This is a genomic window from Thermoflavimicrobium dichotomicum (assembly GCF_900114055.1).
GTDB lineage: Bacteria > Bacillota > Bacilli > Thermoactinomycetales > Thermoactinomycetaceae > Thermoflavimicrobium > Thermoflavimicrobium dichotomicum.
In genome coordinates this window covers 114,844-172,514 of the sequence record NZ_FORR01000005.1, presented here as the reverse complement: position 1 = coordinate 172,514, position 57,671 = coordinate 114,844, and the positions used below count along the sequence as shown (strand labels likewise).

Below are 57,671 nucleotides of genomic sequence, written 5' to 3'. Positions count from 1 at the left end.
AGCAAAAGGGGCCTTCCATACTTACTTTTCATGATGAATAATATAATCCATAGCATCTTATCCGAATCTACAACCGGTACTGGCCAAGAATCCAAATAGGACTCACAGTTTTCGATGGATTCCATAATAGATAATAACGGATGCCTTTCTAAATAATCGTGACTGAATCCCAGCCTGAATTCGATCCCGCAACTGGCTCAAACGTTTAGTGATATCGAATTCAGTTAATGTCGAAATTTTGGTTAGGGAGGTGAGAACATTGGTAAAATCCTTTGGTGAATTGGCTACGGAAATCACCGTCGCTTGGATTAAAGCAAAAGGCGAAGCATCAAACGAGCCGACTGGTGTCCCGGATATAGATGCGGTCAAAGAGTTTTACGATACCATTTTCGATACCATTCAAGATAGTTACAATAAGCTGATTCGTTGGTAGCACCCTACTGGATACTTTTCTATTTCCTTCGCTCGTGTCGTGTCAGTCACGCGACTACAACATATCCTATTTGGGGTAGAGGGAGCATCGGGCAAATTTGGTTCCATTTCTGAAATAAGTGGTAATCAATGAATCAAAGATAAATTGTGAATAACCTGTGAAAATTGTTGATAAATAGAGTGATTCTTTATCGAATAATCCGATTAGTATTGGAACGACCTAAGTATCTTGAAATGCCATAGAGAATTCTCCTGTTCATTTCGTTCCTCCCAAAAACAAAACCCTCCATTTGGGAGGGATTACGAAGGTTCATTTATAGTTAAGTGAACTACATCGCCATTGAAATAGCGAACTTCTCGCTTCATCTGGCGTAGCTACCTACATCCATTCACGAAGGCACGTTCTATGCCTAGTTATGTTGTAGTTTTAAGTCTTTTCGCACTTCGTAACAGATCGTACCACATATTGTTAAGTATCCCACAAAGGGATACCGAGCAACGCTCGCGATAATGATGACTACTTTAGGACTTCTTCACCGGCCTTCTAATCGCGGGATGCCTATGGATTCCGGGCAAGGTCTCTTTCAAGATATAGCATGCCTTCTACACACGTCACTGCGTGCCCGCCCAGCAAGATGGTACCATCATCTTGGAACCGCACTTCAACTCGGCCGTCACGGCCCACACAGCGACCTTGGCTTGCGACGTAAGTCGGTTTCTCGATTAGTCGGAATTCCCTCACGAGCGCTGCCACGCAACCATTACCGCTGCCGCACACCGGATCCTCCGGCACGCCTTCGATAGGTGCGAAGGAGCGTACCTCAATCTGCGGTTGAGTACCTACCGGCGTTAGGCCAAACACTGTCACGCCGGCAACGCCAGGCGGAGTTAGCGCAGCAATCCGGGCCATATCGGGTTGCAGACGCCGCACCTCCTCTGCATCGGTCAATTGCAATGTAATCCACACCACTCCGACGTCGACGGTTGCGCTGGCACGCACACTGTTTGAAGCAATGCCGAGTGCATTTGCAAGCTCGGCCAGCTCCACAGCCGGGATGTCGTGCAGAATGGGTTTCGGTAACGTGAGAAACAAACGATCTCCGTCGATGAGGATAGAAACCAATCCCTTGCCGCACTCCTGTACCAGACGCCCCGTCGTCTTGGGCTTCAATCCGTGCTGCAACACGGCATAAGCTGATCCGATTGTGGGGTGGCCGGCAAATAAAAGTTCTCTCCGGGGTGTGAAAATGCGCAGCCGATAGTCAGCCCGGGGATCAGTAGGCTTGCAGACGAAGGTGGTTTCAGACAAGTTGGTCCATTTGGCGATGGCCTGCATCTGTTCGGCCGGCAGACCGTTGCCGTCGAGCACAACTGCAACCGGATTTCCCTTGAACGGAACGGCCGAAAACACATCAACTTGTTGGAAAGGAATTTGATGTTTCACAACGTTGAACCTCCATTATTCGCTATATCATTAGTTTGTTATATTATACTCTACTCTAGTTGAGCAAAAATGCTTCAATAAATTAATAATTACAAAACGTCCAATTAAATCCCTCCTTTATCGGTTATAGGTATACCAAAGGCTTATCTAGTTTTTATAGCTCCTTTTACTACTTTTTGGTTTGTATTACAAACAAGTTATTACTTTTACATTTATTTACTTTTTGCAAAATTAAAGGCTTCACCATCCTAACAGATGAAAGAGCCTTTAATAATATTTTGCTATGAAATAGAGACTCACTCAAATTCCTTCTAATTGATCCACACGCTTTCTCAAAACTCATTAATCGTTGAATTTCAATACCTTATAGGTACATCATAAACCCCTAAACACCGCATAAATCCTACACTTATTATTGTATCGTTTGAAATCTGAAAATGAAAGAGAAATGTAAAACCCTTGAAAATAGTGAAAAATAAAAGTCGTCGATCTCCGGGGTTTTTTAACTACTCCAGATCGACGACAACAAATAGAACGTTCCATCTGATATCAATTACATCTTCATATTAGTGATTACTGAATCCATCAGTGAGCGTATGCTTGAAACTATTGTATTTGGCAAATTGCAAATTCTTAATAAAGGATATTGTTTCAAAGTTTCGTAATCGTAGCCAACGATCGTTTCAGTAGTATATATTACCAAAGGCATGTTGTTGTTTTTCTGTTTTAAGGTGTCAACAATGAAACGAATTTTAGACGTTTGATTTTCTCCGAAACCATACTTGTAAAGTCATTAGAAGCTAGCTTTGAAATAAATTCTTGTTCATCAAAGGGCATCAGAATTTTTCACTTTTTTCGGCACCAAATACATTTAATTCATTTTCATACATTGCTTCTATATCTTCTTTATCTCCCGTTTGATCCCCGAATATTCCCTCGAGTGATCAATTGTGAAGCGTATTTTTATCATTCCTTTCCTTCCAGCTCTTCCAGAGTATGCTGGATGAGAGGCACCTTCTTTTTGTTCTTTTTATTCGGCTTTCTCCATTGGTCAGCACGGTGGGTCAAATACCAGTTTTTCAACAGTTGGGCGATTTTGAGTCTCACTTCTACTGTTTCATGGATATCTTGCATCCGATGAAGCCATTTATTGCTCAAGGCTTCCATGAAGCGATCGGAATTGCCCTCTGAAAACAAAGTAAAAACGCCTGGACTCTTTCTTTTCTTTTCAGTCTCAAGTCTCGTCATCCGATCGTTTTTGAGATAAACAAAAAGATTGCCTAAGCGATCCACCGAGGAAATAGAAAAAGACTTGAGTACCCTAAGAGTTGGCTCAAGTCTTTTTGTTTTCCATTCTATTATAGATGCAATACTTGATGATCTGAAAATACATTTCGTAGCAAGTTTTATTTGCGTTTTCATTCTATCGTAGTTCCAATCCTCTTGTTATCCTTAGTATACACCCACTTCACCATCCCCTTCAACACTCCTTTTTTGAGCCAATCCTTTAAATGTCGATGTGGTGAACGATCACTGTTGGCTCCAAGACCCCACGTTCCAAGCATATCTGACATAGATAATGATCCCGTGCTAATACCGCTTTCCTTGCTTTCCTCCATACTGGACTATTGTAGAATGGTAATACCTTCTTCCCATTTTTCCAACTCTCCCTTTACCCACATTTCTTAGTTCTAAATTCGTCAGTATTTGTGTTAGTTTTGCAGGATTGAAGGTTAGCGGTATTGTAATATAGTTAGGAAAACAATGTATTTCCTTGTGTCGTCAAAAGAAAAAGACCCTATATGGGTCTGTTTGTGGTTTTTGTATATTTTCAATATAGTGGCTTTATAATGACCCCATAATCTTCCAGACAAAGTTTAAGTTATAATGGAGGAAGAAGAAAGGGGTCGTTTTTAATGGGAAGGAGAAAATGGACAGCTGAACAGAAAATGGAGATTGTGTTAGCTGGAATGGCACCAGGAGCAAATATCTCTGCTGTATGCAGAGAATACGGAATATTACAACCACAATATTACAAGTGGAGAGAGTCTTTTATTCAAGGCGGACTATCTGCCTTGTCTAGTGGTCCATCTAATAGAGAAGGTGAGCTGGAAAAAGAGTTAAAAGAAGCTAAGGCTCTGATTGGTGAACAGGCCATGCAAATTGAGATTCTCCGAAAAAAGACGAACTGGGGTCGAAGGTAAGAACTCGAGGGCTCGTGCAAACCTTAGTGGAAGAAGGGTATTCGATCCCACAAATTACGAAGGCCCTTCGTATTAATCGCACCTATGGATACGAGCTAATAAAAGAGAAAGCGCCAAAAAAGCGTGTACAGAATGACGAAGCGTCGCTTCGTCAAAAGATTCAAGAGCTTTGTGGAATGTTCCCAACCAATGGATATCGGCGGATTTGTGTCTGGTTAAAGAAAAAGTATGGCATCAATGTGAATCATAAAAGAGTATACCGGATCATGAAAGAGCTTGGTTTGCTAAGCAAACCAGCACATTACCAGGCTAAGCGAAAAAAGAAAGGCGGAAAGATCCCTGTCTCACGATCCAATGAGCATTTTCAAGTGGACATGACAAAAATCTGGTGTGGTCAAGATGGCTGGGGCTATCTCTTTGCGGTTATTGATGCATATGACAAAGAGATTGTCGGATACAAATTTTCACGATTCTGTCGCACTGATGAGCTTCTTTTTGCTGTTGATCAGGCTCTAAACAACCGATTTCCTTTTGGTACACAAGGTAAAGGTCTTACTATTCGGAGTGACAATGGGTGCCAAATGACGAGTCGTCGCTATATGAAAGCACTAAAAGATGCAGGGATTAAGCAAGAGAGAACGGGATACAACAATCCTGACGCAGACGCTTATATTGAGCGCTGGTTTCGTACTCTGAAAGAAGAAACGGTTTGGCTCCAAGAATATTCTTCCTTCTTGGAAGCCAAAAACGATATTGATCAATATATAAAATTCTACAATGATGAGAGACCACATTCTGCTTTGGGATATTTATCCCCTAAAGAGTTTCGTCAATCTATAACTTCAAATGTTGCTTAAATGTCTGGACATACGGGGTTCATTAAGCATGTAGTAATTTTGTTTTCATTTACGATTCCCCTAAGATATTTTAATGTTCCTATTTTTATTTTGGTTATGGAACAATGTGTATTTTCCCTTTATTTTTATAGTTAAAATCAATGTACGTTATACCCAGATATGATAGGCTAAACCTTTTTAGATTTTGTTAATAATACAAAAAAGTTATTTACTAAATCGCTTTTTCTTCAACTAACACCCCGTTAGTTTAACAAATTTTGAATTTGGATTGTCCTTTAATCCTTATTCATTAAATCTTCCCATTAATATGGTATTATAGTAATTCCCATCAGATAGAACTTTGTCCTTTTTTAAAATACCTTCCACTTCAAAACCATATTTTTTATACAGCATTATAGCTTTTTCATTTGTTTCAAGAACATTCAAAGTTATTTTCTTTATTCCATTTGAATCTGCCCAATGAATAGATTCTTTTAATAAGTTTTTTCCTATTCCATATCCCCAATATTCTTTTAATACACAGACTCCAAATTCTACTTTATGAGAAGTTCTTTTCAATTTATTCCCTTTACATCTTGAAAAACCTACAATTCTTTCTTTAACTTCAGCAACTAAAAATAAATTACTAATACTTTCTGTATCATCTTTAATTATCTGCTTAAAACCTGATTCATCTATGTACGCCTCGCCTTTTTCCCTATCTAAATTTTCTGTTTCGCCATCTATCTGCAGTCTTACTTCGGACAAGTTTTTTGCATCCTTTTCTGTTGCAGACCTTACAATATAACGCAAATTATTAAAATAAAATTCTTTTGGATTAATTATCATACAATTTCCTCCCAGGATATTGATAAAATTGATCTGTGCTAGTTCGTAGTTGTTTCGCCATAAATTCGACGATAATAAAAGGAACCTTATCTGCATCTGCTGGGAAACAACTTCGTGTTGGAAATACTTAAATCGGAACTTAAAAAAATGACTTGAGTTGCTACGCATGCAATCTCAAGTCATTTTCCATTTATTGTATCTATGATACCAAAATTGACGGATGCTCCCTTCACCCCTTTTACTCGAAATGATACGGTGACACCCAATATACAGGAAAATGAAAGAAATAAAGCTTAGTCATGCGGAGCTCTTTTTTTGTGTTCATCTCATGGGCTAAAGAGTTTTTATAATGTATTTTTTATGATGCATGGGTTCGATCCCTGGCCAGGTGCGTCATGCCCGATATTCAAGATGTAAAGATTCTAATTTATTTATCAACATTTTTCACATTTTGTCCACATACTAAAATCTAGGAATATCTAGGTTTTTCACTTATTTAGGGAAGACAAAAAAGCCCTGGGGCTTTTGCTGTAATAAGATAGTTTTGGATCTTAACAGCATGATCTTTAATATCCCATTCTTTTACTAAGTGTCCAAGTGGATTAGGCCAACCTACAAAAAATCCTCCTTTTAGCATGTCAACTGTGATCCCTTCTAATGAAGATGTGTATTTCATTTACAAACAGCCTCCTTCAGATGCACAATTTCTTTGATTAGCATTGTTATATTGGGATAACAATTCGTTTTCTCGATATTTAAACATTGTTGGATAACCGATATAATCCCCTCAGGAATATTCCTTGACAATTCAGAACGATCCCATGCCCGATGATTTTCACTTCACAAAAAATATTGACTATTATTTTATGTTCATATTATATTAATTATTGCAAAGGAACAAGGGAGGTATTTTATTATGAATTTTAAATCTATTGCATCGTTTGTTTTGTCGCTATTTGTTGTCACTATCTTAACAAGTTCTCCTGTTTATGCTGTCACCTGGGAAAGAATATATAGCGATTATTGGTCAGGGGACATGGGGGGTCATTGGGGTAAACAATCCACTTATGCACCTAATTCGGGAGAGATTGTGAATGCCTGTGATTGGGATGATAATTACATCGAGGTAGATCTAAAAAATACAAAATATAGCTCCAGTTCGATCAACGCAATACACAATTATTATTATAATAATGGTTATCGTCATACTATCGATTTTCAGGCTGAAGATGGTGACTTGGGCTCTACAACAAGTTGGTACTATACGAACTATCCTGATCCATATCCAGATGTAGATGATGATATTTACGATTACTACGCCCCAGGAGCAGAAGATGAATTTGAAGTAACAGCCCAACGAGTTTTATCAATGAATACTTCGACCAATTATTATTTATACGCCCAATTCCATGATGTTTATCCGTACGACGGTGGTGACACCGGTTACATGACTGTAACAGCTCAGCAAAGTTTCTGGGGTTGCTATGATGAATGCGGCTATCAATCGGATATGTTTGATGAATTACAAGACGCCTATTATGATGTGAGGTGAAAAAAATGAAAAAAATAATCCTTACGGTTCTTGTATTTGCATGTATTCTTGGAGCTGCATGTCTTTCAGTAACCTTGGCGTCGTCCAATACTGACCATGATTTGGGAATTGGAAAAAATAAGATTGAGTTGATTGATAAGAAACAATTGGTAGATAATTCCGGGCTCTATTATTTCGTTGCAAGGAAGGAAGGCAAAAAAGATATTAATGTAAAAATTAATCTTCCTGACAATCTAACCAAAGAACAATTCACAGAGTATAAAAATAAGATGCCTGCCTACTTTGACCAGATTGTTAAAGAAAAATCGAACAGAATCCCTGTTGTAATAACATTTAGTAAAGCTCTTTCGGTGGAAGAATACAAGAATTTTGTAAAAGAAAATGATATCGATGTTACTCAGTTTAAAATTAGAACTATGGATAATGGAGTAAGGGCTACTTTAGTTGGGGCTCCTGAAAACGGAGATCTTCTCCCACAAGATAAGCTAAATCAATTTCTAAGTAAAACTCCCAATGCACAATTTATTGGTATTATCTCCATCGAAGGTACCATCGAATCCAATAAAGACAAATTTAACAAAATTTTCTATGACAAAAATGTTGCAATTGCTGATGTTTCCAAATATTTACTAGAGAAAAGAGTGAAAGAATCAAACAAATTTAAAGAGCTAAAGCAAAAAGACAGCTCCTATTACATCGATGTACGCGTTCCGGATTTTTACTGGTATATTGAAGATTGGAAAGAATAAAAACTGTTAACAGACTAAAAGAATCATTGTTGAAAATAATTACCTTATTAACAAAAAATAATCCCGAGTTCCCTTTAAGGGCACCCGGGATTTCAATTTATTATCCAAACAAATTCGCATAACAACACTGGGTGAACTACATCGCCATTGAGATGGCAAGCTTCTCGCTTCATTTGGCGTGACAACCCACATCCATCCACGAAGGCACGTCCCATGCCTGATTGATTTTATAATATTGCTTTTATGGATCATGAATAATTATTCTTTACTTATTCATTTTGAAATAAGCTCCCTCCATAAATGAATTCAATTCTCTTCAATACTCTCGTTTTCTCACTTTTTCAAAACGAGGCTAAAGACAAGGGGATGAATTTAATTCCTAATATGTTATAAAAAGGAATATAGGGGATAGCAATATCCTGCTCCTCAAAAACCAATTTTTAGAAAAATATAAAGGCGTATAGCGGATCTCCACAGGAACCCAAGTGGTTAACCCTCCCATGTCTCCCTGGATCGCATCCTTACATTCCTTCGTTCGACCTTGTCTTGGGGTGGAGGCTGAAAGTTGCTCTAGTGCAGGGTCTATGCCCGAATACTTATTTTGATCAGCTTCTCCGCGCCTCGTTTTGCAAAGAAAATTAGGTGGCATTCCGATATTGTGCCATCTGCAAAGCTTCACGAAGCTTTGCAGGATTATAAGGCATTTTACGAACTCCAATCACAAACAGGGTACGAATCAGTTTACAGCAAAGGGCAATCAAGGATTGCTTACGTCGCAATGGATTCTTTCTCCGAGAAACATAGTATTCATGAAATGCCTTGAATTCAGGATTCTTGGCGACCAGTGGTAGTATGCTCCGATATAAAAAAGCACGTAATCGCGATCTTCCTCGTTTGGTAATATAGGTTTTTCCCTGAGCTATATTCTTTGAGATTCAATCCTGCCAACTTCTGAATTTGTCGTGGATGGGTATATCGCTTTAGGTCACCGACTTCAGCCAAAAAACCGGCTACTGTAAGAAAACTGACCCTAGGAACCGATTGCATTTCTTGTGTACCAGGGATATGATCTAACAATGTTTTGATCTGCTCGTCAAGCAAATTCAGCTGTTGTTGAATCATTTCCACCTGTTGTAAAAGGAATTGAATTTCCATTCTGGCCATATCCAGACCAATATTCAATCCAATGGATTGTTTAGTCACTTCCATCAAACGTTCTGCCCGTTTTAATCCAACAGAACGTTGAACTTTTTGTTTCCAAATTTCCACGATTTGTTCAACGCTCAAGCGTTGAACATCAGAAGGAAGGGGGAAGTGTCGTAACGATTGGGTCGCCGTTTTCCCCTTCCAATCCTTGAATACGGTAAGAAACTCAGGAAAATATTGATCCAACCAGCGATGCACCCGACCTTCCATTCGAATGAGATCTTTGGACAACTGGTCTCGCATTTTCATGGCCGTTCGTAAGTCTGCAAATGTATCTTCCGGAAGATACGCTTCAGAGTACCGTGCCCCTTGGATTAGCCGAGCAATGACATAAGCATCTTTTACATCGTTTTTGGTTGGAGAATTGTCGTCAAGTTCCTTTGTACGATGAACATGAAACGGATTGACCACGACTACTTTGATTTTATGACGTTTCAAAAAGTAAGCGAGGTTCAGCCAATAGTGCCCCGTTGGCTCCATTCCAAACAACACGTGTTGTTTGGAATGAGACTTTTGGATCGTTCGGATCCAAAACAAAAGCTGGTCAAATCCTTTTTTGGTGTTGGTAAAGGCCAAAGGTTTTGCTAGTTCTTTTCCTCGGTCGTCCACTGCTCGCGCGATATGTTTTCCTTTGCCTATGTCCACTCCTACAATGAGCGTGCCAAAATGAATTTGATCAATTTTTTCGTTTTGATTAAAATTCATATTGAGTACCTCCTTGGTGAAAATTAGGGGTCAGTGCGCGCAACCTGACATCCCATATGTTACAGGAGGTACTCTTTCTTTTTCAAAGCTATAATTAATTCATTACAGGAATGCTCTAGTATTAATAAGAGTATTGGGTCTACTATTGAATCCATTTGGGGATTAGAACTAACACCGTCCTGGTACAACCAAACCTGAACCAAAGCCGTGAATGGTTAGTACCATTGAATCCATTTTCGAATTAGAACTCCCACTTATAATTGACAAGAAGCCCAAAAACATGGATTCTTAACAGGTATCATTGAATACATTTTGGAATTAGAACAGTTACAGAGAATCACTTACCAATAATACTTTCATTTCATCACCTTCGTTAAATTGAATCCATTTTGGAATAAACAAAAGGCAACGACCTTGGTCTCAAGGACTCAGGCTCGTTGCCTTTTTTGGCTTTCTACCGTAACAGAAAAAGACTTGATCCACCTCTTGGGGTAGAGGGAGCGAGCGTCGATTTCGGGGCCATCTCCCCAGAAAATAGAAAAATGACTTGAGGCTACATATGTAGCAACTCAAGTCATTTCGTGTTTATACAGAACCAAATTAGATATATTTTGTTTTATCTCCATATCATTCTTAGTGCATCAGTCCTAAGGCAAGGCATCCGCCGATATTGCGGCCATTTATCCAAGAAATTGAAAAATGACTTAAGAGCACTCAAGCTTATTAATTTTTGATTGCACTATGTAGTTAAAAATCTAGAGAAACAACCTTCATTCTTGCACGAATCCCAATTCATTACCATCTAAATCGCGGATCGTAAATTTTCTTGATCCATATGGAGTATCGAACAACTCCTCGACAATCTCAACTTTATCCTTTATTTTTTCCCATAAACTATCCACATCAGAAACATAAAAGTTAAATCGTCCATTTGATGGAACTTTTTCATGCTCCATAATCGAAAAGATTGCCCCTTGATCTATCTCAAAATGAGCATAATTAGGTTTTTCAGGTGGCCATAAAGCCGTGACCTTAAATCCCAACATTTCCTCATACCAACTAATAGAACGGTTAAGATTTGATACATTAGCTCGTACATGTAGTAATTTTGTTTTCATTTAAGATCCCCCCTAAGATATTTTAATGTTCCTACTTTTATTTTGGTTATGGAACAATGTGTATTTTCCCTTTATTTTTATAGTTAAATCAATATACGTTATACCCAGATATGCTCAAAAGTACCGACTCTATACATTCTAGGAACTTTAGAAAGGACTGACATCTGAGTTGGAACAACAATGGACAAAGGAAGAACTCATTGAATACTTTAGTTTATTGCAACCGGAAAGGCAATTGATTGAAGCGAAGAACTTCGAGACACGGTTGGGATTTGCTGTCTTGTTCAAATACTTCCAGCATGAAGCCCGTTTTCCTGACCGAGCTGAAGACGTTCCTCTTCCTGTGATTGAGTTCTTGGCCAAGCATCTAAGAGTAAGCACGGATCACTTTAATTCCCCGAGTTTCCTGTATAAACACAAAATGACTTGAGTTCCCTTGTGGCTCTCAAGTCATTTTTCCATTTACTGGAGAGATGGACCCATAATCGGTTTCGCTCCCTCTACCCCTAATAGAAAATAAAAAGACTTGAGCCACCTCTTAGGGTACTCAAGTCTTTTTCTATTTCCTTACTCTTCGGCTATGGCGGCCATCATGCCGCTTTTTTTGTTCAACTAAAAATGGAGTGGCTATCTTACCCCTCGGAAGATATTTCAGAGTGGTTACAGGACAAAATAGAAGGGCTTGGATATGTTTTTTCGCTCAAATAGGGGTAAAGTGAGCATCTATCGATTCTCACCGCAAAAAAGGAATGTTGAAAGGGATGGGGAAGTGGGTGTATATTAGGAATAATAAGAGTACTGGGGCTATCTACTATTGAATCCATCTTGAAATTAGAACTGTGACAGGCGAGCTAGTTTGCGAAGAGTCTAGGGAATTGGTCATAGGTCACATTGAATCCATTTTGAAATAAACAAAAGGCAACGACTTGGTCTCAAGGACTCAGGTTCGTTGCCTTTTTTGGCTTTCTAATAGGTTTGGTGTTGAGATTTAGTCATACAGTTCGTTTTCGATTATAAAATCCTGGATCTCTTTGATATATTCATCAGTACGACCACTTTTTATGCTTTGGTCTTTCTCATGATAAAAAACATAAGAAAAGCCCTTCTGTTGGGGACAAAAGGGCTGAGGCTGTTGACAAAGAAGGGTCAACAGCTTTTTTTGTCCAACGGATGATACCGCAATGACTATAGCTGTTGCAAAAGGTCTGATTTCAAACCCATTCGATCCTGTTCAAAGCATCAGAGAGGAGATAAAAAACTGGATCGAAAACGATCAAAAAGACATCGGAAATATTATTAATACGACCTATCACTGTTATGCCGAAAATTTATATCTAACTCGTCCGGTGTCAAACAATTTCTTCCTGATGAAATGAAAGCCAACCGCTCGATCCGGACCTGTTTTTCACTCTCTTTCATCCACTTTTTCACATTCCTTTCCGTAAAGGTCCAACACCGCCTGAGCCATCTTCTTTATTTTTTCTCTCAAGGACGTTGGCGAAAGGATTCTGATCTGATTATGGAAACCGAGTATCGTTTCCGCCGCTTCTTGTTCGGTATCAAAGCGTAGTGTAGCGGGAATCCATCCGGTTGGATCGGGTTGTCCCGCATCCAAAATCCGCACAAAGCGATCCGTCCATTTCATCCGCTGAAACGCGCGCGTGGTCAATTCCGCTTGGACAATGTACTGGGGTAGGTTCGCAACAAATTAGGCTTTCGCTTCCTTCCAATATGAGGAAAGATCAAATCCTTCAGGCCGCACAAACTTCTCTTCCAAGACAACGGCGGAACAGATCCGGTTCACCTTGTAACTTCGGATTTCGTTTTCTTCGTTGACGGCAACCAGATACCATTTGTTTCCCCGTGCCACCAAACCAAGCGGTTCGATCGCCTGCTCTTTTCTTTGCCCATCCGCCCGCTCGTAGTCTATCCGCAGCTTGCGCTCCTCCCACACCGCCCGCAAGATCGGCTCCATCCAATCGCTTTTTTCCTTGGTTTCCTTCCATGGCTCGACATCGATATAGATGCGTTTCCAAAACTTTTGCGCGTGCGGCTCCACCATGGAAGGAAGAGAAGAAAAAAGTTTTTGGCGCGCCGCTTGAAAGGGCTGGTCGATTCCCAAATCCTTCAGCAAAGATTCCGGTATGGCGAGAAAAAGGGAGGCGATTTCTTCTTTCTTCAACGCGAACAATGTTTGGCGATATTCATCGAGAAGCCGCCATCCCCCATTTTTTCCTCGCTCCGCAACAACCGGGATTCCCATGCCGCTGAGGGCATCCAGATCGCGCAGGATGGTGCGGCTGGAAACTTCCAATTCCCTCGCGAGTTCTTTTGTGGTCACTTTCCCTTTTTTCTGGAGGATGAGCAGGATTGACATCAATCGGTCTGCACGCATAGGGGCATCTCCCCTTCTTTTTTGAATGATGACAATAGATGTCATCTTTCATCGTGTATTATGTATATTACCCTTTTACATTGCCCACAACAAGATTCCAAGGAGGCATTGAGGTTGGACAGAAAAGTGATTGTATTTATCGCGATGAGCCTGGATGGTTATATTGCGAGGGAAAATGGCAGCATCGATTGGTTGCTTGAAAACGCTCCTACAGACCCTGAAGAATATGGTTACTCCGATTTTTACAAAACGATCGATACCGTGATCATGGGAAAAGCGACCTATGATCAACTGCCGGAGTTATCCGATTCTTTCCCTTATGCGGACAAAAAGTGCTATGTCTTTTCTAGAACCGCATCCGGACGTGATGAGCATGTGGAGTTTGTGAACGAGGAAATCGGGCCCTTTGTGGAAAAGTTGAAATCACAGCCAGGAGCCCATATTTGGTTGGTGGGCGGTGGTGAGCTGATTGAGGGGTTCATGGAAGCGAATGTGGTCGATGAATTCATGATCGGTGTGATCCCTGTTTTGATCGGCAAAGGAATTCCTCTGTTCAAAAAGAATAACCGTGAAACCCGATTGAAGTTGAAAAAACACTTCCGTTTCGGAGACTGCGTCATGCTTCATTATGAAGTGCGAGCGGGAAAACCCAGTCCATCAGGATTGGGATGATAGCGAGCGTCAGACGAGGGATTCATCCCTCTCACAAGTCCGACAAAAAAATTGGTATCATCAAATCAGAGTGCGGAAACACTTAAAACTACGATAAGATCGGAAACTCGTTAAACTAAACAACCCAGGAAATTAAAAAAACATCCCAAGACTGGAATCGGTTCATTCGATTCATCTTGGGATGTTTTGTTCTTTCGTTTCGCATTTTGTCGCATTTTTGGATTAATTTCTACTATAGAAATAGTTGATATTTCTGGCGTTCACACACAGGGTTTAGTTGTATCCATTATGGAATTGAAAGAAGTATCCAGCCAAAAAGAACCACCTATTATCATTGTGTTTAGTTGTAGCCATATTGGAATTGAAAGTATGTGGGAATACGAGCCTTCCCCGTTTCCAGAAAGGAGTAAAAACATATGATCTTCAATATTTTGAAGCTAATCCAGTTGGTCCAGCTCCGTTTAATACTGAAGAACCTGGTAGTGGGATGGTGTATGGGAGAACATATTTTTTTACTCTACTACTGCCCTCGCAAGGCGCACATGTTTACTCGCATAATAGCCGTCCGTTCGACTCTGAAAATAGCGTTCTTGGATATCGGATGGGCTTAAGTTCTCATGAAGACGGAGACCTAAACTTTCCAGTTCAAAAGCCAGTGTTGACGGGTCAAAGGTCGTTTTAATCGGCTCGCCTATCTTTCGTAAATCCTCCTGCATCTCTTTAATATGTGAAGTAGCTTCTTCTGGTACAAAGTAATCGAAAATAACCACACTGCCCACGGGGGCAATATCGGTAATGGAACGCAGCGTTGCGAACACTTCGTTTCGAGTTAAGTACATTGTGACACCTAGCCAACTAAAAAAACTTTTTGTCTGCAAGTCATACGAAGTTCCCTTGAGTGCATCAGCCAAACTCTCCTTTGTAAAATCCACAGGTACAAAGTGAAGATTTGATGGGATTTCCCATTCTAATTCAGCTAGTCGATTAAGTTTGAAGGCTTGTGTGGCCGGGTGGTCAACTTCAAATACCTGAACCTGACTTAGGAGATCCGGACGACGAAAAGCAAAGGTATCCATCCCAGTCCCGAGTATCACATACTGCTCCACCCCTTGTTTTACAGCCTGATCAAGGTTGTCTTCCGTATATCTTGAACGGCTAAGTTTGTCAAGGTTTTATTTCGAGGAGTAGCCGAGAAGATGCCCTATGGTGAATTCCTAGAGATTAAAGCCGCTGTTCATGCTGGTCTCTTTGCGAAGGCTAACAATTCATTGATTGACTTCTTTTCTAAGCAACAACACCATAAGATGTAGTGATCACATTTATAGAATGCAATCGAGAAAACCCTTATAGCTTAATCTATGGGGATGAGAGCGAGCATCGGATGCAGGAGGGTGTTAACCTTCTTGCAAGTCCGAAAATTTTTGGTATCCTTAAAGCATGTTACTCTTCCGCTAGGCTGAAAAGCGAAAACCAAGCAGTAGGTCTAGTTTGAAAAAAACAACTTTTCACCGCTGGACTGGCGGGTTGAGCACTCGGGATTAGTTATATCCATATTGGTATTGAGGAAGGTTTAGTTGCATCCATTATGGAATTGAAAGCTCTATGATCGGATGGAAGAAAGATAGAAAAAGAAGGTTTAGTTATCCATAGTGGAATGGAAACTGAATCTTTCTTTCATTATTTTTACTGCCTTGTCTGTTGAATTGTATCCATAGTGGAATCTCCTAGCCGCCAAATGCAGATGGTGGACTTTTTTGTTGCCAATTATGTTATAATACCTTTATCAGATCGGACGAAAGGTGATACCATGAGCGACCAAGTATTACAGCAGATTTTGAATGAGCTTCAAAAGCTTAACGACCAAGTCAGTAATATGGAATCAAGTCTTAAATCATTGAAAGAAGACATGGCAGTAGTAAAACAAGCAGTGTTGGAAACAGCAGAAAAAGTGGACAAGCAAGAAGCATCGCTGGCCGCCCTCGCTCTCAGATCCATCGAGCATGAGAGCGCGATAAACAAGTTGCGGCAAGCTAAATGACCACCGAGTAAGGTGGATTTTTTATTTTTCTCTTTTTTTCAAAAATGTTAGACTATACTGAACCATTAGTTGAACCCGATAAATGATTTCTACTGTGTGCCTGTTTCCGCTCTCTGAAACATGGGAAAATATTTTATACGGCTTGACGACTTCAACATTTAAATTTACTTATTCGCGGAATTCCCGTTTCAGCGCATCGATTGGGGCTTCACCTGTACAAACGATTTTCTGATACATTTTCAATCCCTCAATTCATTCCATTTTGATTACCAGTATAATCATAATGAGAGATTAAATAACTTACCGAAAACAACATTTAGAAAATTCACTGAATTAATCTCCCAAAGAAATTTTTTGGGCCCAACCACCGGAACATGATTAACTTGAATTAGAAAGGATAATGACTTATGACTCTATATTTCGCCTATGGTTCCTGTATGCACGAACAGGATTTCCGAGATACTGTACCGGTCTTCGAACGATTGGGCAGAGCTATTCTTTATGATAGATCACTTGCTTTTACTCATTGGAGCACAAGTCCACGTAGAAAGGAGCCAACCGGGGCGGCTGATATAGTGTTTGATCCCGGACAGATTGTCGAAGGAATCTTGTATCGTATTGACGAGAAATACTTGTCTCGTCTTCGCAGACGTGAGGGGTACCCATTGGTTTATCAAGAAGAAACTATAACTGTCGAGTTTAACGGCAAAATGGTAGAGGATGTTTTGACCTACTCTGTAGTGGATAAGTCTGAACGTGAATTCGCACCTAGTGAAGAATACGCAACACTGATCCTGGAGGGTGGACGAACAGAACTGGATGATGCGTACCTTCAACAACTACAAAAGCATATAAAACGGTTACAAGCAGTTGGATATCGCCCCTGAAATCCCACGAGAACAACAACCTACCCCTATTCCAATCAAATATGGGTGACCAAAGTAACTCCAGCCCAACCATGTTTTTAAATTCTCAACATAGTCTTCACAACAAACGGTTTTCTCCTCAAATCCCGCAAAATTTATATAAAAGTATTACAAAATAATTTGAAAAGTACCGAATGCCACTGGCCATTTCCTCCCGAAGGGATGTCCGCAGACGCTCCTCGGGAGTCGGGTCCGCCGGCAAGAGAAACAACGACAGCCCCGAAAAGATGAAAGAGATGCCCATGATCGCAATGGACACTTGAATGCCAAAGTTTTGGTAGACGAAAGTTCCCAAAAAAACAACCTCCATCGCCAATGATTCTGCCCATTCCAATAAGCTCTGAATCATCACCTCTTATGATCACTGAAAAAATCGAATTACTCAAAGCCGTTTGATTCGGGAACTTCATATAAAATTTTCATTTGATCTCTCCTTTTATTGTGATGACCTACGTAATCCATTTTACAACATTAATGCAAGTGATAAGGTGAGGGGTCATTATCCTTGAAACTATAGTACAGGAAGTTTATCAAAGCACTTTAAGGTTTTTCTTTAATGTTTGCCTAAACAAACGCTTTTGGACTTATCTCTGAATTGCCCATGGAGAAAAAGTGGAATTGACGACCGATGAACCCGTTCGTCTTCTCAAATATGTAGCGATGAGTCAAGTGGGATCTGCTTACTTTGGAAGATACGGTCGGTATAACGAGTGTTGAGAAATTCGGGGTTCGCCCCCACCGACTGCGCTGGCGGTGGCTGTCACTTAGGGAGCACCGTACCGATACGAGAAAATAGTACGTTAAGGGAATCGACGGACTCAAAAAACCCGGGCCCCTGTACGTTAAAGGTCCCGGGTGGTATATTGCTTCCATTAGCTAACAAGTATCGCGGCAAGCACGTTGAACATCTTGGTCCAGGAGTTCTCGCAGCCAGACACGCCCTTGTCTCAAAAACGATCGTTTTTGAGACAAAGAAAAAGACCGTTTAGCCTTCTATACTTCCATAAATATATTTACCAAAACAAAATAAACTAAAATATTTAATAATTGTATATAGAAAACATCAACCCACCTCTGTGATAATTTTCTTATTAAACCCATTTTACGAAGAAGGATTTTAATTATTACGAATAGAATATATTTTATATATAAATATTAAAAAGGGGAGTTTAACATGAGAAGATGGAGTCAAATCTTATGTTCTGCTTTTGCTGCGTTTGCCTTGGTCCTAACGTATACTGTAGGAGTTTATGCTGCTTCATCCTCTTGTACATTAGATGGTTACGGAACAGTCAGCACTGCTGCAATTACGATTACATCTAGTACGCAAAAATTAAATTTCACGGCCACTAACAATCGAGATGCGGATGTAATCATGTGGGTACGTAATGACACTACCGGAGGATACCTTTACGGACCAGTCACTTTATGGAATGAAGGAAGCACTCATGGTCCGCGTCCTACCCCTTATACAAACCTCAAAAGCGGACAATACCGTCTCTACTTGCAATGTGCTAGCTCGTTACCGTGTCATGCTACTGGAAGACTCTATACTCAATAAAGCAAACTTTTATGATTTGCGAGCAGGAAGACTTTCCATTTCAATGAGGAGATGAAAGCTAGCATTGCTCGGTATTCTCTTGCGGATTGCTTAAAACAACATTGAGCAATGCCTCCTTACTGTTGTTGCCCAAAACATCAAGAAATTGGCTCTGCTCCTCTCGAAGAGAGGAACAGGCTTTGCATTGTGCGTCATTCCATTACATTAAATTTCCTTTATCTGTTTATATCCGTGAAATATACACCCCCTAGCCCTTCCTAACGAAAAGAGCTCAGAGGTTTTTTATCAATCTCGCGACCCAATAAGGGTTGGATGTAGCATCCGGCGTTTTGGGGTCATTTGCCCAAGAAATAGAAAAAGACTTGAGTACCCTAAGAGGTGCTCAAGTCTTTCTGCTTTCCATTCTATTGTAGATGCAATGCTGACAGAATAACTATGGCCAGTCAGTTTTCATTCTACAGTAGATGCAATACTCGAGATCCCGTCAAGCTTAATTGGTAATTATTTTAATTCAGTTTTCATTCTATCGTAGACCCAATATCCTTGTTATTCCTAATATAAACCCATTTCCCCGGGCATCCTCATGCGCATTTAGTTGGATCCATATTGGTATTGAAATTTTCGCCAGCAATTGCGTTTGCATGGAAGGATTCCGGGTTTAGTTGTATCTATAGTGGAATGCCCTAGCCGCCAGATGGGGGCTTTTTTCTTTTTTTGCAAGAGAGTCTGTGAACCTCCCGGGATTTTTGCAAGATCAGAGGTTTACAGACTTTTTTTGTTTTTGCTATAATAAGTTAGTTGATATTTCTGGAGTTCACACATGGGGTTGAATTGTATCCATAATGGAATAGAAACTCAAGCACCGTAAAGACTTTTGGGGAATCTCCATGTTGAATTGTATCCATAGTGGCATGAAAACAAAGAGTGACTTTGCAATAGCTGTTTTTCAGCCCGAACCATTGTTTAGTTGTATCCATAGTGGAATTGAAAGGCATTATAACCGAAGATTTTTGTCTCTGTAAATGTGATTTAGTTGTATTCATTTCGGAAAACCGGCGATCATGCCGCTTTTTATTTTTGAAGAACATGTTGAGATTATATTCCAAAGAATGAAAACAAAACGAAAAACCCATCACCTGTTCCAAATTAAAAATGGTGATGGGTTTGTTGTTGGGCTAATAGGGGTAGAGGGAGTAAATATCGATTTCGCTGCCATCTACCCAAGAAATGGGAAAAGCTACCTAAGATTAAATCAAGGGTAGTTTTCTTGTGTGTTCTGCGAGAACGTTTCTGAAAATTTTTCGTAAACAATACTCCTATTTATGTCCATCAACTAATCGAAATCAATGATGGTTGGTAATACATCGCGTCGAATTCCTTTTTTCCGTTTTTAGGCACCTTTATTCGCCTACGGAGTATTATAAAGATGAAAAATTAAAAGGGGGTACATCACCCATGGAAAAAAATAAGTATCTTCAACCCGCATTTGCTCCTTCTCCAACTTTTGAGATGATTCAGGGGTATCAAAATCCAGCTTATACTGATCAATTTGGATTTCCCTTTGGTGGCTTTGGAGGTCCCTTTGGAGGTTTTGGAGGTCCCTTTGGTGGTTTTGGAGGTCCCTTTGGCGGTTTTGGAGGTCCCTTTGGTGGTTTTGGAGGTCCCTTTGGTGGTTTTGGAGGTCCCTTTGGCGGTTTTGGAGGTCCCTTTGGATTCTAAGCAAGAAACCGCCTATCCGCATTCGCGCAGGAAAAAATTGAGAGAAGAATTGGAGAGGGAAGCGAAAGCAGACTATCGGTCTCTCAGCAATTACGCAGTTCCTAAACAACTTCGGCATGGGGGTTACATACGAAGGGCAACCAGAACAGGCAGAGTATTAACCAAAGTGCCAAAATCCTTCTTTAAAAGCGACCGATGCAGTTGACACGCTTAGATTACAAGGCATGGAGATTTCAGATGAGTACCTACAAAACCTCTCCCCGCTGGGATGGAAACACATTACCCTGACCGGTGACTATGTTTGGAATCTTAAACAACGTGTCGACTTCAACAACCTGCGCCCATTACGGGAAAAGATCGTGCTGCTGAAAAGTTCTGCAAGCAATCGATAAAGCACAAGCTACAAACCGGCCACCCCTTAGCGTACAGGGGCCGGTTATTTTGTGTCTAAAATATGTCTTAGCGTACAATTTTCCCGAAATGGTCTGGTGACTCCTTTATGACAAAGAGAGTCTGTGAACCTCCCAGGGATACTTCAGGTTTTTGGCTTTCCTTCCGGATTCCGGTATGGAAATAACGTGTGTAATTCTGGGATGTAACGTCCAGTGTTTATTTCGCGTACAGTGTCCCCATCCTTACGTATGTAGGTCTCAATCAATCTCCATCTTGGCAATTCTTCACCTTCGTTTTCCAAGTCATAGTCGCCTCCCGCAGGATCCGACAGTCGATGAAGAACTCCAATATAAGCATATCTAGCAATCCAATAGGCAAAGAGACCAATATCTTTAGGGGGAATACCTGCTTCAAGCATTGAATTTATGATATGCCCTATTTCACTGTGACAACGATTTAGTTCACTATTAATCCAATCTTCAGGTCTTTCAAGATAACCATCCAGGTCATTTTGAAGAGGTCTGAGAAAACGAAATGCCGCCAAATGAGCCCAAATATCATTATTCAACTCTTGATCAGCCCAATATTCCGGGTCAGGTATACCGAAATCATAAAGGAGTTTAATCAGCGTTTTTTTATCCAATGGTCCTATCCTCCTTTTGTTGTTATGTGGTTATTATATTAAAATTGCTTTTGTTCAGTGGGTGGGGAAGAAGATTCTCCAAAACACATGTTAGTACTACAGTTGTATTTAATCCAAAGCATCAAAAAATGATATCCAAGAGTTTGATATAACCAGCGATATTCCAATCAATCTATTGGCGAGGACTTGAAATCAGTTGGAAAAACATCGATCTTCTGCTCAAGTACAACTGTAGTACTAGAGAACAAATGCCTTACGAATCATTCGTAAAAAGAAGGGCATTGATTCAATGGTTAGACTTTCAACAAAAAGCAATGAAAAATGCTTAAGGCAAAAAAATAAGTTGCTTGCAAACAAAAATTCGACAACAAGGAACATGAAAACTTGAATTAGAAAGGATAATGACTTATGACTCTATATTTCGCCTATGGTTCCTGTATGCACGAACAAGATTTCCGAGATACTGTACCGTTCTTCGAACGATTGGGCAGAGCTATTCTTTATGATAGATCACTTGCTTTTACTCATTGGAGCACGAGTCCACGTAGAAAGGAGCCAACCGGGGCGGCCGATATAGTGTTTGATCCCGGACAGATTGTCGAAGGAATCTTGTACCGTATTGACGAGAAATACTTGTCTCGTCTTCGTAGACGTGAGGGGTACCCATTGGTTTATCAAGAAGAAACTATAACTGTCGAGTTTAACGGCAAAATGGTAGAGGGTGTTTTGACCTACTCTGTAGTGGATAAGTCCGAACGTGAATTCGCACCTAGTGAGGAATACGCAACACTGATCTTGGAGGGTGGACGAACAGAACTGGATGGTGCGTACCTTCAACGACTACAAGAGCATATCAAATGGTTACAAGTAGTTGGATTTCGCCCCTGAAATCCCACGAGAACAACAACCTACCCCTATTCCAATCAAAAATGGGTGACCAAAGTAACTCCAGCCCAACCATGTTTTTATCTTGATAATTACCTTTTCTGGCATCGTTTTCTCGAACTGAATAAGAAAATGCCGTTTCAAGAGCGTGTAAAGGAAATGCTTTTGGGTTCTTGTACCTTAGTGTAAATAGTTTTAGAAGTACATAATAGAGCCTCTTGGGTTTGAGAGGTCTTATTATGCTATATCATTTTCAATTATAAAGTTTGCCCAATTCATTCCTATAAAGTTTGGTTTCGAACAAATGCCTTCAAAATGCCAAATGTTTGTCTGTGTCTCATATGGTCCAATTACGTACCATTCTCTGTTAATTTTGTTCGCCAGTATTAAAGACTTAAAAACTGCCTGTTCTATATTTGAGCAATTTAAAGGAATTGTAAAATCAACTTCATAAAGAGTTTCATCCTTCCAATACCTTTCGCAAGTACCTAAAACAATCTTATGACCTAAAGTCTGTTCTATTTTTGAAATCATTTTTAATGCTTTATCTCTTGTATTAACTTCTAAAAACACACGCCAAATCATATTATCAAAATGCATCTCATCAACCCTTTCTTTATCTAACAAAAAAAAGACGGCATTGACGCCTTATCATACTCTTTTATTGTCTTCTGTAAGTAGCTCAAAACATACAACACAAAGACCGCCAATCAGATTATCAGTTTCTCTTCCGCATGATTGACATTTTGATTTTGACATAACTTTTCCTCCTGTTTTGTCCTTTTATAATATATACCCATTTCATTATCTGAATCTGTCCTGTTTGCTACCTAAAGATAAGGTTTAATTAGAATCAGCATAAAATAAATGTAGGTGCGACCTGCCGCAAACAGGTCGCATCCGAACAGATTAAAGGTTTTCTGTCCGACTGTTTCTGTTTGCAGCAGTGTTGGACTTTTCCCTTTGGTGATGTATGTAGAGCTGAACGATGGGTGGGAGCAAAATCACTACCTACTCTTTTAGTTCCTGCAAAAACCCCTTACCGTCTGTTTGATTAGATAGCGTGGGTGGAGCACGTTTCATATAGCATAGACTGGCAAGGATCCAAGAAAGTCCGACTTGTCGCACCACATGATAACTTCGACACCAACAAAAAAGCCCTGTTCCCAGGACTTCAACGGAGTTATGTATTATATGCTTGATTATGTACCAATACTTTTGATTTCAGGTAAATCAGCGTTTCAATGTGGTCGACCCATCTTTGAACGGCATCGATATCTCCATACTCAACGTCAAAATCCTCAGATTTGTCACTGCTATAGCTTAGAGTCAATGTTTCGGTACTGGGGTATTGCTTCCACATCCACTCTGCGCTTTCTTTAAGATGCTCCACAAAGCAGACAAATTCAAATCCATAGTAAGATACATAACATCTTCGCCATTTCAATACTTTCTTTTTTTCTTCATTCTTTTCACAAAGAATAGCTATATAGGAATCAACAGCCTTGGGCGGATACCCCAGAGTAATACCCAAAAGTCGTTGCGCTTCTGGAGACTTGATGCTTGTAATATTTAACTCTTCAACCAGACCTATTATCTCTTGTTTCTGTTCCTCGGTCTGAAAGAAAATCCAATCCTTAAAATAAATCCTCCTTTGATAATCGAATCAAAATAAATCCTCCTTTGATAATCGAATCGGACAGGTGAAATATCTGTAATATATGGGTATTTCAATAAAACCGATCATGTCTTTCGTTTGTATAAACAGCCGGTTTGATCCCCATTAAGAATGAATCTATATCTGTGATTTTTTGCATATTCTTAACCCCTTTCCGAATAAAAAAGAGAAGCCATAACAGCTTCTCTTGCGACTGTAGAAAAACCACTTCTGAACACGGCTTTCAGAAGTGGTTTTTCTACAGTCTGTGCAGGTAGGATATCTACCTGCTTTCTTTTTTAGCATATCCTAGCCCTTCTATTTTCGCCTGTCACCCCCCTGAAATATATCATTTTCGACTTAATATTTTCCAGTATAATCATTTACTTTTTGTATACATCGAGCGATATTGTTGTTTATTTCTTTGCCAGTGAATCTCATCACTTTCCATCCGGCTTTAGCGATCTTTGCACTTTTGCGTCGATCTCGTTTCTTTTGTTCAGATGAACGATGCCACTGACGACCATCACACTCGATAGCCAAGCGATAACGAGGAATTACAATATCCACATCATAACCACGAATTCGGTATTGGGTTTTCACTCTGTATCCTTCACGTTTTAATGCTTGGTATAATCTCCGCTCGATGTAGCTATCACATTTGATTAATTGCCAATCTGGAATCCGTCTTTCAACGATAAGTATTTTCCAGAAACGAAAGATCTTCTTTAGATGGTTCCAATTCTTCTTCAGCTGAACATGGAATGGTGCTGCCACTCTTATTCCTCCTTAGGTATATCCAGATTTAAACTAAGCTGAATCGGACGCATAAAGAACGGTAATTCCTCTTTTTGTGTGCTTAAAGATGCAAGTAAATAAGGATTTTCCAGGCACTCTTCTGGATCTATTTCAAGCCAAGGATATTGATTTATCGATTTTGCTCTTTTCTTTGGTCGAAACTCGATTCCGACGAGTAGCTGGTTCCAATTATCAAATAAAGCGAGATGGGCGGTAATCGATTTTGCGGAAGAAATAAGGACTTGATGATCTAGCTTGATCGTTCCAATTTCTTGAGGGGGAATTACATATCGGCGATCTAGGAAGAACTTCACTTCAATGGGTGGACCTTTGCCACTTAGCCACTCTTGAAGTTTCTGATATAAGATGTGTTTAGCTAAAGTTGGTGCTGATCGATCAATGCTACAGTTACCTCTTCGATAATGAGCAAAGTAGATATTTTTTAGCTTGCTTTTTCGAACAATAACCGTTTTCTTGCACTGAGGGCATCGATAACTTTCATGCTTCGATGCTTTTTCTGGTGGAATCATTCTATTTTTCGAATCTAGAGCATAAGGAACTGTCTTATATTTCGCTCTAAATTTGGATTTGATCTTCATTGCTCCCCTTCCCAATAAAATTCTGTATATTCTCTATAGTTGTTAATACCCGATCAAAGCTCGTTCCATATATCGAACAATAAAAAAAACCAGCATATTCGCTGACTTTATGGCTCTTTGACATTTAAAGGTCCTACCTTCTCTAATTTGAGGCTGATCTTTTTTTCTTCTTCCTTTTGCTTGAATGGAGCAAGTAATTTCTCGATTTGTTGATCGGATAGATCGGCGTTGATATTGATACTAGGTGGTTTATTGTCTTTTTTGTCGTCTTTCTTCATTTCGACAAGTTCGAATTGGGGTGTGATTTCTTTTTTCTTGCGGTCAAATGGAGCTACGATATAGAAGTCTTTATATGTAGTGAGCATGACTTTGTTGATGGATTTGTTATTTTCATAGAGGATGTAGTAGTTTTCGTTATTCTGGTGTTTTCCAAAGTTTATAATGAAAGGAATATACATAATAAACATAGCAAGGAGAATTACAGGAATTATATTTTCGGTAATTCTTTTTATCGATAAAATCACATAAAAAACACTGATTAATGCAGGGAACGTATATTCTATTTTTTCACCAGTTGCAAATGCATAAAGGAATGGAAAAGAAACTAACAGAATTACTACAGAGAATTTAATTGACCAATACAATATCCTCATCATTTTCTTCTCAGTACTAGATGATATTTTGCTGGGAGATCTAAAAACAGTTATAGGAATATATACAATAAATAAAAATAGGCATTGAACAATCACATCACAAGCAAACAATCCTAATTGATAAAAGTAAGCAATAACATACCAAGCAACCACAAACCCTCCTATGGCCAATTCCACCTGCACAATATTATTCAAGATCAACTCTTTCCAATTGGTTTTACCATTTGGTTGCTTATTCTTTTCTTTCTCATCCTCTGTCTGATCCGTTTGTTCCTCATTCTTTTTCTTCTCCTCATCTGACTGCTCAACAGGAACAGGCAAATAGCTTATTTCTTCTTTCTCCTCTTTTTCCATACTAATCCCCTCCAAACTAACTCCTTTTAACCGGTACAGATAAATATCACGATTAAACTTATTTGACACTTTTTGGATCACATTTAATATTCAATTCCAATTTCCACATGGAGTCCTGCACTGATTCCACATGAAAGACTAATCTTAATCCACTCTTCTTTTCCACGACCCCTTTCTTCTTCCTCCATGATAACTTAAACTTTGTCTGGGAGATTATGGGGTCGTTATAGATCTACTATAGAATGAAAACAACAGATGGGTTTGTTGTTGGGTAGTCAAGTGAAACGAGCTACATAGCACGAAGCAAAATTGCCCTATATGCTAGTAAAAGAGATAAAATCTGTGAACCTCCCAGGGATTTTTGCAGGATCAGATGTTTACAGACTTTTTCTGTTTTTGCTACAATAAAAATAGTTGATATTTCGGGTGTTCACACACGGGGTTTGTTGTATCTATAGTGGAATTGAAAGCTAAAGGAAACCATATTCTATTTCCACCAAAACGGTGGCTTTTTTCTTGTAAACAAAAAATAAGAGTCCCCAAAAAATAGGAACTCTCTCCTCAGTTACTATCCACTGGTGGTGTTCCGCCGTGAAATTGACTCCACCTGCGATTATGCCTAGATAAATTAAATTTACTTATTTTCGCTCATTCGCTCAATATATTTGCTTCATTTCTCGCTCATATAGAAGATAAATGAATCATCTGTTTCCTCATAATAGTCCAAATCAACTAATCCGTAGTTTGGAAAGCGTGATTGGTTGCTTAGCGTATGGAATTCGCGTTTTGACAACAGACTCCCATCACCATCAAGTTAAGATCTTTTTATATCCCCAAACGAAAATACATCTTTTCCACAACATAGCCCATTTTTTTAGTCACTTTGGAGTATCCATCCGTCACTTTGCGATACATTGGTATTACCCAAGATGATATGGATAACGTTATTATTAACCTAAATCTTTGAAGTAAGGAAATAACATTAGATCGCTAAATATTATTCAAAGATTCTAATAGAGAAAGGTGAATCGATAGATGGAACAATTTTGTGGGAAAGTGGCTTTAGTTACAGGTGGAGGTTCTGGAATTGGAAGAGCAACTTCATTGGCTTTTGCTAGAAAAGGAGCAAAAGTAGTTGTTGCTGGACGCACAAGAGATAAAATTGAGGAAACCAAAGAAATGATCAAGGAATTGGGTGGAGAAGCAATTGCAGTTCAAGTGGATACCTCCTTCGACGAACAAGTCAAGAAGATGTTGCAAATAACTATTAATCAATTTGGGCATTTGGACTTTGCATGTAACGCCGCTGGAGTAGGCGGAAAATTAGTACCCACCGCTGATGTTACAGAAGACGATTTTGATTTGACTATGGCAGTTAATCTTAAAGGCGTCTGGCTTTGTATGAAGTATGAAATTAATCAAATGTTAAAACAAGGTAATGGTGTGATTGTTGAATATCTCATCTATCAATGGCTTAGATGGTACTCCAAACGCAGCAATTTACGCAGCAAGTAAAAGCGGAGTAATCAGTTTAACCAAATCCGCTGCGCTTGAATATGGCAAATATAATATTCGCATTAATGCGGTATGTCCGGGAGCCATTCGAACACCTATGCTAGAGAAGGTATTTAACGAAACAGGAATTACACAAAGTCAATATGAGTCTCAAATACCAATAAATCGAATTGGTGATCCAAATGATATTGCCCACTCGGTGACTTGGTTGTGCTCAGACGAAGCTAGCTATATAACAGGACACATTATGGTGATTGACGGCGGAGTATCTGCTAGATAACCTGATTTTATCAATAAATCAAATATACTGGGACTTCCCTTTTTTGTAGCTCATATTGGGGTATATTCGAGATATGCACAAAAACGGCACATGACCCCAAATGAACCAAAACGACAAACCGGATACCCCGCGAGGTGGAGCGCAAGCGAAATCTGCGGAAAATCGTGATCGTCTACCTCTTCGTTTACAACGGGCTGAGAGTGTAGAGATGGTGCTCTCAACCGGGATGATGTGGCGATCGGCCAGCGTACTAGAAATGAAGGTGAACCCCATGGATAAATTAAATCGAAAGATTTTGGAGCGTTTACAGCAGGATGGACGGATTACAATCAGCCAACTTGCAAGGGAACTGCATCTTAGTCATCCCAGTGTAGCGGAACGAATTCGCCGTCTTCAGGATAGCGGCATAATTGAACGATTTACAGCTCATGTTCCTCATGAGAAAGTAAATCGCAAAGTGCTCATTATCATTCAAGTGGGAGAATTAAAAGTGCCTTGCAGGGAGTTTGAAATGCAGATTAAAGAGGAGCCTGCCATCTTGGAATGCCATCGAGTGACAGGTTCCTTCAGTTATTTCATCAAGGCAGCGGTACCATCCATAGAAGAGGTGGAACGCCTTGTTGACAAGCTTACCCCAATCAGTAGGGTCTATACTTCCATCGTACTCTCTTCTCCCGTTCCCCACCGGATCATTTTGCCGATAGAAGAAACCCTCGAAGATGTTTAAACTTTTTGATTTAGCCTTGCTTGAAGGTATTGTTTCATGTCCGGTGAATCATTGCTCAGGACCGATCGAATCCAAGCTTCTCGTTCATACCCCAATACATACAGCTCCCAAATACAGAACATTCTTCCGGTAGGAGTCACATTGTGGAACACGATGGATCCTGGAGACGCTATGAAAGAATAATGGTATAACTCATTTTCGTTCCACCACCAGTCTGCAAACAAAAAATTCCCGTCGTCCGCTGCATGGATTCCCATAAAACCCACTCCGTGACGTCCTTCTCCTGTGGCTTGACGGGGAAGGATGGAAGCAATCGTGTCCTTGGCAGCTTTAATAAGAGTCTTGTCTAAATCACGGGAGGGACTGGTAATTCCATATACTTTAATGTTCCAGTCTCCCGGGTTCCACAGCTCTAAAAACATGATGGCCCTTTTTTGATAGGGCTTTATTGCCAATCGTTCGTTTTCCACGTTCATAGGTACTCCTTTCGAGCTTGTAAGTAGGGTGACTTAACCCTAAGGTCGAGCGCAACCGAAATCTGCGTAATATCGTAATCGTCTACCTCTTCGCTTACAAGGAGCTCAGGATAAGATCAGAAAGAGAAGTCATTGAATTACCACTTGTTGTTCCTCCTTTCGCTTTTGAGCTTCATGCGGCAACAAGAAACTAAGAACCACCGCTCCCCCCAACATAATGGTTGCAGTGAGAAACGCGAGACTGTATCCCCCTGTTAAGTCGAACAACCATCCTGGAATGAAAGCACCCAACGCGGAGCCCACCTGATGGCCGAAAGAGAGCCATCCCAAAACTAACCCCACGTTCATCGACTGAAAATATCGGGTTGCTAATAGCGTGGTGGGAGCCACGGTGGAGAAGTCTACCAACCCGAAAAGAATGGAAAAAAGCCAAAGAAAGTACGGCTGATGGATGTAAATCAGGAAGAAGACCGTGATCGCCCGGACGGCATACAAGGTAACTAACATCCACCGATTGCTCCAACGGTCAGCGAAATGTCCCGAGGCCAAGGTTCCTATCACATTGAACAAAGCCAATAGACTTACAGCCGTTCCCGTCGTTGAAGCGGAAAAGCCATGGTCATGGGCAAGAGGAACAAGGTGCGTATCCATTAAGCCCGTAGTCGTAAAGCCGCAAACGAAGTAAGGAAGGATTAGACACCAAAAACCTCGATGTCGCCAGAAAGAGGAGTTGGAACCTTTGATCTTCTCTTTTGTGTTTGTTTTAATGTCTGATTGGTTATCAGAAGATCCTCCATAAGGCTGAAGCCCCATTTCCGAAGGTCGGTTTCTCAGAAACAGCAGAAGAAGGGGGAAAGCCAAAAAAGCAAGGATACTTCCTAAAACGAGGGACGCAGCTTCCCAGCCTTTCTCCTGGATGATCCCCAGAGCCAAGGGCACCATGAAAAACTGTCCAGCTCCAAACCCCGAGGTGATAATGCCTAAGGCCAAACCCCTCTTCTCATTGAACCAATTCGTTACCGCAATGGAAGCCGCAACACTCGATGCCCCTCCAAAACCAATAGAAGCGAGAATACCAAACCAGAGCCACAATTCCAATGGAGTGGATACAGTCACTGTTAAGATAATTCCTATTCCCGCTATTAAGGCACTATAAGAAAAAATCTGGCGAACTCCCCATCGGTCAATTAATTTTCCTACCAAGGGTTGAGTCAACCCATAAACGATAAAACTCAACGTTCCGATAAAAGAAATCATCCCTCTCCCCGTAGACAAGGATTTTTCCCATGGAACAATGAATGCGCCAAACGACAAACGAGCTCCCTGTACCGTTAGAAGGGAGAAAAAGGAGAAGAACAATACCCACCACCCATAGTGTACTTTTCGCATCTCGATCTCCTTTCCAGTCCTTTTCTAACAGAATAAGGGTTATCAAGCCCTGGATTAAATATAAAATTGAATGATTTAGAGGGGTATTACTTACAATTTGTACACAATTATCGTTATATAACTTAAAATAGAAGGATAATGAATAATCTTTTAATTATCATGAAAAGCGACCCCAACTACATAAGGCTGGAACTAAGAAATCAGATTTTCTAAAAGCCCAAAAAGACAAATATATCTATGTATCAGCAACGATCGAAAACATTGGAAACGAATCAGTGAATATATCATTGATGCTGAATTTCAAGCTACAAGACAAGGAGCAGACGGAACCAGCTACAATACAACGATCACAGACAATATGAACGGACAATTCGATGGTGAGTTTGCACCTGGTCGGAAGATGAAGGGTGAATTGATCTTTGACGTTGACAAAAGCGAGTATTACGAATTGATCCTCTCTGAACCATTCAAGAACGGTCAGGTGTTTTGGAAGATCGATGATGTCAATTAAAACGTTTAATCCCCTGGGTTTCGATCCAGGGGATTGTTTTTTATGTATGAACAATAGATGCCCTCTTATTTTTTAAACTGTAATTAGTCCTAACTGTTTTCTAGCTTCTTTTTCAAGCTGGTACAGTCCATCTATATCCCCATATTTGATAGAGTGAAACTTGGAACCTACTCTGACCTCGAGGGGGCATTTGATTGCTTCTGGATGGTTATACCTTTCCCATAGCCATTGGGCTTCATGTCAATATGTGTCTGAAAACTAATTCCAGCATAATAAAGCCCAACTCTTGTTTTTTCCATTTTCTCTACTGGTTCCCCTCCTAATTCCATCTCTCTGAGTTTGACAAAGAAATTGACTGATTTCTCTGGGAATCCTAAGAAATGACCTTTGATTCTATGAAACTCTGGTGAATCCACTTCTAGTCCTTCTGTCTGGGCAATAAAAGCCTGTTTTTGCTCTTCAGTTTGAAAAAACATGTGATTCTTGGGGTTCTTGTCAACCTTCAATATGTATGGGTATTCCCACAATGTCGGAAAGTTACTATTGCCCTTGGTGCTCTTGCTTGTATGGGTGTCTTCCAAATATCTTGAAAAACTCATCCCGCCGTGCATCCGGGCATTCAGAACTTTATAATGTATATGAATATATAAGAACACATCGACTCAGGAGTGGATGTTTATTGAATACAATCCTTTCTCAATTAGAAAATATATGAATAAGTTAGAAGAAAGTGGTTATTTTAATGGATCTGTATTAGTGGGTTATAAAGGAGATATTTTGCTAAGCCGTGGTTATGGTTGGAGTAATATAGAACATGCTGTACGGAATACACCTCAAACTAAATATCGAATTGGCTCCATTACCAAAGGTTTTACAGCCATGGCTATTCTCCAGTTACAAGAACAGGGACTACTTTCGGTGCTAGAACCCATTAGTCATTATCTTCCTGACTTTCCCAAGGGTGACCAAATCACGATCCATCACTTGCTCACCCACACTTCCGGCATTCCTGACTTTGTTAAGTTTCCGGATTATTGGACACGGATTATGCGTTTGCCTTCTACGTTGGATCAAACCATCGATTTATTTAAGAATCTTCCTCTTGAGTTTACACCTGGAGAACGGTTTTCTTATTGTACATCGTCCTATATTTTACTTACAAAGATTATTGAACTACTTTCCAAGCAATCCTATGCCCGTTTTTTAAGTCGGTACATTTTTAACCCGCTTAAAATGAATAAAACGGGAGTAGATAATGGTCGTACCATAGTCAATCATCTGGCTTCGGGATATTCTGTATGGAAAGAGAAAATTCATACAGAACACGTGGATATGTCCATTCCTGTTGGGGGATATGGGATGTATTCTACAGTCGAGGACTTATATCGTTGGGATCAGGCTTTATATACCAATAAACTCGTATCATATGAGTCACTCCAATCCATGTTTACTCCTTATCAGGCAAACTATGGTTACGGATGGGCTATTCAACAGATGGAGATCGGTAACAAAAATCATACTTGTATTAGTCATTATGGGGATATCAATGGTTTCTGCGGAAATATTCTTCGATTCGTAAACGATCATCTTACAGTTATTGTATTGAGCAACCTAAATATTACTCCTGTAACCTGGATTGGCAAAAATCTGGCCAGTTTATTTTTTGGTGTACCAGTCTCATTTCCTGAATTAGCGACACCCATTGATCTAAGTGAAAGGGAAGTCCAACGCATCACTGGAACATATCACATAGAAAACTCTGAAAGAAAATTAACAATTACCCATGAAGAAGGACAATTATATATTCGTGTGACTAAAATGCATGGCGCTCCTTTTCAATATCCCATACACCCTGTATCTATCACTGAAGATTACATCCGGTGCAGAGCTGAATATATCGATGAGACATTGGTATTTCATATAAACCAAACTCCCACTCAATTAATGTATAGAGAGATGGATCAGACACATATTGCCTTTCAATTAAGCTAAGTAGGGGTGACGGGTAGGACAGGCTCCTTTCAGTCTATCTCTAAAAAGTAGTACCACCAGTGTTTAAACTGACACTAGAGGCAAAGTATATGTTATACCTTCAGATGGGAGTCAGGATATTGAGTCAGAGACTTACTATAGTTTTCCTTCGCCTAACTCAAGATAAACATCTGCTCCTTCGAACGCACTGCGATTCTTTTGAGTTTTCTCTGAGAAAAAACGCATCATAGTAGACTTCCCTAAAGAATCACTTCTGAAAGGCTTATTTCGCGGGATGCTTAGCGTATGAAATCCGAGTTTTTCTGTTCAGTCCTCAATGAATTTTATATCTATAATCATTAAAATCTTTTTACCTGATCTGTACAAAAAAATAAAAATTCAGATCAGAAAATAAAACCCCCTGCCCCATCTTTTAGAACAATAGACGGTAATCGACTTTAAGGAAGAAATGAGGGCTTGATGATCTAACTTAATCGTTCCAATCTCTTTAGGGAAATAACATATTGACAATCCAGGAAAGACTTCACTTCAAAAGGTGAACCTTTGTCACTTAGCCAAATATTGTTGCTAATAACCGATCAATGCTCGTTCCATATATCTAAACAATAAAAAAAGACAGCAAATTCGCTGACTTTATGGCTGTTTGACTTTTAAGGGACCAACATTCTCTAATTTCAGACCCTTTGCGGGTAGCTCTTTTTTATTATTGAACATAAATTTAACTTGGTACCGTCGGTCGTGGCTGTGGCCTTGAATTGGTACGTTGGCTGAAGCCGGGTGAAGTCGTCGAGCTGGAGATTGAGGGAATCGGCGTGCTCCGTAACCGGGTAGTGCATCCGGAAAACCGGCGAACATTGGTTAGGGTGATCAGACAACAGGTGACGGCGGCGCCGACCAACATGGCGACCAACATGGCATCGAGGTCGGTTCCCATGCCTGGAATCACCTCTTTGAAACCGGTTCCGCCAGACGGCGGATGAACTTCTCCGTTTCCCCCTTGATAATCTCCTTGTCATTGTCGAGGGTGGCCACATGGTAGGAGTCGTGCAGCTCTGCCAATCTCTTGTCGTTGGTCGGAAGATAATCATGGATATAGTGGGAGTTGGACGGGGGAACCACATGGTCCTCCGTGGAAACGAAAATCAGGGCGGGACAGGAGATGGAAGGCACTTTTTTCTTGGTAGCCGCCATAAACTTGACAAGTTCCCGAACCGACTTCAGGGGTGTTTTTTCATAGGCCAGTTCTTTCACACCCGGCGCCTTGATATCCGAGCCGATGGCATCCAAAAAGCGTGGCTCCTCCATTTGCGCCACTTTCTCCAGTTCCTCCATGAACAAGGCGGCATTGATCAACACAATGCCCCGAGTCTCCGGATACTTGTGTGCCAGATGGAGGGCCAGCGTCCCGCCCATGGACAAACCGACCACAAAAACACGGGAACATTTCTCCCGCAACATCAGATACCCCGCCTCGGAAGAAGCGATCCAGTCCTCATAAGTTGTCCCCTCCATCTCTTTATAGTGAGTTCCGTGACCTTTCAGACGGGGGCCGTAAACGGTGAAACCGCATTGGGCCAAGTGCTCCCCCAGCTCCCGCATGCTTTGAGTGGTTCCGGTAAATCCGTGCTGAACCAACACACCCACATCATTACCCGGAATATAGAAGGGTTCCGCCTCTTTCATCACCGGATAGGATTCTATCACCGCACGCGCGACCTCCTTTATGAATTTTTCCTCTTTTCATTATATAATTACCCGGGAAAGGCGTAAGTACAACAATTCAAAGAAATCAATGAAACAAAAAATACGATGGGTTTTATCCTCTTGTCTACTTTACCTCACAGAAAATGTTCGCTTATGTATATTAGCGAACATTTTAGCGGTGAAGAACTAGATAAGCGCTTATTTCAAAAAGAGTAGTTGCATCCATAATAAGTACTATGGAATATTACAGCAGACATGAGTTAACCGATTATTAATACAACTCTATAATAAGAAAGTGCCAAAAACGGCACTTTCTTATCACTGGGTCTTTTTCATCAGTATCAAACCAATGTGAGAAGGTGCTTCTTAGCATCATATTCCACCAAGTCCTTGCCATTTTTCACTCTATGCAAAAAGTCCGGATTAGCGATTAACGGACGACCGAACGCTGCTACGTCGATAGTCCCTTCTTCCAAAGCTTGTTCGGCAGTTACGGGATCCAGATTACCAACGCCTACAATGACACCATCCCAGTATTTGCGTACCAGTTGGTGCATGGTTTTTCCGTTAGCAAGTACTTGGGTAAAATTCATCGTAGACGGATGAATCATGGTGACGCCTACTTCTTTAAAAGCTTCCATAAAGGTATGAATGGCCGCTTCTGGATCTTCCCACATATAATAAGGATTATCCACCTTCAAAGCTGAAAAGCGGATCAACGTCCGTTCAGTCCCAATGGCATCGATAACCGCTTTGGTTACTTCCTTCATGAAAGTAAGACGCTGAGCCAAATCCCCGCCATAACGGTCGGTTCGCTTATTGGTAATGTCAGAGTTGAACTGGTCGATTAAGTAACCATGAGCACCATGTATTTCTACTCCATCGAAGCCAGCAGCCATGGCATTTTTCGCAGCCTGTGCATATTGGGATACCACTTCCTGGATATCTTCTACAGACATCTTCTCAGGTACATCATATGGCTTGCGGAAACGAGGAACAACTCCTTCAGCTTGGATGGCGGATGGGGCTTGCGGTGGAAATCCACCCGTCAGTTCATGATGGGTCAGGCGCCCAACATGCCAGATCTGGCAAATAATCGTGCCACCCTCTTTATGGACAGCCTCGGTCACTTTTTTCCAAGCTTCCACTTGTTCTTGTGTGTAAATGCCTGGTACACCCGGATTCCCTTTTCCTCTGGGACTAATTACAGTTCCTTCGGTAATAATGAGACCAATCCCATCTGCCGCTCGTTTTCGATAATATTCCACTACGTCGTCGCCTACTATTCCTGTTTTGTCATCTGCAAAACAGCGAGTCATTGGAGCCATCGCCGTTCGGGTACGGAGGTTCCAAGCTCCAATTTTGGTCGGTTCGAAAAGCTTGCTTTTTACATCACTCATTCGTTTCCCACCTCATGTATCTGCGATTGAATTCATGCGTCTATCTCGGAAATGAATATCATTTACACTTACACTGTTTAATTTTTTCCAAAACTAAACTGATCGCAAGGTCTTTTTGTAAACCCTCCAGGGATTTTTGCAGGATCGGAGTTTATAGACTTTTTCTGTTTTTGCTACATTTCCTCAACCTTTCAGGAGACGCCGATCGATATTTTCTTGCATCAGTCGCGCGATTTCCTGCGAATCGTACCTCTCTTCCTTTTTCATGTGCCGTACCGTCCGTTGTTGCCGATCAAGCGGGTGGTGCTGGTTCAGCTTCCATTTCCCCTGGATTTCCATGATGTGAATGCGAAACCCTTTGATCCCCTTCATTAACTACATAGTATCATCTTTTTACAAGAAGATCAGCAATAGATGTTTCCTAGATGACTCCTTTGACACTCCACACGGCTTAAGCCGTTGGATTCTTGGGTCGCTAGCGTCCGCAGTCTGTTTCCGTTTTGGACAACGCCCAGTTTAGACGTACACAGGAACATTCGACCTACTACCAGTAGGATGAGCACCGCTCATATGTTTGATTATACCGCAGAAGTGAAGTTCTACGATGAAAAATTCCTTAGCGCAGGTTTGCTGCAAAATGATGTCAGTACCCCATATAGAGAATTGAATATCTAAAGCTGATCTCTCTAAGAAAGAGGTCATTAATCTTCCAAAAAGTTGATAAAACGACCTATCTTTAACTCATTTGCTTTTTGATAAACTAGCCAAGCAGCAGCCAGATCTTGAAAAGCAAGTCCAACAGCTCCATAGATGGTAATTTGCTCAGAACTGGTTCTTCCTACTTTATCTCCACTGATCACTTCCCCTAATTCAGCATGTATATGGTTCTGATCCAAACCGGCACCACCAATGGCACCCATATGAACGGCTAAGTCTCTGTCATCACATACAAACAAGGCTTGTTTAATTAAACCAGCATCTATTTCGCATTTTCCTGGCTCATCTGGTCCCAATGTCGTGATATGAGTACCTGGCTGGATCATGCCAGAGAAAATAAACGGTTCTCTTGCCCAAGTGGAGGTTATGATGATCTCTGCTGTTATCAAGGCTTCTTCTAACGATTTAACCGGTAAAATTTCTATTCCAAGTTCCTCCTCCATTTGCTTAGAAAAACGAAGAGATTGACTATAATGAATGTCATATACAAATACTCGATTGATTTGGCGTAGTGCCATAAGAGATTTCAATTGTAAAGTTCCTTGAGCACCTGCTCCCACAATAGTAACCACTCTTGCTTCAGGGCGAGCTAGAAGATGAGTACCCAATGCACCTGATAATCCAGTACGTACCGCTGTAATATAAGTAGAATCCATGATAGCTAAAAGAGAACCAGTTTCTAGATCATGGAGATGGATGGTACCTTTGATAGCGGGCTGTTGATCTGGAAACTTTGCATGAACTTTAACGGAATAAGCTGGTATGTTAGAAATTAAACCAGGAAATAAGATCATGGCGCTATTCTGATCACCACATGGAAGAGTAGAACGAGCACGTTGAGCTGAGACAGTTCGATATAAAGAGTAGGACTTAAAAGCTTCTTTCAAAACAGGCAGCAATTCTGAAATAACTAATAATTTTCTTACTTCAGCTCGGGTAAGTAGTAATGTCTTCATACACTCAACTTCTTTCCTTTGAATTTCACTATGAATATGGAGGTCTCCAGCTAGATTCCCATCCTTTTCACAGCAAAATGAAGGTTCTTCACAGCGAAGGTGATGTGTCGAATCAAAGCATGAGTAAGCTCCTACCTGGATGTTTGGGAATTATTTTTAAATATATTAAAATGATATAGGACTACTAGCAAGTAGAGCCAATAGTAGTATCAAAATGAACAGAATGTCTTAATAGGGTAAGATCCCATAGACGATAGCATCAAAAAAGACTCTCACTTTACCAATATAGACACCAAGCAAGAGTCTAATTTTTTTGGTCTTCATTTCTCACTGAATCTGTCTTTAGACAAATTCGAGTTCAGTTACTAGTCCTATCTTTTTGAAATGAATTCTCTTGAAAGGATCATTTATTCCAAATAAAAGTGAGTTTATACAGGAAACTCAAGATTACACGTTCATATTCATCCTGATCCTCGTTGATGGCTAACCTATATGCTGGATAAGGTTCAAAATTCATGAATTATCTGCTCCTTCACTTCTTCAATGGGAAACTGCTGAGGATAGGCAGATATCATCAACATGCCCCCCTGAAGCACATGCACAGATGAAAAGTATAACGACCGTTTTCTTGGCTCCTTTACTCCCAGTTTTTCGAACATCTCACATTGTAATTCGAACTGTCTAGCAGATTCTTCATTAAGCAATTTGCTATATTTCTTCAACACTTGCTCCGCTTCTGGCTGAGTTTGCAAGTGCAGATAGAACCGGGAATACATCAGGCTTTTGACGGGCATTATCGATAGCGCCCTCTACAATATACTTCATGACAGGTCGCCCAGTTAAGACATATCTGAAAGAATCCGGTCAATGACGCTTTTGAGCAGCTATCGATACTCCCTGGCCATCTTCAAATGTTCCAGCTGCCGCTATTTGGATCAATACCTCAAGATGAACATATTGCTTCAGCTTCTTTTTAAATTCGAGTTGGTCATCATGAGGCTGCCGAAAAGAAATTTAGAGAAAAATGGTCCAAAGAGACAGAAAAATGGATCAAAGGGAATGAGGCAAGTATACAGGCTTCCGCACACGCTACAGAAATTTATGAGCATGCTAATTTCACAGGTTGGCGGGAGGTAATTCCGGTAAATGAAATGGAAAAATGACTTGAGGCGCCACTTAGGGAACTCAAGCCATTTCGTGTTTATTCAGGAAACTTCAGGATGACACGTTCCATGTAGACGGACTGTTCAAATCCTTATTCGTATCCTCCACTTTTTTTGGTACCTCATTTTCTACTTGCTCACTCTTGCTGTTGAAGCAAGAGTTTTTTACATGCTCCCTTTACTTCTTGGCTAAATATTTACGAATATCAAAAGCCACTGCAACCACGATAATGAGCCCTTTAATGATGAGTTGCCAGTATGGATTAACACCAATAAAAGTTAAACCATAATTGATGACACTGAAAATAAGAACACCGGTTACGACCCCAGCTACGGTTCCTACCCCACCTGAGGTAGATACGCCTCCGACGACACAGGCAGCAATGGCATCCAATTCATACATGTTTCCGTAGTTATTGGTGGCACCACCGGTTCTCGCTGCTTCAAGAACGCCGCCTAAACCATATAAAGCTCCGGCAATGGCATAAATAATGATTAAGTTGAGTGCTACATTAATACCTGATACTTTAGCTGCCTGAACATTTCCACCAATCGCATACATATTCTTGCCAAAACGGGTTTTATTAAAAATGACCCAAACAATCACAGCGATGATAATAGCTATGATAACGACATAAGGAATGGAATAAGGACCACTGCCAATCGCCCCTGTCCCTAATTCGCTGAAATCAGAACGCAATCCTCCGATCGGTTGGGAGTTGTTGGGAGGGAGATCAAAGTAAATCGAGTTTAATCCATACACTGCCACCATGGAACCAAGCGTTGCAATGAATGGTGGGACACTTAGTTTGGCAACAACAAATCCATTAATGAAACCAATGATAAGACCCGCCAGAATCGCAAGCAGGATGGGTAACCAAAGTGGCAAAGATGGCAAGTCAGGGAAAAACTTTCGTGAATATCCATCTAACTGCAGCATGGATGCAGAGAGTACAGCCGTTAATCCAACCACACGACCCGCTGACAAATCCACGCCTCCCGTTATTAAAACAAAGGCTGCACCGAGCGCGATGATGATCCGCGTAGAAGATTGCAGCAAAATATCACGAAGGGTAATAATCGATATAAAATTGGAGTCATATAAGGCGATGCCTACAATGAGAGCTATCAATACGATATAAATTGCATTTTGCACAAAAAAATTCTGTATCTTTTTCGCATCAAGCTGTTTCATCACGCAAATCTCCTTCCCTGTCAGACCATGTACTTAGTAGCCAGTTTCATAATTTTTTCTTCAGTAGCCTCATAACTTTCGAGAATTCCAGAAAGTTTACCATCGGACATAACCATAATCCGGTCAGACATTCCAAGTAACTCTGGCATTTCAGAAGAAATCATGATAATCCCTTTGCCTTGTTTGGCAAGCTCTACAATCAAGGTATAAATTTCAAACTTTGCTCCAACATCAATCCCTCTCGTCGGTTCATCCAACAGCAAAATCTCTGGCTCAATTAATAGCCATCGAGCAAGCAATACTTTTTGTTGATTTCCGCCAGAAAGGTTTTGTATCGCTGTTTTATATGAAGGCGTTTTTACTTTCAGCTTGTTTATACTCTCATTCGTATCATTTATTCTCTTTTTATCATCGAGAAGGAAATAGCTTTTTTCGTAACTCGCTTGATTCGCAATCGTTGTATTTTCTAAAACCGATAACATTGGAAAGATACCAGTCGCACGACGTTCCTCCGTTAATAGTGCCATCTTGTTTTTCTTGGCATCTACTGGAGAATGAATCTGAACCTCTTTATCGCGAATGAAAATTTTGCCACTTTTAATTTTGCGCAAGCCAAATAAGGATTCGACTAATTCTGTTCGTTGTGCACCAACCAGGCCACCAATCCCCAGGATCTCACCCTTTCTGAGTTCAAACGATATATTTTGAAAGGAATGTGGAGAAGCAGAGGTTAATTCTTCTACGCGTAACAGTACTTCGCCTGGAGTATTCGTTCTCTCAGGGAAACGTTGACTAAGGTCACGCCCTACCATTCTAGAAATAATGATATCCGTGGTCAGTTCGGAGGCAGGCCATGTGCCGATTCGTTTTCCGTCTCGCATAATGGTGACTTCGTCAGATATTTGAAGAATTTCTTCCATCTTGTGCGAAATATAGATAATCGCTACTCCGCGACTTTTCAGCTTGCGGATAATCTGAAATAATTGTTCAACTTCATTACTGGTCAATGATGATGTAGGCTCATCCATGACTATGATTTGGCTATTAAAAGAAACCGCTTTTGCAATTTCGATCATTTGGACTTTTGATACAGACAAGTTGCCTACGATAGCCTGAGGATCCATATCCATTTCCAAATCTTCAAAGAGTTGCAGAGAATCCTGGAGCATTTTTTTATGATCGACAAACTTTAGAAAGCCGATTCGTTTGGTTGGAATTCGCCCGACCCATAGATTTTCCATCACGCTTCGATATGGAATGGGGTTAAGTTCCTGATGAATCATAGAGATTCTATGATTTAAAGCATCTCTGGGATTCTCTATATTTACTTTTTCTCCATTGACGATAATCTCACCAGCATCTGGCTTGTAAATGCCGAACAAACACTTCATCAGGGTTGATTTGCCAGCTCCATTTTCCCCCATTAAAGCATGAACGGTTCCTGGACGAACCTGTAAAGTAACATCATCAAGTGCTTTCACGCCAGGAAATTCTTTCGATATATGCTTCATCTGTAATACAAACTCATGATTGGCCATCGTTACGACTCCCCTTGCGCACAGATAAAATCCACCTCTTTTTTCTTGGCCTAGTGCAATGGGAGAAGAAAGAAAAGCGTGATGCCTCTTTCTTCTCCTGCGATCAACGGTTTACTTTACTTCATTCATATTTTCTTTTGTAATCTTTTTATATGGAATCCACACATACTTTCCATCTGTTATTTCATATCCGATATTTTCTTTGGTTGGTGTTTGCCCTTGTGACAATACCTGAGCAAGTGCCAATGTGGCTTTCCCTTGGTTCTTTGCATCATTTAATACAGTTCCCAGCAAGGTTCCTTCTTTAAGCGCTTGCAAAGCCGGTGCTGTAGCATCTACACCAACAACTGGCATGAACTTGTTATTTTTAAAATATCCTTTTGCCTTCAATGCTTCGATCGCTCCAAGTGCCATATCATCGTTATTGGCAAAAACGGCTTCGATTTTATCTCCATGTGCTGATAAAAACGCTGCCATTTTTTCCTGTCCTTTTACACGATCCCACATCGCCGTATCCTCAGCAAGTTTTTGGACCTTGATTCCTGCTTTCTCAACAGCCATAATCGAATACTTCGTACGCAGCTCAGCATCTTGGTGTCCGGGTTCCCCTTTTAACATGACATACTGTAATACCCCATCTTTATTTTTGTCTGCTTCTGGATGAGATTTGAAATAGTCTGCAATGATTTCTCCCGAAAGGGTTCCGGACTCTTCTGCTTTTGCTCCTACATAATAAACTTTGTCCCATTTTTGCATATCTTCTTTCAATGGCTCACGGTTAAAGAAAACGACAGGAACATTGGCTTGTTTTGCCTTATCAATAATCACTCCAGCAGCCGTACGATCGACCGGATTAATTGCAAGGGCACTGACTCTCTTTGAGATAAACAGGTTCACTTTATCATTTTGTGTTGGCTGATCGTTCTGACTGTCTACAATATCTACCTTTACCTTTCCTTTTGCCGCTTCCTGAATGGCGTTTCGTACACCGGTCATGAATGTGTCATCAAATTTGTAGATCGCAACTCCAATGGTCTTGGAATCAGAATTCCCACTATTTGAGCAACCAGCAGCAGCTAACAAAACTCCAGTAAGTAATAAGGATAAAACCTTTTTCATGTGTATATCCCCTCTGTAAAATAAGATTTCAAAACAAAAGGCAAATGTTCACAACTGCTTAGGTACCAGTCATCCATGAAACCGCTTACGCATTTCTGCAATTTAGTCGAGTAATCAGAATAGCAACAGGCAATATGAAAATAATGAAAAAGGCGATTCTTATATTTAATTATCCCTCCTTACTATTTACTGACAAAATTATGTGAACATCATGTTAACTAATTAATATATTAAATAAAAAATAGTAAATAAACAATGGGTTTTGGTATTTTTCAAATTAATAATACGGACATATGGAAACTTGATCAGCTTGTTGACAAAGTTTCTGTTATATGCCGGTTTCCCTTTTCCGTTTCACTCCCGTTGCTTAAATACGAGCAAGAAGTCGTTCAACTGGAAAAGGAAAACCGGGTTTGTCAACAGTCTCCTTCAAATTCAAAGGGACTACTTTAACACAGCAGTCCCTGGCTTCTGGTTTTTTCTTATGTTGAGTCCATTTCTGTATAACCTGATTCCAAAGTTCCTTCTATTGCGCGGGCAATAATCAAAGTGGCTGCACCGATCGGATAAAGCTTGCTGCGAAACCTGGAAGGAACCACAGGTGTTTTTTTGGCTTCTTCTCCTAATGCTCGCTTTTGAATCATTTCTCGAATTGAAGGCAAGATCAGATCTGCTACTTGTGCAAGTCCGCCACCCAATATCAATAATGGCGGATTAAACAAATTGATCAAAGTCGTAAATCCAATCCCCAGGTATCGTCCAGCCTGGAGTAAAATATCTCTTACCAAATCATCTCCCAGGATTGCAGCTTGATAAATCTGCTGAATGGTTAATTGATTCACATCTTCGACCAATTCCAGCAGTAAACTGTCCTCGCCCATTCGCAACCGTTTTTTCACTTGACGTACAATGGCCGTTTCAGATGCTACTGCTTCAAGACAACCATAATTCCCACAAGCGCAGCGCGGTCCATCCTCATCCACTGTGATATGTCCAATCTGTCCTTCTGTATGATGAATCCCTCTATAAATCTTGCCATCAAACACAATCCCGGAACCGATTCCATAATCTGCAAGTACAGTGATAAAATGTGACAGGCCTTGTCCCAGACCAAACCACATTTCACCCAATGCTGAACTATTGCAGTCTGTTTCCACGATCGTAAGCATTCCTGTATGATGCTGGATATAATCTCTAATCGGAACGTTTCTCCACCCCAAGTTCGGAGCAAAAATCGAAACGCCTGTTTTGGCATCGACAATTCCATGCATCGCGACACCAATGCCCAACAATTGTTCTTTCGATAACGACAACTGCTCAATCATTTGATGGATCAATTGACATGTCATGGATAGGATTTGTTCAGGTTCTTGTTCCTGTAAAACAGGAAAACAGCGCTCAGCCAGGATTTCCGCACGCAAATTGCAGATAACCACAATCACCTGAAAAGCCCCTAATTGAACGCCGATCACATACTTCCCATATGGATTTATCTCAAGAGGAATAGGTCGTCTTCCCCGACCGCCCTTCTCTGCTTCTCTCTCCCTCACCCAACCTTCTTGGATCAGATTTGAAACAATTTCAGAAACCGATGGACGAGAAAGATTGAGTAAATTGCCAATATCTGCACGAGCAATCGGACCATATCGATGGATGGCTTTCAAAACCGAAACGGTATTAAATCGCCTCATTAGCTCAATATTCATCTTTTTCGATTGCATATTTCAATCACCTAAATCAATTTTCCATATAAACGATTGTAACTGGCATACTTTTATTCTATCAGATGAAAGTAGCGCTTTCAAAAAAGTCATACTTTATCTACGAAATTAGATATATTTTATCTTTTTGGTCAAGTTTAAATGATGAATCAAAAAGACTATACATTCTATTTTTCTATGTTATATTAGTTATTAGCAATAACTAATTAATCATCACAGTATTTGAATAAATCTTTTTTTAAAACAAGATTTTCTCTAGGAGGAACATTGATGAGATTAAAAAATAAAATCGCGATTGTAACGGGTGCCGGCAAAGGGATTGGGCGTGGAATTGCTAAGGTATTTGCTCAGGAAGGGGCAACTGTCATCATTGCAACATTGGGAGAAGATGAAGGAACAGCAACTGAAAAAGAGATTGCCGAATCAGGGGGACAAGCCTGGTTTATCCAAACAGATGTTAGTAAAATTGATAGCATTCAAAACATGGTACAGCAAGTCGTCAAGCGCTATGGCCGAATTGATATCCTGGTAAACAATGCAGGTGTCACTCTATTTAAAACCTTGCTGGACGCAACGGTGGAAGATTGGGAATTTGTTATGAACATAGATTTGCGCGGAGTATTCTTCTGCAGCAAATATGTGGCCAGTGAGATGATTAAAGGAGGTATACGAGGTTCCATTATTAACATTTCTTCTAACCATGCCATTGCCACATTACCAGATACGGAGATTTATGCTGCCGCCAAGGCAGGTGTAATTGGGATGACCAAAAGTATGGCATTAAGCCTTGGAAAATATGGAATTCGTGTTAATGCCATTTGTCCAGGTTTTACAGACACCCCCCACTTGCAAAATTGGTTCTCTAAACAAGAAGCTTGGGTAAGACAAGGGGTCAATGAGATCCATGCTTTAGGTCGCATTGGCACTCCGGAAGATGTCGGTTACCTGGCTGTATATCTCGCTTCAGATGAATCTGAAATGATGACAGGCGGACAGCTTGTACTGGACGGTGGAGTCACAGCGCGTCTTTATAACAGCCTGCCATAGTTTCTACTATCAGCTGTTTCAAAACTTATATTTATTCGAAACCACATATAAAAATAAGCGGAGTTTTTCCAAGCGAGTGACTTACGAGCCCTGCCCAGCGGAGAGGCCCTGAGATACTTCCTTGCAGGGCGCAGTCGGAACGAGTCGGAAAAACGGAGCGGATGTTGAATCGATCTGTAACTCCAGGGACTTTTGAAGTGACTCCCAGAAAAGAGGTGAACCAGTTGGATAAGATTTATAAAGCAGGTCGGGAACTAACCGAAGAGTTTGCAAAAACAGAACTCCCTTATGGAAGCGTTGCCATTTGGAATATCGGGCAAGTTGGCACAGTGATCAAAGGAAAAAAAGAAGGTGGTTTTATTGTCATTGACCCTTACCTTACCCATTCCATCGAAGAGAACCATCCTGGCACCGAATTTGTGCGTGAATACGAACCGCCCATTGATCCAGAAGGTCTCAAAGGTGCAGCAGGCATCCTGGTCACCCACTTCCATGATGATCATCTTGATTTAAGTACCATACGAGGTATTCAAAAAGTCTCACCTGAAACCACTTTAGCCGTACCAGCGTCTCATCTTTATCTGGTAGAAGATATCGTGGAAAGAGAGAAATTGGTTGCTTGCAAAGATGGTGAGAGCTTTCACATCCATTCATTTAAAATTACTCCAATCGCCAGCTCTCATACCATCTATGAAAAAGATGAAGAAGGAAACCATTTTTATCTCGGGTTCTTCATCGAATGTAATGGTGTTAAACTCTATCACAGTGGAGATACTGTCGTCACAGATGAATTGGTTGAACGTGTGCGTGCTTTCCAGCCAGATATCGCTTTTCTCCCAATCAATGGGGCTGATTATTTCCGAACCGCAAGAGGCATTGTCGGGAATATGAATTTCCGCGAAGCTGCCGATTTTGGGGTAGCCATCGGAGCTGATCTCATTATCCCAAACCATTATGATCTGTTCCCAAACAATCGTGATAATCCCGCTTACTTTGTTGACTATTTGTTTCAACATTATCGAAAACAGAAGTTCCACATGTTAGCTGTTGGGGAACGTTTTATTTATATGAAGTAGGTTGCTGATAGGAAAGGGGCAGACCCCCTTTAGACTGCCCCTTAGTGGCCTTTTTTCATAATTGTTAGTATCATGAAAAACAGTGTGTATTTACATAATTGCTTTAGAAAAGAAAGGTGATGGTGATGAACAGGAAGTTTCTTTATAAAAAGCCCTGGATCCCTGGTGTTATAGATGATAGTGATAATAATGACTTAAGTTGGATGGAGGAATGGGATGATTCACCTGATTTGCTTAAGAGAAAGTTTACAGAAAGTTCATTGGATGAACTTATGATCGAGTTAGTAGATATATTTAAAGAAGGAAATCCTGGTTATACAACCTTAGCGGGGTTATTTGGTTTTGGTTTTAAATTTGATGAGGAAAAGAAGATATTCAGTATACGTGAGGTCGAACGGACAAATAAGGATATTATTAGGGTTGAAATGCATCTGGACGCTCAAAGTTATATCATTCGTCATCTTAACATATATGTTCAGAAAATGCCTCCTTTACAATTACTAAAAAACAAATTAAATGAATTTCATAAGGATATCGCTTTTCAAGAAACAAATAATGGGTTTGTCATAGCTGAAAGAGAGTGTGTTATAGCCATTCTTAAAGACAAGGAGGTAATTAACAGCCTCTAGAAATATAGTAAAAAATAGATAAGTTTAAAAGGAGGGAAACTGCTACAAAGCATAGAAATTAATATCCTAAGACGAAAACCAAGTCTAAAATCCATACATGATGATCACATAACAAAATCATGTATATGTACCGGTGGCTAGCCGGGAATTTACGCCTGTGGAGTGTTATATCAAACGAAAGTAGTATCTTCCCTGGAAGTACGAAATCGGACACGTTGATACAGGAATCTTCTAGACATAGGGATATTTTTCTATGTTTTTAGTAGCAGATGTTGAATTTCCCCAATGAACAGTCGCTTGCGAAAGTGGCAAATAAAGACCAAGATCTCTATTCACAGAAAGGAATCTTGGTCTTTATTCTCTCTATTCAACTACTGCTTTTCAAAAAACCCTTGCCACAAAACTACCAATGGCCCTAGATAGATCAGACATACTGTATACGAAGCTGAAGTAATGATGATACTCAGGATGAAAATCTATATGAGGAAAATGCGGATTTCGTAGCATGTCTTGAAGAACAAACTCAACAAAGTCCTCTAATTCGGACGGTCGATCTAATAATTCATGAGAGAACCAAACTTGTCTCTTTAATTCATGTTCTCTCCAGAACCAGTAGGCATCTAGTTTCAAATTCAATAAAATTCCTTCTCTACTGAGCTCCGCTACAAATTTAACTTCTTCCACCTTTCCTCTCAAGAAAGAGGCAGGAGCAAATACAAATTCCTGATAGTGACCATTAAATCTACGAGATCCATATTTCTCTTGAAATCCTAATTGTTGAAATGAATCAATCAGTTGCTGTAAATACGATGGAGGAACAATTTCAAAATACTCACGATTAGACAAACTCTCAGACCTTTTATTCGATTTGGTCTCGAAATAATAAGTTGTGGTGTGAGAAGATACTAATAGATCTTCACGAATTCCAAAGGTAAACGCATAACACTTCCGTTCATTCACATCTAGACCCGATTGGATTCTAATAGGGTATGAGTATACCAGCTGAGTCTGTTCGTGATTATCAATGACAAAGGAAACATAGCACCTCACATAAATCTGATTAATATACTGTTTTACACTTCCAGCAATCACTTCAATCTCTCCACAAAGGGTTTCGCCTAATGCATATTGATTTTTAGAGAGCCGAAGATCTACTCTGATATCTCCATCTCCGTATCCCATATTAGAATGTATGTTCTTGAACAATACCTTACCTTTCCTCCTATACATCTTTTTTATCATAACTAACTCTGATTTACCCCATTCAAAAACATCTTGATAGATTTTTTATCCACAAAAATAGCCTTCATCAATCGTTCTCAGTGTTTCTATATTCAACATCATAAATTCTTCATGTGGATCGATAAGCTGCTGTTTGTGGTAGATCGATCAGGCTGGGAAAGTATAGGCTTATGGTCATATCAACGAAACAGACATTTGGCGCTTGTTGAAAGCAATCTGCCATACGATAGAGATCAGGCAGGTCTTCTGTAATAAAGTAGTGTCTTGACAGTCAATTCATCAATTTTTCGATTGCAGGCGTCTACTGCAAAACCGTCTCGAAAATTCTCCACTCAAATGTCCGTTTTATATGTTGCGTGTGCATTTCAACCATCAGAACTCGGTGTGACCAACCATAATCAGCTATACGATTGAAGGGCGGAATACTGGCCACTCCGTCATGAAAAATCCACTAAATCTGAAATTGATCAGATATAAAACTCAGTCAAAAGAGGCTTGGAAATCACTTGATATCCTAAAGATTCATACAACCGAATTGCTGGTGTATTATCGCTAAACACATATAAATACACATCTTCGGAGATTTCCCTTCCCTTACGTGTAAGCTCTGCAGAAATTCTTTTCCCCCATCCTTTTCTCCTCATATGTTCGACTGTCCCTATATTTCCAACTTCTACATAATCATGATCAAAGACATGATATCCCCCAACAGCAATCAGATCTTCATTTTGAACAACTCCATAGAAAGGTAAATTGAGTTCTTCTTCAGAAAAAGCCATGGCTTTAAACTCAGTCATTCTCAATTTAATCAAACGAAAATGTGTGGGATCTAACCTAATTACTCTGTCATCTGCTGGAGGAAGGCAAGTGAGATCTACATGTTTCATCAGTAACATTTCTTTCATGGGATGAATAAGTTCAATTTGAGATGAGAAAAAGGTTTTCTCCCATTCATGAATGAGGGTACTTCCAATAGAATCATCTGGAATACTTAAATCGTCCTTGATATAGGACAGCAAAGGACGGATTTTAACATTTTCCTTAATAAAGTAGTAGGAAAAAGCATGAAACGGTAATCCCTTTAAATAGGCTATAACCCCTAATAGTTCACCATCATCTGAAAATTGTCCATAATGGATGGTTTTCTTCTGTCTTACGGTAAGATAGGTATAGAAAAGAAGTTGTTTTTCCTTTTCAATATTTTTTAAAATGTAGTCCATTTCTTTTTGCTTTAACCGTCTATGAAACATAAAAACTCTCCTCCTTGTCAAAAAGAGCCGAGCCAGGATGATATAAAAAAGGTAACAAATAGCCCAATGAGTTACAGTTTTCAACCCCTATAGCAAACCTGATGCGCCCAGGATTAATGCTCCAGTACAAACAGAGGTTGTCCAACGTGTTGTTTTATGTAGATGCTATCGAGGATCTCTTCATCTTTTATAATCAGTATGAAATAGAGGAATTCCAGTGTCTGTTTGAATCAATCCAGTCTCTTTGGCAACGAAACAAAGCAACTAGAAGATCAGGTAAATGCCAGTTTAGTTGGTATTCGAGTGGTTCTCCAAATCTAAACACACTAAATGTAAAAAGTGTATTGACCTTAACGTTAGGACAACTGTTACTCTTATTATTGAAAAAAATTGCTTGAGAGGTAATCTTATGCCAGATCACACAGCCATTTATACTAAGAAAGCTGAACAATATGACATTTTGATTTCAAGGCAGAAAAGTGTTTATCAAACCTTGGAAAAAATTAAACCATTTGAAGGACTAGATATTATTGATATGGGAGCAGGGACGGGAAGACTGACATGTCTATTGGCCCCAAAAGCAAAATCAATACTTGCTTTTGATATTTCACAAGCTATGTTAGATGTTACAGCCAGCAAACTCAAGGAAAAAGGGCTTAATAATTGGAGAACTCAAGTAGCCGACCATCGACAACTCCCTGTAGAAGATAACAGTGCAGATTTGATTGTTTCGGGCTGGAGTATTTGCTACTTAGGTAGTTCAAATGTACCAAACTGGAAACAAAATATTCATCAGATTATGGAAGAAATAAAACGCGTTCTAAGACCCGGGGGTAGCGTGATTATTTTTGAAACAATGGGTACAGGAACCGTGCTCCCTAACCCTCCCGATTTTCTGAAAAGCTATTACTCATTGCTAGAAAATGGTTATGGCTTTTCCAATACAATCATTAGAACAGACTATACCTTTGAAAATCTAGCGGAAGCTGAAGAATTAACTAGATTTTTCTTTGGCAATGAGCTAGCAGATAAAGTTGCTGAACAAGGACTGGTTCAATTGCCAGAGTGGGCTGGAGTTTGGTGGCGTGAGTTTTAATAATTTCGGCTAAGAAACACTTAACCATTTCTAAGGTAAACTGATGACGGTACAAATCCGGCGGATCCCTAAACGGAAATGTGGGGTCCGGCATATTAACCTAAGTCCCGACCTCTTCAATCAATGAAACCAGCTTACTTATATAGCTGGTTTCATTGATTGCATTTTATGCAATTTACTTTACCCCTGGCGACAGCTTCGCTGGTATTCATCCAATTACTACGCCAGTTCATCTGTAATTTCTTCTCATTTTTTTACCACTCAGCCACACTACCATCTTTATGGCGCCAAACGGGGTTTTTCCAATTATGTCCAACTGCTGCCATTTTTCTCACATGATCTTCGTTAATCTCAATTCCCAAGCCATGGCCTTGCGGAATTTGTACATATCCATTCTCATACTGGAATACTTTTGGATCTACAAGATAATCGAGTAGATCGCTTCCCTTGTTGTAGTGAATACCCAAGCTTTGTTCCTGGATAAAGGCATTGTACGCAGTTGCATCCACCTGTAAACAAGCAGCCAAGGCGATCGGACCGAGAGGGCAATGAGGTGCTAAAGCCACATCATACGCTTCAGCCATGGATGCAATCTTTTTGCACTCGGTAATTCCTCCTGCATGAGAGAGATCGGGCTGAATAATGTCAACATAGCCATCCGCTAACAACTTTTTGAAATCCCATCGCGAAAACATTCTCTCTCCTGTGGCAATCGGAATGGAAGTAAGATTGGCAATATCGCGCAGTGCTTCATTATTCTCGGGCAAGACAGGCTCTTCTATAAACATGGGATGATAAGGTTCCAACTCTTTAGCCAGCACTTTGGCCATGGGTTTATGTACCCGACCATGGAAATCAATGCCAATGCCAATATGATTGCCTACAGCTTGTCGAATGCTTGCAACTCGCTCCACCACTTGCTCGACTTTTGCATAGGAATCAATAAACTGCAGTTCTTCTGTTGCATTCATTTTAATTGCCGTAAAGCCTCTTTCCACTGCATCCTGAGCCGCTTTTGCAACATCACTCGGACGGTCTCCGCCAATCCATGAATAAACCCGAATTGAATCCCGGCAAGCTCCGCCCAGCAACTGATAAACAGGGGCTTGATAATATTTTCCTTTAATATCCCACAGGGCCTGATCAATGCCTGAGATCGCACTCATTAATATCGGTCCGCCACGATAAAATCCACCTCTGTACATCACCGCCCAATGATCTTCAATACGTAACGGATCTTTTCCGATTAAATAAGTCATCAATTCCTGAACGGCAGCCTGAACCGTATCAGCACGTCCCTCAATAATGGGTTCTCCCCAACCAATAACCCCTTCATCTGTTTCAATTTTCAAAAATAACCAACGCGGTGGCACTTTAAATGTCTCATAGCCAATAATCTTCATTTTGCAAATCTCTCCTCTCTTTTATTGTCTGGCCTTTTTCACTTCTTCTACAAAACGGGTCGCTTTCTGGGTGATTATTTGTAAATATTCTTCATCTACATGATTGGTTTTGTGTACCAGTGCTCCCCCGAGTCCGACTGCAAAAGCACCATTTTTAAAATAATCCCCAACATTTTCCAAAGAGACTCCGCCTGTTGGAATAATCGGAATCTGAGGCAACGGATCTCGTACAGACTTGATGTAAGCAGGTCCCAATATATTAGCAGGAAATACTTTTACAGCATCAGCGCCATGTTCATAAGCAGCAAGGATCTCTGTCGGTGTAAAGGCCCCGGGGATACTAACTGCTCCATAGCGCTTGGTCATACGGATGGTTTCAATATCCAATGATGGAGAAAAAATGAATTTGGCTCCCGCCAAGATTGCCAGACGTGCAGATTCACGATCCAAAACGGTTCCCGCACCGATCAGCATTTCATCCCCAAACTCATCGACGACTTGTTCAATCACTGAACAGACTTTTGGGGTATCCATGGTAATTTCAACTGTTCGGATACCCCCTTTTTTCAAGGCTTCCACTATAAGAGGGATGGACTGGGGATGATGCCCGCGAATGATCGCAATGATTCCGTAATCCCTGATTTTTTCGATTCCCATAATGCTCCTCCTTATCGATGAACATCTTGGCTTGACTGATTCATAAATCGCATAAGTGTTTCTCTTTCCGGTAACCCTTCATAATCTCCTTTTACCATCACTACCATAGCTGCGACTGCATTGGCTCGCTGAACAGCTGATTCTATTGAAATCCCTTCCAGCATTCCAGATAAAAAACCTGCAGCAAATGCATCACCTGCTCCAACCGGGTCAACGACCTCATCAACTGGAAAACCGGACACATAACCAGACTCTTCAGCTGACTGGTAATAAGCGCCACGAGGCCCCAATTTCACGACCACCAGTTTGGCTCCCAAATCCAAAAGGGCATCCGCAATTTCTTCCGGCTTGTCTTTTTCCACTAACAATGTGCCTTCATCCAACCCCGGGAGGATAATATCCGACTGTGCAGCAATGTCCAATAATATCGGCTTTGCAGTATCGGTATCCCATAACTTTGCTCGATAATTAGGATCAAATACGACTTTTACTCCATGGTGTTTTGCAATTTGAATCGCCTCAAAAACCATTTCACGGCAACTTTCGCTAAGAGCGGGTGTAATACCCGTGATATGCAAAAATTTTGCTTGGGAAATATAATCCTTATTAATATTTTGCCTATTCATCATACTTGCTGCACTTTGATGGCGATAGTAATAGATTCGTAGCTCTTTCTTGTTTAAATACTCTTTAAACATAAGACCCGTTGGTGCAGTGGGATGTTTCTTCACTTCACTTACATCGATCCCCTCCCCTCGTACAAAAGAGAGGAGCGATTCGCCAAACTCATCCTGGCCTACTTGACTGATCCAACCGACCCGATGGCCCAGCCTGGATAATCCAATGGCTACATTGGTTTCGGCACCTGCATAACTTAAAACGAACTGTTTTGCGTATCTAAGCAGGCCCATCGTTTGCGGAGTAAACATGACCATCGTTTCTCCTACCGTCACTACATCCATTTGGTTTAAACCCCTTCTTTGCCTGTTTGAGAATAACCCATATTTCTTGAGATCGTCCTTGTGGTATTCAGGACATGAAAAACAATAAATTCATGCCTTTTCTTCATCCGATCTTTCGGACCTGCTACGCTGACAGCTGCCACGACATCCCCTGTAGCATCAAAAACAGGAGCAGCAATACAGTAAAGTCCTTCCTCATTTTCCTCATTGTCAATGGCATAACCTTGGTCTTTAAATAAACGTAGCTGTTTTTCAAGTTCATTCCGATCCGTAATCGTATGTTCTGTAATCGGTTCCAATTTCATTTTGGCTAAAAGCCCTTCTCTTTTTTCATTGGACAAAAAAGCGAGAATTGCTTTTCCCAATCCTGTACAATACATGGGTCTTCTTGAACCGATTTGAGCACTTGTTCTGATCGAACGATTATTGTCTATTTTGGCAACATAAACCATTTCATCTCCTGACAGAATCGCCATAAAAACGGTTTCTTCTACCTGTTGCATCAATTTTTCCAAATGCACTCTTGCATCCCTGCACAAGTCCATCGATTCCATCGAGCTGGTTCCCAAGTCAATCAGCTTGGGGCCCAGTTTGTATTTTTTTAACTCTGTCCTCGAAAGATAACCTTTTTCATAAAGCGTCTTGACCAGATTGAATGTACTGCTTTGGGGAAAGTTTAACATGGTTCCTATTTCTTTGATGGTCAATCCTTGAGGATAATTCCGTAACAGCTCAAAGATTTCCAACACCCGAACAGCAGATTTGACAGACATAGAACCCCCTTCAATTCACATATGTGAATTCTTTCAGCTTGTTGACAAAGTTTCTGTTATATGCCGGTTTTCCTTTTCCGTTTCACTCCCGTTGCTTAAATACGAGCAAGAAGTCGTTCAACTGGAAAAGGAAAACCGGGTTTGTCAACAGTCTCAAATTCACATATGTGAATTCATTTCATATATATGATTTTATACTTGTATATTACAATTATTCACGAAATATCTCAAGATCAAAAATGAAACAAAACCATTAATGAATCAAATTTTACAAAAATAGAACGGCTCTGGTTCGAAATGAATTGGTAGGATACCAAGCATTTGAACGTGGTGGAAATGTACGCATGGCAGTTTAAGAGAATCGGGTTGTGTTGAGTGGTCAGGCTATAACGATCTTCCGTAGAGAATGGGCCTTTTAGGATCTTTTATGTTAACATGCAAGCATATTCGTAATTTCAAGCATAAGTATTGAGGCACATCGGACAGGTTTTTTTACCTTCTCCGTATAATCTGAAAAGCTGTTAAAAGTAGCAGAACCCCAACTATCATTCTGATGTTGGGGTTCAAAAACGATTGGATATTCTCTTGGTCTCATCCTAAATCCATTTGATCATATCAATCTTAACTCGCCTGTTCCTTCATTCCTTCTCGTTCCTTTATCTGTATCCGCCGCTGCAACCTTACCAACCGTCCAGATAGAAAAATAGCACCAAAAGCAAGCCCCGATATCAAGCCGATCCAATAGCCAAACGCCCCTAATGTTGTATACTTCGCCAATAGATATCCAATAGGAAGGCCGAGGATCCAATACGATATAAAGGCCATGATGAAGGGTGCATTCACATCCTTATATCCTCGCAACGCTCCTTGGACAGGTGCAGCAATCGCATCGGATAATTGAAAAAAGATGGCATAAATGAGAAATTGTTTGGTTAGCTCCAGTACAGTTTGATCCGTTGTATATAATCGAGCCACTTGCTCATTGAAAAGATAGAGCCCCACTGCACAAATCAGCCCAATCATGACGGCAATACCAATCCCCAAATAGCTATATTTTCTGGCATCCTGATATCTTTTTGCTCCTACTTCAAACCCAACTGTGATAGTAAGAGCCATCGAGATACTCATGGGGATCATGTAAACGAAGGACGCAAAATTCATCGCAGCCTGATGTGCCGCAATCGTTGCTGTATTAAATTCACTTAACAGTAAAGTAACTGCTGCGAAAATACTGGTTTCAAAGAAAATGGCAAACCCAATGGGGACACCGATTTTCAGGTGGTCTTTCCAGGTATCAAGAGAAATTCGATAAAACCGTTTAAACACTTGATAATCTGAAAATGGCTTCATCCGTAGCACTACATATAAGATCACAAACAAAATACACCAGTAAGTAATCGCTGAAGCATACCCTGCCCCAACACCTCCTAAACGCGGAAAGCCAAAAGCTCCAAAAATAAGCAAGTAGTTAAGAACGACATTGATCGGCAAAGAAAGCAGCGTAATGTACATGGTGACTCGTGTTTGTCCTAAGGCATCGATAAAACACCGGAGCACATTATATAAAAACAAGGGAATGATGCCATAGGATATCGCTATTAAAAACTGATGAGCGATATCTCGAACATCTTTTTCCAAATCCATGCTGTCTAAGATCGGATTTACAACAAACGCACCACAAATAATTACACTCAAAGCAATCGTAAAGGCTAAATATAGGGATTGCATCACCTGATAGGGAACCTCTTTCGGACGATTCGCTCCAATCAGTTGAGAAACAATCGGTGTAAGTGCGAGGAGAATTCCATTAAGACCTGCAAACAAAGGAGTCCACAAACTCACACCTACGGCAACTCCAGCCAAATCTTTTGCACTGACATTTCCAGACATCATGGTATCAAAAAAAGTCATAGCAAACATGGTGATCTGTGTAATGAGAATCGGTAACAAAATACGAAAAAACAAGCGAATCTTTTGCTCTATTGTATAAGTCTGTTTCATAGTTCCTCCCCTTTTGAAGTTTTTGCCAAATTTTAATTAATAGCCGTATTTTTTCCGTTCCGCATCCCGTATCTTCTGGATCTTTGCATGCCGAATGAGGTATGGAATAGCAGTTTCTATCAGCCTGTCAACACGATCAAAATATTTCCCGTGCCCGGATCGGAAAGGACAGATATAATACCCTTCCTCAGTTCGCTCAATAACAGTGCGGGGATGATCATTCTTAAATAATGTGGAGAATAATAGATTCTTGGAATTTGTTACCACATCCTCATCTTCCATGGTATCCTTCGTTACCCGTCTCCAAATTTCTTCAACCTGCTCTTTTGTCAATCCCTCCGATGCTGATTCTTCCTGAACCGATTCCATTTTTTCTTCGGGCTCTGTTTCCTGTAATATTTCGACAGGTAACCCCTCAGCCGATTCTACGATAGCTGGAAGGGAAATGGATTTGTGATCCAACTTCTGGTTTGGATCTGTCGGGGGTTCGTGTTTTGGCTCTTGTGCCCTTTGATTCAATTCAATCGTTAGACGCTCCAGCTTCTCTTTTAACTGTTCATTATCGGCTCGTAATTGTTTATTCGTTTCTTGTAATAATTCATTTTCCGTTTGCAAACGATCCCGTTCTTTTTTAACTTCCTCGTATGCTTCACGGATCGTCTTTATAGCTTTGGTTAGCTCTGTTACAATATCCATATCCGATGGTTTATGTTCCTGGATCCATTGCTCCAAATGATTGGAATC

53 protein-coding genes and 9 pseudogenes (1 of these 62 running past the window's edge) are annotated in these 57,671 nt (G+C 40.4%); 25 read left to right on the top strand and 37 right to left on the bottom strand.

Annotated features, from left to right (window positions below; translation table 11 throughout):
* Window positions 1-259: 259 nt before the first annotated feature.
* Window positions 260-433: a hypothetical protein gene (locus tag BMZ78_RS18750; RefSeq protein ID WP_175482355.1), complete on the top strand. Its 174-nt coding sequence runs from the start codon at window positions 260-262 to the stop codon at window positions 431-433.
* Window positions 434-991: 558 nt separating this feature from the next.
* Here the strand turns inward: BMZ78_RS18750 and BMZ78_RS07640 are convergent.
* Both BMZ78_RS07640 and BMZ78_RS18530 read right to left on the bottom strand, forming a co-directional pair.
* Window positions 992-1,876, bottom strand: coding sequence for a PhzF family phenazine biosynthesis protein (locus BMZ78_RS07640; RefSeq protein WP_245739779.1), 885 nt, complete (start codon window positions 1,874-1,876; stop codon window positions 992-994).
* A gap of 966 nt (window positions 1,877-2,842) precedes the next feature.
* Window positions 2,843-3,034: a hypothetical protein gene (locus tag BMZ78_RS18530; RefSeq protein WP_139203288.1), complete on the bottom strand. Its 192-nt coding sequence runs from the start codon at window positions 3,032-3,034 to the stop codon at window positions 2,843-2,845.
* A gap of 758 nt (window positions 3,035-3,792) precedes the next feature.
* On the opposite strand from BMZ78_RS18530, the gene BMZ78_RS07625 reads away from it, so the two are divergent.
* Window positions 3,793-4,080, top strand: coding sequence for a transposase (locus BMZ78_RS07625; protein WP_093229260.1), 288 nt, complete (start codon window positions 3,793-3,795; stop codon window positions 4,078-4,080).
* Between the two features lie 14 nt (window positions 4,081-4,094).
* Complete coding sequence (locus tag BMZ78_RS07620; protein WP_093229258.1) at window positions 4,095-4,937, top strand: IS3 family transposase; 843 nt, start codon at window positions 4,095-4,097, stop codon at window positions 4,935-4,937.
* Between the two features lie 282 nt (window positions 4,938-5,219).
* Here BMZ78_RS07620 and BMZ78_RS07615 read toward each other — a convergent pair whose 3' ends face one another.
* The gene (locus BMZ78_RS07615; protein ID WP_093229257.1) at window positions 5,220-5,765 is read right to left on the bottom strand and encodes a GNAT family N-acetyltransferase; all 546 of its coding nucleotides are present in this window, start codon (window positions 5,763-5,765) and stop codon (window positions 5,220-5,222) included.
* Between the two features lie 496 nt (window positions 5,766-6,261).
* Complete coding sequence (locus BMZ78_RS07610) at window positions 6,262-6,441, bottom strand: hypothetical protein (RefSeq protein WP_093229255.1); 180 nt, start codon at window positions 6,439-6,441, stop codon at window positions 6,262-6,264.
* A 240-nt stretch (window positions 6,442-6,681) separates the two neighbouring features.
* Between BMZ78_RS07610 and BMZ78_RS07605 the strand changes: the two genes are divergently transcribed.
* Together BMZ78_RS07605 and BMZ78_RS07600 are read left to right on the top strand one after the other, a co-directional pair.
* Window positions 6,682-7,317, top strand: a complete 636-nt coding sequence (locus BMZ78_RS07605) for a hypothetical protein (protein ID WP_093229254.1) — start codon at window positions 6,682-6,684, stop codon at window positions 7,315-7,317.
* A gap of 5 nt (window positions 7,318-7,322) precedes the next feature.
* Window positions 7,323-8,066, top strand: a complete 744-nt coding sequence (locus BMZ78_RS07600; RefSeq protein WP_093229252.1) for a hypothetical protein — start codon at window positions 7,323-7,325, stop codon at window positions 8,064-8,066.
* Between the two features lie 638 nt (window positions 8,067-8,704).
* On the opposite strand, the pseudogene BMZ78_RS07595 reads toward BMZ78_RS07600, so the two are convergent.
* Window positions 8,705-9,977 (bottom strand): annotated as a pseudogene (locus tag BMZ78_RS07595) (IS110 family RNA-guided transposase).
* A gap of 770 nt (window positions 9,978-10,747) precedes the next feature.
* Window positions 10,748-11,095 carry a VOC family protein gene (locus BMZ78_RS07590; RefSeq protein ID WP_093229251.1) on the bottom strand — a complete coding sequence of 116 codons (348 nt, stop codon included), beginning with the start codon at window positions 11,093-11,095 and terminating at the stop codon, window positions 10,748-10,750.
* A 169-nt stretch (window positions 11,096-11,264) separates the two neighbouring features.
* On the opposite strand from BMZ78_RS07590, the gene BMZ78_RS07585 reads away from it, so the two are divergent.
* Both BMZ78_RS07585 and BMZ78_RS19475 read left to right on the top strand, forming a co-directional pair.
* Window positions 11,265-11,525: a DUF4158 domain-containing protein gene (locus BMZ78_RS07585; protein ID WP_245739778.1), complete on the top strand. Its 261-nt coding sequence runs from the start codon at window positions 11,265-11,267 to the stop codon at window positions 11,523-11,525.
* Window positions 11,526-12,273: 748 nt separating this feature from the next.
* Window positions 12,274-12,471, top strand: a pseudogene (locus BMZ78_RS19475) (hypothetical protein); the annotation flags it as partial.
* 29 nt (window positions 12,472-12,500) lie between these two features.
* Here the strand turns inward: BMZ78_RS19475 and BMZ78_RS19710 are convergent.
* Together BMZ78_RS19710 and BMZ78_RS07575 are read right to left on the bottom strand one after the other, a co-directional pair.
* A complete protein-coding gene (locus BMZ78_RS19710; protein WP_482255529.1) occupies window positions 12,501-12,764 on the bottom strand; it encodes a WCX domain-containing protein in 264 nt (87 codons plus the stop codon).
* Window positions 12,765-12,803: 39 nt separating this feature from the next.
* Window positions 12,804-13,490: a helix-turn-helix transcriptional regulator gene (locus BMZ78_RS07575; RefSeq protein ID WP_482255528.1), complete on the bottom strand. Its 687-nt coding sequence runs from the start codon at window positions 13,488-13,490 to the stop codon at window positions 12,804-12,806.
* Between the two features lie 114 nt (window positions 13,491-13,604).
* Here BMZ78_RS07575 and BMZ78_RS07570 point away from each other — a divergent pair, with 114 nt between their 5' ends.
* Window positions 13,605-14,162: a dihydrofolate reductase family protein gene (locus BMZ78_RS07570; protein ID WP_093229248.1), complete on the top strand. Its 558-nt coding sequence runs from the start codon at window positions 13,605-13,607 to the stop codon at window positions 14,160-14,162.
* A gap of 512 nt (window positions 14,163-14,674) precedes the next feature.
* On the opposite strand, the pseudogene BMZ78_RS07565 reads toward BMZ78_RS07570, so the two are convergent.
* Window positions 14,675-15,307 (bottom strand): annotated as a pseudogene (locus tag BMZ78_RS07565) (class I SAM-dependent methyltransferase); the annotation flags it as partial.
* A 662-nt stretch (window positions 15,308-15,969) separates the two neighbouring features.
* Here BMZ78_RS07565 and BMZ78_RS07560 point away from each other — a divergent pair.
* Complete coding sequence (locus BMZ78_RS07560; protein WP_139203286.1) at window positions 15,970-16,200, top strand: hypothetical protein; 231 nt, start codon at window positions 15,970-15,972, stop codon at window positions 16,198-16,200.
* Window positions 16,201-16,607: 407 nt separating this feature from the next.
* Entirely contained in the window at window positions 16,608-17,087 is a 480-nt protein-coding gene (locus tag BMZ78_RS07555; protein WP_093229245.1) for a gamma-glutamylcyclotransferase family protein, read from the top strand.
* Window positions 17,088-17,205: 118 nt separating this feature from the next.
* Here BMZ78_RS07555 and BMZ78_RS19470 read toward each other — a convergent pair whose 3' ends face one another.
* Complete coding sequence (locus BMZ78_RS19470) at window positions 17,206-17,475, bottom strand: hypothetical protein (protein WP_175482354.1); 270 nt, start codon at window positions 17,473-17,475, stop codon at window positions 17,206-17,208.
* A 2,667-nt stretch (window positions 17,476-20,142) separates the two neighbouring features.
* On the opposite strand from BMZ78_RS19470, the gene BMZ78_RS07535 reads away from it, so the two are divergent.
* The 3 genes and pseudogenes from BMZ78_RS07535 to BMZ78_RS07530 form a co-directional block, all read left to right on the top strand.
* Window positions 20,143-20,406, top strand: coding sequence for a hypothetical protein (locus BMZ78_RS07535; protein WP_175482353.1), 264 nt, complete (start codon window positions 20,143-20,145; stop codon window positions 20,404-20,406).
* Window positions 20,396-20,611 carry a hypothetical protein gene (locus BMZ78_RS18525; RefSeq protein WP_139203285.1) on the top strand — a complete coding sequence of 72 codons (216 nt, stop codon included), beginning with the start codon at window positions 20,396-20,398 and terminating at the stop codon, window positions 20,609-20,611. The genes BMZ78_RS07535 and BMZ78_RS18525 overlap by 11 nt, the downstream gene beginning before the upstream one ends.
* A pseudogene (locus BMZ78_RS07530) lies at window positions 20,604-20,798 on the top strand (Tn3 family transposase); the annotation flags it as partial. The gene BMZ78_RS18525 and the pseudogene BMZ78_RS07530, both read left to right, overlap by 8 nt.
* A 143-nt stretch (window positions 20,799-20,941) precedes the next feature.
* Here BMZ78_RS07530 and BMZ78_RS07525 read toward each other — a convergent pair.
* Window positions 20,942-21,442, bottom strand: coding sequence for a hypothetical protein (locus tag BMZ78_RS07525; protein ID WP_245739776.1), 501 nt, complete (start codon window positions 21,440-21,442; stop codon window positions 20,942-20,944).
* A gap of 408 nt (window positions 21,443-21,850) precedes the next feature.
* Here BMZ78_RS07525 and BMZ78_RS07520 point away from each other — a divergent pair, with 408 nt between their 5' ends.
* Both BMZ78_RS07520 and BMZ78_RS18520 read left to right on the top strand, forming a co-directional pair.
* Window positions 21,851-22,330, top strand: coding sequence for a gamma-glutamylcyclotransferase family protein (locus BMZ78_RS07520; RefSeq protein ID WP_093229239.1), 480 nt, complete (start codon window positions 21,851-21,853; stop codon window positions 22,328-22,330).
* 78 nt (window positions 22,331-22,408) lie between these two features.
* A pseudogene (locus BMZ78_RS18520) lies at window positions 22,409-22,516 on the top strand (IS1595 family transposase); the annotation flags it as partial.
* A 48-nt stretch (window positions 22,517-22,564) separates the two neighbouring features.
* Here BMZ78_RS18520 and BMZ78_RS07515 read toward each other — a convergent pair.
* The 5 genes from BMZ78_RS07515 to BMZ78_RS07495 all read right to left on the bottom strand — a co-directional run bounded on the left by BMZ78_RS07515 (window position 22,565) and on the right by BMZ78_RS07495 (window position 26,388).
* Window positions 22,565-22,927, bottom strand: a complete 363-nt coding sequence (locus BMZ78_RS07515) for a hypothetical protein (RefSeq protein ID WP_093229238.1) — start codon at window positions 22,925-22,927, stop codon at window positions 22,565-22,567.
* A 583-nt stretch (window positions 22,928-23,510) separates the two neighbouring features.
* On the bottom strand, window positions 23,511-23,861 hold the full coding sequence (locus BMZ78_RS07510) for a hypothetical protein (RefSeq protein WP_093229237.1): 351 nt from the start codon (window positions 23,859-23,861) through the stop codon (window positions 23,511-23,513).
* Window positions 23,862-24,344: 483 nt separating this feature from the next.
* On the bottom strand, window positions 24,345-24,761 hold the full coding sequence (locus tag BMZ78_RS07505; RefSeq protein WP_175482352.1) for an endonuclease domain-containing protein: 417 nt from the start codon (window positions 24,759-24,761) through the stop codon (window positions 24,345-24,347).
* Between the two features lie 2 nt (window positions 24,762-24,763).
* Entirely contained in the window at window positions 24,764-25,381 is a 618-nt protein-coding gene (locus BMZ78_RS07500; protein WP_093229234.1) for a competence protein CoiA family protein, read from the bottom strand.
* Between the two features lie 107 nt (window positions 25,382-25,488).
* Window positions 25,489-26,388, bottom strand: a complete 900-nt coding sequence (locus BMZ78_RS07495) for a hypothetical protein (RefSeq protein WP_093229233.1) — start codon at window positions 26,386-26,388, stop codon at window positions 25,489-25,491.
* 1,035 nt (window positions 26,389-27,423) lie between these two features.
* On the opposite strand from BMZ78_RS07495, the gene BMZ78_RS19115 reads away from it, so the two are divergent.
* The 3 genes from BMZ78_RS19115 (at window position 27,424) to BMZ78_RS07485 (ending at window position 28,910) form a co-directional block, all read left to right on the top strand.
* Window positions 27,424-27,903 (top strand): SDR family NAD(P)-dependent oxidoreductase, encoded by a 480-nt coding sequence (locus BMZ78_RS19115; protein ID WP_245739775.1) that lies wholly within the window; start codon window positions 27,424-27,426, stop codon window positions 27,901-27,903.
* Window positions 27,839-28,183, top strand: coding sequence for an SDR family NAD(P)-dependent oxidoreductase (locus tag BMZ78_RS19110; protein ID WP_245739774.1), 345 nt, complete (start codon window positions 27,839-27,841; stop codon window positions 28,181-28,183). The genes BMZ78_RS19115 and BMZ78_RS19110 overlap by 65 nt, the downstream gene beginning before the upstream one ends.
* 100 nt (window positions 28,184-28,283) lie before the next feature.
* Window positions 28,284-28,910: an Lrp/AsnC family transcriptional regulator gene (locus BMZ78_RS07485; RefSeq protein WP_245739773.1), complete on the top strand. Its 627-nt coding sequence runs from the start codon at window positions 28,284-28,286 to the stop codon at window positions 28,908-28,910.
* On the opposite strand, the gene BMZ78_RS07480 is transcribed toward BMZ78_RS07485, so the two are convergent.
* Together BMZ78_RS07480 and BMZ78_RS07475 are read right to left on the bottom strand one after the other, a co-directional pair.
* Window positions 28,907-29,386 (bottom strand): hypothetical protein, encoded by a 480-nt coding sequence (locus BMZ78_RS07480; RefSeq protein ID WP_093229231.1) that lies wholly within the window; start codon window positions 29,384-29,386, stop codon window positions 28,907-28,909. The two genes, BMZ78_RS07485 and BMZ78_RS07480, sit on opposite strands and share 4 nt — an antisense overlap.
* 129 nt (window positions 29,387-29,515) lie before the next feature.
* Window positions 29,516-30,775: an MFS transporter gene (locus tag BMZ78_RS07475; protein ID WP_093229230.1), complete on the bottom strand. Its 1,260-nt coding sequence runs from the start codon at window positions 30,773-30,775 to the stop codon at window positions 29,516-29,518.
* A gap of 212 nt (window positions 30,776-30,987) precedes the next feature.
* Here BMZ78_RS07475 and BMZ78_RS19575 point away from each other — a divergent pair.
* Both BMZ78_RS19575 and BMZ78_RS19570 read left to right on the top strand, forming a co-directional pair.
* A pseudogene (locus BMZ78_RS19575) lies at window positions 30,988-31,137 on the top strand (DUF4352 domain-containing protein); the annotation flags it as partial.
* On the top strand, window positions 31,134-31,286 hold the full coding sequence (locus BMZ78_RS19570) for a DUF4352 domain-containing protein (protein WP_093229227.1): 153 nt from the start codon (window positions 31,134-31,136) through the stop codon (window positions 31,284-31,286). The pseudogene BMZ78_RS19575 and the gene BMZ78_RS19570, both read left to right, overlap by 4 nt.
* 167 nt (window positions 31,287-31,453) lie before the next feature.
* On the opposite strand, the gene BMZ78_RS07460 is transcribed toward BMZ78_RS19570, so the two are convergent.
* The gene (locus BMZ78_RS07460) at window positions 31,454-31,885 is read right to left on the bottom strand and encodes a hypothetical protein (protein ID WP_093229225.1); all 432 of its coding nucleotides are present in this window, start codon (window positions 31,883-31,885) and stop codon (window positions 31,454-31,456) included.
* Window positions 31,886-31,997: 112 nt separating this feature from the next.
* Here BMZ78_RS07460 and BMZ78_RS07455 point away from each other — a divergent pair, with 112 nt between their 5' ends.
* On the top strand, window positions 31,998-33,278 hold the full coding sequence (locus BMZ78_RS07455; protein WP_175482351.1) for a serine hydrolase domain-containing protein: 1,281 nt from the start codon (window positions 31,998-32,000) through the stop codon (window positions 33,276-33,278).
* A gap of 942 nt (window positions 33,279-34,220) precedes the next feature.
* Here the strand turns inward: BMZ78_RS07455 and BMZ78_RS07440 are convergent.
* The 9 genes and pseudogenes from BMZ78_RS07440 to BMZ78_RS07395 all read right to left on the bottom strand — a co-directional run bounded on the left by BMZ78_RS07440 (window position 34,221) and on the right by BMZ78_RS07395 (window position 44,791).
* Window positions 34,221-34,982: an alpha/beta hydrolase gene (locus BMZ78_RS07440; RefSeq protein WP_175482350.1), complete on the bottom strand. Its 762-nt coding sequence runs from the start codon at window positions 34,980-34,982 to the stop codon at window positions 34,221-34,223.
* A gap of 341 nt (window positions 34,983-35,323) precedes the next feature.
* A pseudogene (locus BMZ78_RS07435) lies at window positions 35,324-36,370 on the bottom strand (alkene reductase); the annotation flags it as partial.
* A gap of 195 nt (window positions 36,371-36,565) precedes the next feature.
* Entirely contained in the window at window positions 36,566-36,754 is a 189-nt protein-coding gene (locus BMZ78_RS07430; RefSeq protein ID WP_093229217.1) for a hypothetical protein, read from the bottom strand.
* 329 nt (window positions 36,755-37,083) lie between these two features.
* Window positions 37,084-38,055, bottom strand: coding sequence for an ornithine cyclodeaminase family protein (locus tag BMZ78_RS07425; RefSeq protein ID WP_093229216.1), 972 nt, complete (start codon window positions 38,053-38,055; stop codon window positions 37,084-37,086).
* Window positions 38,056-38,561: 506 nt separating this feature from the next.
* Window positions 38,562-38,880, bottom strand: a pseudogene (locus BMZ78_RS07420) (TetR/AcrR family transcriptional regulator); the annotation flags it as partial.
* 516 nt (window positions 38,881-39,396) lie between these two features.
* A complete protein-coding gene (gene mglC, locus BMZ78_RS07410) occupies window positions 39,397-40,413 on the bottom strand; it encodes a galactose/methyl galactoside ABC transporter permease MglC (RefSeq protein ID WP_093229213.1) in 1,017 nt (338 codons plus the stop codon).
* Between the two features lie 20 nt (window positions 40,414-40,433).
* Window positions 40,434-41,951 (bottom strand): sugar ABC transporter ATP-binding protein, encoded by a 1,518-nt coding sequence (locus tag BMZ78_RS07405; protein ID WP_093229211.1) that lies wholly within the window; start codon window positions 41,949-41,951, stop codon window positions 40,434-40,436.
* Window positions 41,952-42,062: 111 nt separating this feature from the next.
* Window positions 42,063-43,070: a galactose ABC transporter substrate-binding protein gene (locus BMZ78_RS07400; RefSeq protein ID WP_093229210.1), complete on the bottom strand. Its 1,008-nt coding sequence runs from the start codon at window positions 43,068-43,070 to the stop codon at window positions 42,063-42,065.
* Between the two features lie 482 nt (window positions 43,071-43,552).
* On the bottom strand, window positions 43,553-44,791 hold the full coding sequence (locus BMZ78_RS07395) for an ROK family transcriptional regulator (protein ID WP_093229208.1): 1,239 nt from the start codon (window positions 44,789-44,791) through the stop codon (window positions 43,553-43,555).
* A gap of 270 nt (window positions 44,792-45,061) precedes the next feature.
* Here BMZ78_RS07395 and BMZ78_RS07390 point away from each other — a divergent pair, with 270 nt between their 5' ends.
* From BMZ78_RS07390 to BMZ78_RS07380, 3 genes are all read left to right on the top strand, one after another.
* A complete protein-coding gene (locus tag BMZ78_RS07390; RefSeq protein WP_093229207.1) occupies window positions 45,062-45,838 on the top strand; it encodes an SDR family NAD(P)-dependent oxidoreductase in 777 nt (258 codons plus the stop codon).
* A gap of 224 nt (window positions 45,839-46,062) precedes the next feature.
* Window positions 46,063-46,914 (top strand): MBL fold metallo-hydrolase, encoded by an 852-nt coding sequence (locus tag BMZ78_RS07385; protein ID WP_175482349.1) that lies wholly within the window; start codon window positions 46,063-46,065, stop codon window positions 46,912-46,914.
* Window positions 46,915-47,039: 125 nt separating this feature from the next.
* Complete coding sequence (locus BMZ78_RS07380; RefSeq protein ID WP_093229204.1) at window positions 47,040-47,543, top strand: hypothetical protein; 504 nt, start codon at window positions 47,040-47,042, stop codon at window positions 47,541-47,543.
* Between the two features lie 381 nt (window positions 47,544-47,924).
* Here the strand turns inward: BMZ78_RS07380 and BMZ78_RS07375 are convergent, their stop codons facing one another.
* From BMZ78_RS07375 to BMZ78_RS19565, 3 genes and pseudogenes are all read right to left on the bottom strand, one after another.
* Window positions 47,925-48,749 (bottom strand): sporulation protein, encoded by an 825-nt coding sequence (locus BMZ78_RS07375; protein WP_175482348.1) that lies wholly within the window; start codon window positions 48,747-48,749, stop codon window positions 47,925-47,927.
* Window positions 48,750-49,252: 503 nt separating this feature from the next.
* Window positions 49,253-50,035 carry a GNAT family N-acetyltransferase gene (locus BMZ78_RS07370; protein WP_093229201.1) on the bottom strand — a complete coding sequence of 261 codons (783 nt, stop codon included), beginning with the start codon at window positions 50,033-50,035 and terminating at the stop codon, window positions 49,253-49,255.
* A 90-nt stretch (window positions 50,036-50,125) separates the two neighbouring features.
* Window positions 50,126-50,197 (bottom strand): annotated as a pseudogene (locus tag BMZ78_RS19565) (DJ-1/PfpI family protein); the annotation flags it as partial.
* Window positions 50,198-50,444: 247 nt separating this feature from the next.
* Here BMZ78_RS19565 and BMZ78_RS07365 point away from each other — a divergent pair.
* Entirely contained in the window at window positions 50,445-51,131 is a 687-nt protein-coding gene (locus tag BMZ78_RS07365; RefSeq protein ID WP_093229199.1) for a class I SAM-dependent methyltransferase, read from the top strand.
* A 254-nt stretch (window positions 51,132-51,385) separates the two neighbouring features.
* Here BMZ78_RS07365 and dgoD read toward each other — a convergent pair whose 3' ends face one another.
* The 6 genes from dgoD to BMZ78_RS07335 all read right to left on the bottom strand — a co-directional run.
* The gene (gene dgoD, locus BMZ78_RS07360) at window positions 51,386-52,534 is read right to left on the bottom strand and encodes a galactonate dehydratase (protein ID WP_093229198.1); all 1,149 of its coding nucleotides are present in this window, start codon (window positions 52,532-52,534) and stop codon (window positions 51,386-51,388) included.
* Window positions 52,535-52,555: 21 nt separating this feature from the next.
* Window positions 52,556-53,191 carry a bifunctional 4-hydroxy-2-oxoglutarate aldolase/2-dehydro-3-deoxy-phosphogluconate aldolase gene (locus BMZ78_RS07355; RefSeq protein ID WP_093229196.1) on the bottom strand — a complete coding sequence of 212 codons (636 nt, stop codon included), beginning with the start codon at window positions 53,189-53,191 and terminating at the stop codon, window positions 52,556-52,558.
* A gap of 11 nt (window positions 53,192-53,202) precedes the next feature.
* On the bottom strand, window positions 53,203-54,153 hold the full coding sequence (locus BMZ78_RS07350) for a sugar kinase (RefSeq protein WP_093229195.1): 951 nt from the start codon (window positions 54,151-54,153) through the stop codon (window positions 53,203-53,205).
* A gap of 5 nt (window positions 54,154-54,158) precedes the next feature.
* Window positions 54,159-54,926 carry an IclR family transcriptional regulator gene (locus tag BMZ78_RS07345; protein WP_093229193.1) on the bottom strand — a complete coding sequence of 256 codons (768 nt, stop codon included), beginning with the start codon at window positions 54,924-54,926 and terminating at the stop codon, window positions 54,159-54,161.
* 621 nt (window positions 54,927-55,547) lie between these two features.
* Complete coding sequence (locus BMZ78_RS07340) at window positions 55,548-56,927, bottom strand: MATE family efflux transporter (protein WP_093229192.1); 1,380 nt, start codon at window positions 56,925-56,927, stop codon at window positions 55,548-55,550.
* Between the two features lie 36 nt (window positions 56,928-56,963).
* Window positions 56,964-57,671 carry the 3' portion of a helix-turn-helix domain-containing protein gene (locus BMZ78_RS07335; RefSeq protein WP_093229190.1) on the bottom strand. The gene runs 144 nt beyond the window's last position, so the window shows 708 of its 852 coding nt (coding positions 145-852); its start codon lies off the right edge, out of view; the stop codon is at window positions 56,964-56,966.

What these genes read in the sequence shown, in the direction of transcription:
- BMZ78_RS07380 (WP_093229204.1), top strand. Translation starts at nt 47,040, where the DNA reads ATGAACAGGAAGTTTCTTTATAAAAAGCCCTGGATCCCTGGTGTTATA.
- BMZ78_RS07345 (WP_093229193.1), bottom strand. Translation starts at nt 54,926, where the DNA reads ATGTCTGTCAAATCTGCTGTTCGGGTGTTGGAAATCTTTGAGCTGTTA.
- BMZ78_RS07390 (WP_093229207.1), top strand. Translation starts at nt 45,062, where the DNA reads ATGAGATTAAAAAATAAAATCGCGATTGTAACGGGTGCCGGCAAAGGG.
- BMZ78_RS07485 (WP_245739773.1), top strand. Translation starts at nt 28,284, where the DNA reads ATGAACCAAAACGACAAACCGGATACCCCGCGAGGTGGAGCGCAAGCG.
- BMZ78_RS07520 (WP_093229239.1), top strand. Translation starts at nt 21,851, where the DNA reads ATGACTCTATATTTCGCCTATGGTTCCTGTATGCACGAACAAGATTTC.
- BMZ78_RS07515 (WP_093229238.1), bottom strand. Translation starts at nt 22,927, where the DNA reads ATGCATTTTGATAATATGATTTGGCGTGTGTTTTTAGAAGTTAATACA.
- BMZ78_RS07405 (WP_093229211.1), bottom strand. Translation starts at nt 41,951, where the DNA reads ATGGCCAATCATGAGTTTGTATTACAGATGAAGCATATATCGAAAGAA.
- mglC (WP_093229213.1), bottom strand. Translation starts at nt 40,413, where the DNA reads ATGAAACAGCTTGATGCGAAAAAGATACAGAATTTTTTTGTGCAAAAT.
- BMZ78_RS07455 (WP_175482351.1), top strand. Translation starts at nt 31,998, where the DNA reads ATGAATAAGTTAGAAGAAAGTGGTTATTTTAATGGATCTGTATTAGTG.
- BMZ78_RS07430 (WP_093229217.1), bottom strand. Translation starts at nt 36,754, where the DNA reads ATGAAGGGGATCAAAGGGTTTCGCATTCACATCATGGAAATCCAGGGG.
- BMZ78_RS07600 (WP_093229252.1), top strand. Translation starts at nt 7,323, where the DNA reads ATGAAAAAAATAATCCTTACGGTTCTTGTATTTGCATGTATTCTTGGA.
- dgoD (WP_093229198.1), bottom strand. Translation starts at nt 52,534, where the DNA reads ATGAAGATTATTGGCTATGAGACATTTAAAGTGCCACCGCGTTGGTTA.
- BMZ78_RS07475 (WP_093229230.1), bottom strand. Translation starts at nt 30,775, where the DNA reads ATGCGAAAAGTACACTATGGGTGGTGGGTATTGTTCTTCTCCTTTTTC.
- BMZ78_RS07370 (WP_093229201.1), bottom strand. Translation starts at nt 50,035, where the DNA reads ATGTTTCATAGACGGTTAAAGCAAAAAGAAATGGACTACATTTTAAAA.
- BMZ78_RS07535 (WP_175482353.1), top strand. Translation starts at nt 20,143, where the DNA reads ATGGAAAAAAATAAGTATCTTCAACCCGCATTTGCTCCTTCTCCAACT.
- BMZ78_RS19570 (WP_093229227.1), top strand. Translation starts at nt 31,134, where the DNA reads ATGAACGGACAATTCGATGGTGAGTTTGCACCTGGTCGGAAGATGAAG.
- BMZ78_RS07560 (WP_139203286.1), top strand. Translation starts at nt 15,970, where the DNA reads ATGAGCGACCAAGTATTACAGCAGATTTTGAATGAGCTTCAAAAGCTT.
- BMZ78_RS19115 (WP_245739775.1), top strand. Translation starts at nt 27,424, where the DNA reads ATGGAACAATTTTGTGGGAAAGTGGCTTTAGTTACAGGTGGAGGTTCT.
- BMZ78_RS07355 (WP_093229196.1), bottom strand. Translation starts at nt 53,191, where the DNA reads ATGGGAATCGAAAAAATCAGGGATTACGGAATCATTGCGATCATTCGC.
- BMZ78_RS07395 (WP_093229208.1), bottom strand. Translation starts at nt 44,791, where the DNA reads ATGCAATCGAAAAAGATGAATATTGAGCTAATGAGGCGATTTAATACC.
- BMZ78_RS07425 (WP_093229216.1), bottom strand. Translation starts at nt 38,055, where the DNA reads ATGAAGACATTACTACTTACCCGAGCTGAAGTAAGAAAATTATTAGTT.
- BMZ78_RS07480 (WP_093229231.1), bottom strand. Translation starts at nt 29,386, where the DNA reads ATGAACGTGGAAAACGAACGATTGGCAATAAAGCCCTATCAAAAAAGG.
- BMZ78_RS07460 (WP_093229225.1), bottom strand. Translation starts at nt 31,885, where the DNA reads ATGAGTTTTTCAAGATATTTGGAAGACACCCATACAAGCAAGAGCACC.
- BMZ78_RS07400 (WP_093229210.1), bottom strand. Translation starts at nt 43,070, where the DNA reads ATGAAAAAGGTTTTATCCTTATTACTTACTGGAGTTTTGTTAGCTGCT.
- BMZ78_RS07615 (WP_093229257.1), bottom strand. Translation starts at nt 5,765, where the DNA reads ATGATAATTAATCCAAAAGAATTTTATTTTAATAATTTGCGTTATATT.
- BMZ78_RS07625 (WP_093229260.1), top strand. Translation starts at nt 3,793, where the DNA reads ATGGGAAGGAGAAAATGGACAGCTGAACAGAAAATGGAGATTGTGTTA.
- BMZ78_RS07500 (WP_093229234.1), bottom strand. Translation starts at nt 25,381, where the DNA reads ATGAAGATCAAATCCAAATTTAGAGCGAAATATAAGACAGTTCCTTAT.
- BMZ78_RS07495 (WP_093229233.1), bottom strand. Translation starts at nt 26,388, where the DNA reads ATGGAAAAAGAGGAGAAAGAAGAAATAAGCTATTTGCCTGTTCCTGTT.
- BMZ78_RS07350 (WP_093229195.1), bottom strand. Translation starts at nt 54,153, where the DNA reads ATGGATGTAGTGACGGTAGGAGAAACGATGGTCATGTTTACTCCGCAA.
- BMZ78_RS07340 (WP_093229192.1), bottom strand. Translation starts at nt 56,927, where the DNA reads ATGAAACAGACTTATACAATAGAGCAAAAGATTCGCTTGTTTTTTCGT.
- BMZ78_RS07590 (WP_093229251.1), bottom strand. Translation starts at nt 11,095, where the DNA reads ATGAAAACAAAATTACTACATGTACGAGCTAATGTATCAAATCTTAAC.
- BMZ78_RS07365 (WP_093229199.1), top strand. Translation starts at nt 50,445, where the DNA reads ATGCCAGATCACACAGCCATTTATACTAAGAAAGCTGAACAATATGAC.
- BMZ78_RS07610 (WP_093229255.1), bottom strand. Translation starts at nt 6,441, where the DNA reads ATGAAATACACATCTTCATTAGAAGGGATCACAGTTGACATGCTAAAA.
- BMZ78_RS07605 (WP_093229254.1), top strand. Translation starts at nt 6,682, where the DNA reads ATGAATTTTAAATCTATTGCATCGTTTGTTTTGTCGCTATTTGTTGTC.
- BMZ78_RS07555 (WP_093229245.1), top strand. Translation starts at nt 16,608, where the DNA reads ATGACTCTATATTTCGCCTATGGTTCCTGTATGCACGAACAGGATTTC.
- BMZ78_RS07575 (WP_482255528.1), bottom strand. Translation starts at nt 13,490, where the DNA reads ATGCGTGCAGACCGATTGATGTCAATCCTGCTCATCCTCCAGAAAAAA.
- BMZ78_RS19470 (WP_175482354.1), bottom strand. Translation starts at nt 17,475, where the DNA reads ATGATTCAGAGCTTATTGGAATGGGCAGAATCATTGGCGATGGAGGTT.